The 57671-nt window shown below is 68.3% G+C and carries 52 protein-coding genes and 1 tRNA gene (1 of these 53 running past the window's edge); 21 read left to right on the plus strand and 32 right to left on the minus strand.

Annotated elements, in window-relative coordinates:
- Together ACTIL2_RS01030 and ACTIL2_RS01035 are read left to right on the plus strand one after the other, a co-directional pair.
- Positions 1-769 (plus strand): acyl-CoA dehydrogenase family protein (locus ACTIL2_RS01030; RefSeq protein ID WP_442335585.1); only part of this gene is annotated, 769 nt, incomplete at its 5' end.
- Between the two features lie 34 nt (positions 770-803).
- Entirely contained in the window at positions 804-2012 is a 1209-nt protein-coding gene (locus ACTIL2_RS01035; protein ID WP_442335586.1) for an acyl-CoA dehydrogenase family protein, read from the plus strand.
- Positions 2013-2361: 349 nt separating this feature from the next.
- Here the strand turns inward: ACTIL2_RS01035 and ACTIL2_RS01040 are convergent, their stop codons facing one another.
- Both ACTIL2_RS01040 and ACTIL2_RS01045 read right to left on the minus strand, forming a co-directional pair.
- Positions 2362-4122, minus strand: coding sequence for an AMP-binding protein (locus tag ACTIL2_RS01040; protein ID WP_442335587.1), 1761 nt, complete (start codon positions 4120-4122; stop codon positions 2362-2364).
- Between the two features lie 180 nt (positions 4123-4302).
- Complete coding sequence (locus ACTIL2_RS01045; protein ID WP_442335588.1) at positions 4303-4512, minus strand: hypothetical protein; 210 nt, start codon at positions 4510-4512, stop codon at positions 4303-4305.
- 221 nt (positions 4513-4733) lie between these two features.
- On the opposite strand from ACTIL2_RS01045, the gene ACTIL2_RS01050 reads away from it, so the two are divergent.
- Positions 4734-7394, plus strand: a complete 2661-nt coding sequence (locus tag ACTIL2_RS01050) for an ATP-dependent Clp protease ATP-binding subunit (RefSeq protein ID WP_442335589.1) — start codon at positions 4734-4736, stop codon at positions 7392-7394.
- 159 nt (positions 7395-7553) lie between these two features.
- On the opposite strand, the gene ACTIL2_RS01055 is transcribed toward ACTIL2_RS01050, so the two are convergent.
- Positions 7554-8543: an A/G-specific adenine glycosylase gene (locus ACTIL2_RS01055; RefSeq protein WP_442335590.1), complete on the minus strand. Its 990-nt coding sequence runs from the start codon at positions 8541-8543 to the stop codon at positions 7554-7556.
- Positions 8544-8600: 57 nt separating this feature from the next.
- Here ACTIL2_RS01055 and ACTIL2_RS01060 point away from each other — a divergent pair, with 57 nt between their 5' ends.
- Both ACTIL2_RS01060 and ACTIL2_RS01065 read left to right on the plus strand, forming a co-directional pair.
- Positions 8601-9245 carry a carbonic anhydrase gene (locus ACTIL2_RS01060; protein ID WP_442335591.1) on the plus strand — a complete coding sequence of 215 codons (645 nt, stop codon included), beginning with the start codon at positions 8601-8603 and terminating at the stop codon, positions 9243-9245.
- 56 nt (positions 9246-9301) lie between these two features.
- Entirely contained in the window at positions 9302-10048 is a 747-nt protein-coding gene (locus ACTIL2_RS01065; RefSeq protein WP_442335592.1) for a hypothetical protein, read from the plus strand.
- A 19-nt stretch (positions 10049-10067) separates the two neighbouring features.
- Here the strand turns inward: ACTIL2_RS01065 and radA are convergent, their stop codons facing one another.
- Entirely contained in the window at positions 10068-11495 is a 1428-nt protein-coding gene (gene radA / locus ACTIL2_RS01070; RefSeq protein ID WP_442335593.1) for a DNA repair protein RadA, read from the minus strand.
- Between the two features lie 90 nt (positions 11496-11585).
- Positions 11586-12185: a hypothetical protein gene (locus tag ACTIL2_RS01075; RefSeq protein ID WP_442335594.1), complete on the minus strand. Its 600-nt coding sequence runs from the start codon at positions 12183-12185 to the stop codon at positions 11586-11588.
- Positions 12186-12376: 191 nt separating this feature from the next.
- On the opposite strand from ACTIL2_RS01075, the gene ACTIL2_RS01080 reads away from it, so the two are divergent.
- From ACTIL2_RS01080 to ispF, 3 genes are read left to right on the plus strand one after another with little or no spacing between them, the layout of a single operon-like run.
- Entirely contained in the window at positions 12377-12967 is a 591-nt protein-coding gene (locus ACTIL2_RS01080) for a CarD family transcriptional regulator (protein WP_442335595.1), read from the plus strand.
- A gap of 21 nt (positions 12968-12988) precedes the next feature.
- Positions 12989-13822, plus strand: a complete 834-nt coding sequence (locus ACTIL2_RS01085; RefSeq protein ID WP_442335596.1) for an IspD/TarI family cytidylyltransferase — start codon at positions 12989-12991, stop codon at positions 13820-13822.
- Positions 13819-14316, plus strand: coding sequence for a 2-C-methyl-D-erythritol 2,4-cyclodiphosphate synthase (gene ispF / locus ACTIL2_RS01090; RefSeq protein WP_442335597.1), 498 nt, complete (start codon positions 13819-13821; stop codon positions 14314-14316). Before ACTIL2_RS01085 ends, ispF begins: the two co-directional genes overlap by 4 nt.
- On the opposite strand, the gene ACTIL2_RS01095 is transcribed toward ispF, so the two are convergent.
- On the minus strand, positions 14313-14891 hold the full coding sequence (locus ACTIL2_RS01095) for a thiamine biosynthesis protein (RefSeq protein WP_442335598.1): 579 nt from the start codon (positions 14889-14891) through the stop codon (positions 14313-14315). The genes ispF and ACTIL2_RS01095 overlap by 4 nt on opposite strands.
- A 79-nt stretch (positions 14892-14970) precedes the next feature.
- Entirely contained in the window at positions 14971-15840 is an 870-nt protein-coding gene (locus ACTIL2_RS01100; protein WP_442335599.1) for a fumarylacetoacetate hydrolase family protein, read from the minus strand.
- A gap of 28 nt (positions 15841-15868) precedes the next feature.
- Here ACTIL2_RS01100 and cysS point away from each other — a divergent pair, with 28 nt between their 5' ends.
- Positions 15869-17287 carry a cysteine--tRNA ligase gene (gene cysS / locus ACTIL2_RS01105; RefSeq protein ID WP_442335600.1) on the plus strand — a complete coding sequence of 473 codons (1419 nt, stop codon included), beginning with the start codon at positions 15869-15871 and terminating at the stop codon, positions 17285-17287.
- Positions 17288-17323: 36 nt separating this feature from the next.
- Positions 17324-17659, plus strand: a complete 336-nt coding sequence (locus ACTIL2_RS01110; protein ID WP_442335601.1) for a hypothetical protein — start codon at positions 17324-17326, stop codon at positions 17657-17659.
- A 10-nt stretch (positions 17660-17669) separates the two neighbouring features.
- Here ACTIL2_RS01110 and ACTIL2_RS01115 read toward each other — a convergent pair whose 3' ends face one another.
- The 3 genes from ACTIL2_RS01115 to ACTIL2_RS01125 form a co-directional block, all read right to left on the minus strand.
- Positions 17670-17828, minus strand: coding sequence for a HepT-like ribonuclease domain-containing protein (locus tag ACTIL2_RS01115; protein WP_442335602.1), 159 nt, complete (start codon positions 17826-17828; stop codon positions 17670-17672).
- A gap of 203 nt (positions 17829-18031) precedes the next feature.
- Positions 18032-18334 (minus strand): nucleotidyltransferase family protein, encoded by a 303-nt coding sequence (locus ACTIL2_RS01120; protein ID WP_442335603.1) that lies wholly within the window; start codon positions 18332-18334, stop codon positions 18032-18034.
- Between the two features lie 56 nt (positions 18335-18390).
- Positions 18391-19797 carry an MFS transporter gene (locus ACTIL2_RS01125; RefSeq protein ID WP_442335604.1) on the minus strand — a complete coding sequence of 469 codons (1407 nt, stop codon included), beginning with the start codon at positions 19795-19797 and terminating at the stop codon, positions 18391-18393.
- 76 nt (positions 19798-19873) lie between these two features.
- Between ACTIL2_RS01125 and rlmB the strand changes: the two genes are divergently transcribed.
- Positions 19874-20824: a 23S rRNA (guanosine(2251)-2'-O)-methyltransferase RlmB gene (gene rlmB, locus ACTIL2_RS01130; RefSeq protein WP_442335605.1), complete on the plus strand. Its 951-nt coding sequence runs from the start codon at positions 19874-19876 to the stop codon at positions 20822-20824.
- A gap of 67 nt (positions 20825-20891) precedes the next feature.
- Positions 20892-22340, plus strand: a complete 1449-nt coding sequence (sthA, locus tag ACTIL2_RS01135) for a Si-specific NAD(P)(+) transhydrogenase (protein ID WP_442335606.1) — start codon at positions 20892-20894, stop codon at positions 22338-22340.
- Between the two features lie 144 nt (positions 22341-22484).
- Here the strand turns inward: sthA and ACTIL2_RS01140 are convergent, their stop codons facing one another.
- The 3 genes from ACTIL2_RS01140 to ACTIL2_RS01150 are packed head-to-tail and all read right to left on the minus strand — an operon-like array spanning position 22485 to position 25009.
- Complete coding sequence (locus ACTIL2_RS01140) at positions 22485-23342, minus strand: metal ABC transporter permease (protein WP_442335607.1); 858 nt, start codon at positions 23340-23342, stop codon at positions 22485-22487.
- The gene (locus ACTIL2_RS01145; protein WP_442335608.1) at positions 23342-24046 is read right to left on the minus strand and encodes a metal ABC transporter ATP-binding protein; all 705 of its coding nucleotides are present in this window, start codon (positions 24044-24046) and stop codon (positions 23342-23344) included. Before ACTIL2_RS01145 ends, ACTIL2_RS01140 begins: the two co-directional genes overlap by 1 nt.
- Positions 24047-25009, minus strand: a complete 963-nt coding sequence (locus ACTIL2_RS01150; RefSeq protein WP_442335609.1) for a metal ABC transporter solute-binding protein, Zn/Mn family — start codon at positions 25007-25009, stop codon at positions 24047-24049. It lies immediately after the preceding gene.
- A gap of 64 nt (positions 25010-25073) precedes the next feature.
- Between ACTIL2_RS01150 and ACTIL2_RS01155 the strand changes: the two genes are divergently transcribed.
- A complete protein-coding gene (locus tag ACTIL2_RS01155; RefSeq protein ID WP_442335610.1) occupies positions 25074-26219 on the plus strand; it encodes a LacI family DNA-binding transcriptional regulator in 1146 nt (381 codons plus the stop codon).
- On the opposite strand, the gene otsB is transcribed toward ACTIL2_RS01155, so the two are convergent.
- The 5 genes from otsB to thrE form a co-directional block, all read right to left on the minus strand.
- Complete coding sequence (otsB, locus tag ACTIL2_RS01160; protein WP_442335611.1) at positions 26161-27102, minus strand: trehalose-phosphatase; 942 nt, start codon at positions 27100-27102, stop codon at positions 26161-26163. The two genes, ACTIL2_RS01155 and otsB, sit on opposite strands and share 59 nt — an antisense overlap.
- Positions 27103-27122: 20 nt before the next feature.
- Entirely contained in the window at positions 27123-27641 is a 519-nt protein-coding gene (locus tag ACTIL2_RS01165; RefSeq protein ID WP_442335612.1) for a hypothetical protein, read from the minus strand.
- Complete coding sequence (locus ACTIL2_RS01170) at positions 27638-29194, minus strand: alpha,alpha-trehalose-phosphate synthase (UDP-forming) (protein WP_442335679.1); 1557 nt, start codon at positions 29192-29194, stop codon at positions 27638-27640. The genes ACTIL2_RS01165 and ACTIL2_RS01170 overlap by 4 nt, the downstream gene beginning before the upstream one ends.
- A gap of 84 nt (positions 29195-29278) precedes the next feature.
- Positions 29279-29632, minus strand: a complete 354-nt coding sequence (locus ACTIL2_RS01175; RefSeq protein ID WP_442335613.1) for a hypothetical protein — start codon at positions 29630-29632, stop codon at positions 29279-29281.
- Positions 29633-29685: 53 nt separating this feature from the next.
- Entirely contained in the window at positions 29686-31299 is a 1614-nt protein-coding gene (gene thrE, locus ACTIL2_RS01180) for a threonine/serine exporter ThrE (RefSeq protein ID WP_442335614.1), read from the minus strand.
- A gap of 131 nt (positions 31300-31430) precedes the next feature.
- Between thrE and ACTIL2_RS01185 the strand changes: the two genes are divergently transcribed.
- A tRNA-Thr gene (locus tag ACTIL2_RS01185) sits at positions 31431-31503 on the plus strand.
- A gap of 195 nt (positions 31504-31698) precedes the next feature.
- On the opposite strand, the gene ACTIL2_RS01190 is transcribed toward ACTIL2_RS01185, so the two are convergent.
- The gene (locus ACTIL2_RS01190; RefSeq protein ID WP_442335615.1) at positions 31699-32952 is read right to left on the minus strand and encodes an MFS transporter; all 1254 of its coding nucleotides are present in this window, start codon (positions 32950-32952) and stop codon (positions 31699-31701) included.
- A 137-nt stretch (positions 32953-33089) separates the two neighbouring features.
- Between ACTIL2_RS01190 and ACTIL2_RS01195 the strand changes: the two genes are divergently transcribed.
- Both ACTIL2_RS01195 and ACTIL2_RS01200 read left to right on the plus strand, forming a co-directional pair.
- The gene (locus tag ACTIL2_RS01195) at positions 33090-34031 is read left to right on the plus strand and encodes a LysR substrate-binding domain-containing protein (RefSeq protein ID WP_442335616.1); all 942 of its coding nucleotides are present in this window, start codon (positions 33090-33092) and stop codon (positions 34029-34031) included.
- Positions 34032-34068: 37 nt separating this feature from the next.
- Positions 34069-34569 (plus strand): GNAT family N-acetyltransferase, encoded by a 501-nt coding sequence (locus ACTIL2_RS01200; protein ID WP_442335617.1) that lies wholly within the window; start codon positions 34069-34071, stop codon positions 34567-34569.
- Between the two features lie 22 nt (positions 34570-34591).
- Here ACTIL2_RS01200 and ACTIL2_RS01205 read toward each other — a convergent pair whose 3' ends face one another.
- The 4 genes from ACTIL2_RS01205 to ACTIL2_RS01220 all read right to left on the minus strand — a co-directional run bounded on the left by ACTIL2_RS01205 (position 34592) and on the right by ACTIL2_RS01220 (position 42131).
- Positions 34592-36274, minus strand: a complete 1683-nt coding sequence (locus tag ACTIL2_RS01205) for an alpha-keto acid decarboxylase family protein (RefSeq protein WP_442335618.1) — start codon at positions 36272-36274, stop codon at positions 34592-34594.
- A 139-nt stretch (positions 36275-36413) separates the two neighbouring features.
- The gene (locus tag ACTIL2_RS01210) at positions 36414-38120 is read right to left on the minus strand and encodes an ABC transporter ATP-binding protein (protein ID WP_442335619.1); all 1707 of its coding nucleotides are present in this window, start codon (positions 38118-38120) and stop codon (positions 36414-36416) included.
- The gene (locus ACTIL2_RS01215; RefSeq protein ID WP_442335620.1) at positions 38120-40672 is read right to left on the minus strand and encodes an ABC transporter ATP-binding protein/permease; all 2553 of its coding nucleotides are present in this window, start codon (positions 40670-40672) and stop codon (positions 38120-38122) included. Before ACTIL2_RS01215 ends, ACTIL2_RS01210 begins: the two co-directional genes overlap by 1 nt.
- A gap of 43 nt (positions 40673-40715) precedes the next feature.
- The gene (locus ACTIL2_RS01220; protein WP_442335621.1) at positions 40716-42131 is read right to left on the minus strand and encodes an MFS transporter; all 1416 of its coding nucleotides are present in this window, start codon (positions 42129-42131) and stop codon (positions 40716-40718) included.
- Positions 42132-42257: 126 nt separating this feature from the next.
- On the opposite strand from ACTIL2_RS01220, the gene ACTIL2_RS01225 reads away from it, so the two are divergent.
- Entirely contained in the window at positions 42258-43142 is an 885-nt protein-coding gene (locus tag ACTIL2_RS01225) for a squalene/phytoene synthase family protein (protein ID WP_442335622.1), read from the plus strand.
- Positions 43139-44713, plus strand: a complete 1575-nt coding sequence (gene crtI / locus ACTIL2_RS01230) for a phytoene desaturase family protein (RefSeq protein ID WP_442335623.1) — start codon at positions 43139-43141, stop codon at positions 44711-44713. Before ACTIL2_RS01225 ends, crtI begins: the two co-directional genes overlap by 4 nt.
- Before the next feature lie 100 nt (positions 44714-44813).
- On the opposite strand, the gene ACTIL2_RS01235 is transcribed toward crtI, so the two are convergent.
- Entirely contained in the window at positions 44814-45569 is a 756-nt protein-coding gene (locus ACTIL2_RS01235; protein ID WP_442335624.1) for a L,D-transpeptidase, read from the minus strand.
- A gap of 138 nt (positions 45570-45707) precedes the next feature.
- Here ACTIL2_RS01235 and ACTIL2_RS01240 point away from each other — a divergent pair, with 138 nt between their 5' ends.
- Entirely contained in the window at positions 45708-46436 is a 729-nt protein-coding gene (locus tag ACTIL2_RS01240) for a response regulator transcription factor (protein ID WP_442335625.1), read from the plus strand.
- Positions 46436-48118, plus strand: a complete 1683-nt coding sequence (locus tag ACTIL2_RS01245) for a sensor histidine kinase (RefSeq protein ID WP_442335626.1) — start codon at positions 46436-46438, stop codon at positions 48116-48118. Before ACTIL2_RS01240 ends, ACTIL2_RS01245 begins: the two co-directional genes overlap by 1 nt.
- 25 nt (positions 48119-48143) lie before the next feature.
- Here ACTIL2_RS01245 and ACTIL2_RS01250 read toward each other — a convergent pair whose 3' ends face one another.
- The 7 genes from ACTIL2_RS01250 to ACTIL2_RS01280 form a co-directional block, all read right to left on the minus strand.
- A complete protein-coding gene (locus tag ACTIL2_RS01250) occupies positions 48144-49010 on the minus strand; it encodes a lipase family alpha/beta hydrolase (protein WP_442335627.1) in 867 nt (288 codons plus the stop codon).
- A gap of 43 nt (positions 49011-49053) precedes the next feature.
- Positions 49054-51603 (minus strand): FtsX-like permease family protein, encoded by a 2550-nt coding sequence (locus tag ACTIL2_RS01255; RefSeq protein WP_442335628.1) that lies wholly within the window; start codon positions 51601-51603, stop codon positions 49054-49056.
- 8 nt (positions 51604-51611) lie between these two features.
- Positions 51612-52292 (minus strand): ABC transporter ATP-binding protein, encoded by a 681-nt coding sequence (locus tag ACTIL2_RS01260; RefSeq protein WP_442335680.1) that lies wholly within the window; start codon positions 52290-52292, stop codon positions 51612-51614.
- Positions 52293-52345: 53 nt separating this feature from the next.
- Positions 52346-52906, minus strand: coding sequence for a PadR family transcriptional regulator (locus ACTIL2_RS01265; RefSeq protein ID WP_442335629.1), 561 nt, complete (start codon positions 52904-52906; stop codon positions 52346-52348).
- A gap of 238 nt (positions 52907-53144) precedes the next feature.
- On the minus strand, positions 53145-54281 hold the full coding sequence (locus tag ACTIL2_RS01270) for an endonuclease domain-containing protein (protein WP_442335630.1): 1137 nt from the start codon (positions 54279-54281) through the stop codon (positions 53145-53147).
- A gap of 146 nt (positions 54282-54427) precedes the next feature.
- Positions 54428-55474, minus strand: coding sequence for an esterase/lipase family protein (locus ACTIL2_RS01275; RefSeq protein WP_442335631.1), 1047 nt, complete (start codon positions 55472-55474; stop codon positions 54428-54430).
- On the minus strand, positions 55474-55917 hold the full coding sequence (locus tag ACTIL2_RS01280) for an HIT family protein (protein WP_442335632.1): 444 nt from the start codon (positions 55915-55917) through the stop codon (positions 55474-55476). The genes ACTIL2_RS01275 and ACTIL2_RS01280 overlap by 1 nt, the downstream gene beginning before the upstream one ends.
- A 33-nt stretch (positions 55918-55950) precedes the next feature.
- Here ACTIL2_RS01280 and purD point away from each other — a divergent pair, with 33 nt between their 5' ends.
- Complete coding sequence (purD, locus tag ACTIL2_RS01285) at positions 55951-57240, plus strand: phosphoribosylamine--glycine ligase (RefSeq protein ID WP_442335633.1); 1290 nt, start codon at positions 55951-55953, stop codon at positions 57238-57240.
- 134 nt (positions 57241-57374) lie between these two features.
- Here purD and ACTIL2_RS01290 read toward each other — a convergent pair whose 3' ends face one another.
- Positions 57375-57671, minus strand: partial view of an adenosine deaminase family protein gene (locus ACTIL2_RS01290; RefSeq protein WP_442335634.1) — the final stretch only. 861 nt of this gene lie beyond the right edge of the window; 297 of the gene's 1158 nt are visible here — the last part of the coding sequence; its start codon lies beyond the right edge, outside the window; it ends in the stop codon at positions 57375-57377.

Consider the following 57671-nt stretch of genomic DNA (forward strand, 5'->3'; position numbering starts at 1 on the left):
GGAGTTCGCCGGCGAGTCCGTCCCGCAGGCCGCCGTGATCGTCAACGAGTCCCGCCCGCTGTTCGATCCCTTCGTCCTGCAGACCACCGCCAAGCGCGAGGGTGACGACATCGTCATCAACGGTGTGAAGACCATGGTCCCGAACGCCGGCTCCGCCGAGCTCTTCGTGATCGCCGTCGACCTGGACGGGGTCAACACCTTCGCCATCGTCGAGTCCTCCACCGAGGGCGTCGTCGTCGAGGCCGACCCGTCCATGGGTCTGCGCGCCGCCGGCCTGGGCCGCGTCCTGCTGAAGGACGTCAAGGTCCCCGCCGTCAACCTCCTGGGCGGCACCGAGTTGGACGACGACCAGCGCAACAGCGACTACGCCGAGATCATCCGCCGCGCCCGTCTCGGCTGGGCGTCGCTGGCGTCCGGCACCGCCGAGGCCGTGCTGGAGTACGCCAAGCCCTACGTCCTGGAGCGCACCGCCTTCGGTGAGCCGATCGCCAACCGCCAGGCCGTGGCCTTCATGATCTCCAACATCCGCGTCGAGCTCGACGGCCTGCGGCTGATCACCCAGCGCGGCGTCTCCCGCCTCGACCAGGGCCTGTCCTTCAACCGCGAGGCCGGCCTCGCCCGCCGCTTCGCCTCCGAGAAGGGCATGCAGATCGGTTCGGACGGTGTCCAGCTGCTCGGCGGCCACGGCTACACCAAGGAGCACCCGGTCGAGCGGTGGTACCGCGACCTGCGTGCCATCGGTGTCGCCGAAGGCGTCGTCGTCCTCTGAGTCCCCGCAACCAATCATCGAAGGAGCATAAGCAATGATCAACCTTGAACTCCCGAAGAAGCTGCGGGCGACCGTCAACCAGGCGCACCAGGCCGCAGCCGAGATCTTCCGGCCCATCTCCCGCAAGTACGACCTCGCCGAGCACGAGCGCCCGGTCGAGCTCGACACCATGGCGTCCCTCGTCGAGGGTATGAGCGACGGTGGCGGCAACATGGCCGGTGCGTCCGGCGGACGCAGCGACAAGAAGAAGGACGACGGCAGCATCCGCAACGGCGGAAACATGTCGTCCCTGCTCAACGTCATCGAGACCTGCTGGGGCGACGTGGGACTGACTCTGTCCCTGCCGTACCAGGGCCTGGGCAACGCCGCCGTCGCCGCCGTCGCGACCGACGAGCAGCTCGACGAGTACGGCAAGGTGTGGGCCGCGATGGCCATCACCGAGCCGCAGTTCGGATCCGACTCCGCCGCGGTGGCCACCACCGCCAAGGAGGACGGCGACGAGTACGTCCTCAACGGCGAGAAGATCTTCGTCACCGCCGGTGAGCGCTGCGACCACGTGGTCGTCTGGGCCACCCTGGACAAGTCCGCCGGCCGCGCGGCCATCAAGTCCTTCCTGGTCCCGCGCGACACCCCGGGCTTCGACCTGGTCCGCCTCGAGCACAAGCTGGGCATCCGGTCCTCCGACACAGCGCACTTCATCCTGGACAACGCCCGCATCCCGAAGTCCGCGCTGCTCGGAACCCCGGAGATCGACACCAAGAAGTCCTTCGCCGGTGCGATGGCCACCTTCGACAACACCCGCCCGCTGGTGGCCGGCATGGCCGTCGGTGTTGCCCGTGCCTCCCTGGAGAAGCTGCGCACCATCCTGACCGACGCCGGAGTCGAGATCGACTACGACGCCCCGGCCTGGAACCAGACCGCCGCCGCCTCCGAGTACATCCGTCTCGAGGCCGACTGGGAGGCTGCCTACCTGCTGACCCTGAAGGCCGCATGGATGGCCGACAACAAGCAGCCGAACAACAAGGAAGCCTCCGAGTGCAAGGCGAAGGCCGGCCGCATGGCGACCGAGCTGACCCTGCGCGCGGTGGAGCTGGCCGGATCCTACGGCTACTCCGAGCGTTCCCTGCTGGAGAAGTGGGCCCGTGACTCCAAGATCCTGGACATCTTCGAGGGCACCCAGCAGATCCAGCTCCTGGTGGTCGCCCGCCGCGAGCTGAACCTGTCCTCCTCGCAGCTGAAGTAGTGAGCTGACGTAGGGGAGCAGTCACCCCACGAGTGAGACCCCGGAGGGTGGAAGGGATTCCACCGTCCGGGGTTCTTCCGTGTGAGCCGCCGGGATTCGGCCCCGGAACGGCGGGACTTAAGCACCCCCGGCGATTTTTGCTGGGACCTGAAAACGTCGTGACCTGCAGTTCTCACTATGTGGAAATTGAACAGGGTGTGAAAGTCGCGGCGCCGACGGGCGCAACGCAAAGGAGGGGCCGGTCACCACGATTACATCGTGGTGGCCGGCCCCTCCCAGGCTCACAGGCCGTCAGGCTGTCACGGGACCCGAACCAGAATGGGGCCCGGGCGCCGGGAAGGCAGCTGCGCTACGCGGCCTCATCCTCGGCGCCGGAGTTGACCTTCGGCAGTTCACGCGGCACAACCTTGCCCACGGCGTTCCGCGGCAGGCTGTCCATGAACACGTAGTAACGCGGCACGTTGTGGCGGGCCAGCTGCTCCTTGACCGTCTTCTTGGCGGTCTCCTTGAACTCGTCCTCGTCCACGCCGTCCTCCAGGACGACGTAGGCGCAGAGTGCCTTGCCGAAGTCGGGGTCGTCCACGCCGTGGACATGTGCCTCGACCACGTTCTCGAGGCTGTAGACCAGGTCCTCGGTCTCCTGCGGGTACACGTTCTCGCCGCCGGAGACGATCATGTCGTCGCTGCGTCCGGCGATGTAGAGCAGCCCGTCCTGGTAGTAGCCCAGGTCGCCGGTGGCGACGAGGCCGTCGATGACCTCCTTGTCCACGCCGGGGCGGGTGTAGCCCTCGAAGAGCATGTCGTTGCCGACGAAGATGCGGCCGATCTCGCCCTCGGGGAGCTCCTGGCCGTCGTCGCCGAAGATCTTCAGGACGGTGGCCATCGGCGGCTTGCCGGCGGTCGTCGGGTGTTCGGCGAGCTCGTGGGGCTGCGCGATGGACGCCCAGCTGACCTCGGTGGAGCCGTAGAGGTTGTAGAGCACATTGCCGAACTTCTCGTTGCTCTCCTTGATCACGGTCGGCGGCAGGGCTTCGCCGCAGGCGGTGATGATCTGCGTGCCGGGGTTGAACTTCTCCGGCACGGCGTCGAGCAAACGGCGCAGCATCGTCGGGACGATCGCGATGGCGTGCGGGCGGTTCGACTCGATCAGCTTCACTGCTTCCCGCGGGGAGAACTTGCGCTGCAGGATAAGCGTGCTGCGCAGCGCGAGGCCGAGCTGGATCTGCGCGAAACCCCACGTGTGGAACATCGGTGCGGCGATGTAGTAGCCGCGGTGGTGCTTCAGCGGGATCCTCGACATGATCGAGGACGCCGGGAGGTAGGTGCGGGGCTCCGGACGCCGGGCACCCTTCGGGGTGCCGGTGGTTCCGGAGGTGAGGATGATGGTGCGGCCGCGACGCGGGCGGGCCGGGATCTTCTGGCCGTCCGGGGTGGTGCGCAGCACCTCGGTGAGGGTGGGCCAGTCCGGGTTGCGGGTGGCGTGGTCCTCCAGTGCGGTGGCCTCGGCGACGTTGCTGGCGTACTCGATGACGTCGTACTCGGTCGGGTCGTGGTCCTCCGGCAGTGCCGCGGCGCTGGCCTGGTTCTCCTCCCAGTTCACGATCACCGGGCATTCGTCGAAGCCCTTGGGCAGCAGCGGGATGAACTCCTCGTCGATGAAGAGGAGGTCGATCTTCTGCTCCTTCAGCACGGCCCTGGTCTGGTTCGCCGAGGCGCCGGTGTTGAGCAGGACGATGTCGGTGCCCAGGCGGCCGTGCGCGCACAGGGCCAGGATGAAACCGCGGTGGTTCCGGGACAGGACGCCGACCTTGTCGCGCTCGCGCACGCCGGTGCGGAACAACGCCTGTGCCAGACGGTTCGTCTGCTCGTGCAGTTCCTTGTATGTCACCGAGCCGGCATCGTCGATGATGGCGGTGTGGTAGGGATCGCGTGCCGCGCCCAGGGCGAGCAGTCCTGCGGGGAGGAACTCCCACTGGTAGATGGCCTTGAGGGCCTTGCCCATGGCGACAGGCGTCATCGCGCCGAGGACCCCCGACTTGAAGAGGGGGAGGGTGCCTTTGGCCAGCATCGGCAATTGATCGATCGTGACGGCGGGTTGGGATCCGCTCATGACGCTCCTTCGTGTTTGTGCGTGGGTCAACCGCTGTGGGTTAACGCCGTGTGTACCCGGATTGTGGTCCACATTACAGACGCGCCGGGGGCCCGTCAGCCGTTTCGCCCACCGATGTTTCGCTTACGAGAGAATATTTGTCTTGTCAGAAACGTACCAGGTCAGCAAACGTGCCGTTGATCAGTAGTGTTCGCGGATATGGCGTTCTGCGCGGCGTCCCGCGCGGTCGCCGGTGACCGTCACGATCTCCCGGGGCCGGAGGTTGACGAGGTCGTCCAACAACCCCTCCGGGAGGGGACCGTCGGCGTAGATACGTGTGGCGCGGCGGGGGAGGATGATCCCGTGGACCGTGCCGACGGTGTCGGAAGAGTCGGTGCGGGGACGTGCCATGGCGCCCGAGGGGCGTACAAAGGGTGGTGTTCGCTGACGGCGTACACATCCCCGGGATGGTCAATAAACATGCTGTGATCTGCAATGACGAGGTTATGTGCGGTGTGATCGGTGCGGGAACAAGAGTGGCAGACCCCGACGTTGAGCAAAGTGAGTCAACGTGGGGTCGCCGAGTAACTAAGGTGGTCCCCACATCCGGACCTTGAAGTGAGGGAGAGCTAATGTTCGAGAGGTTCACCGACCGTGCACGGCGCGTCGTCGTGCTGGCGCAGGAGGAAGCCCGTGCGCTCAACCACAACTACATCGGGACCGAGCACATCCTGCTCGGACTGATCCACGAGGGCGAGGGCGTCGCAGCGAAGGCGCTCGAGTCCATGGGGATTTCCCTGGAGGCGGTGCGCACCGAGGTCGAGGACATCATCGGCACCGGCGGCCACCCGCCGAGCGGGTACATCCCCTTTACGCCGCGGGCCAAGAAGGTCCTCGAGCTGGCACTGCGTGAGGCGCTGCAGCTCGGCCACAAGTACATCGGCACCGAGCACATCCTGCTCGGCCTCATCCGTGAGGGCGAGGGCGTGGCAGCCCAGGTGCTCGTGAAGCTGGGCGCCGACCTGTCGCGCGTGCGTCAGCAGGTCATCCAGCTGCTCTCGGGCTACGAGGGTTCCGAGCCGGAGGCTGCGCCGGACGAGCCGGCCACCGCCGGTGTCGGCCAGACCCCCGAGCCCGGGGCCGGTGGCGGCAAGCCCGGCCAGAAGTCGAACTCCCTGGTCCTCGACCAGTTCGGCCGTAACCTGACCCAGGCGGCCAAGGACGGCAAGCTGGACCCGGTCGTGGGCCGTGGCCAGGAGATCGAGCGCATCATGCAGGTGCTGTCGCGCCGCACCAAGAACAACCCGGTGCTGATCGGCGAGCCCGGTGTGGGCAAGACCGCCGTCGTCGAGGGCCTGGCCCTGGACATCGTCAACGGCAAGGTGCCGGAGACGCTGAAGGACAAGCAGGTCTACTCGCTGGACCTCGGCTCCCTGGTCGCCGGTTCCCGTTACCGCGGTGACTTCGAGGAGCGCCTGAAGAAGGTGCTCAAGGAGATCAACCAGCGCGGCGACATCATCCTGTTCATCGACGAGATCCACACCCTGGTGGGTGCGGGTGCCGCCGAGGGCGCGATCGACGCGGCCAGCATCCTGAAGCCGAAGCTGGCCCGCGGCGAGCTGCAGACCATCGGTGCCACCACGCTGGACGAGTACCGCAAGCACATCGAGAAGGACGCCGCCCTGGAGCGTCGTTTCCAGCCGGTGCAGGTCCCCGAGCCCGGCGCTGAGATGACCATCGAGATCCTCAAGGGTCTGCGTGACCGCTACGAGGCACACCACCGCGTGTCCATCACCGACGGTGCACTGGCCGCCGCGGCACGGCTGTCCGACCGGTACATCAACGACCGTTTCCTGCCGGACAAGGCCGTCGACCTCATCGACGAGGCCGGTGCCCGCATGCGCATCAAGCGGATGACGGCACCGAAGGCCATCCAGGACGTCGACGACCGGATCGCCGAGGTGCGCCGCACCAAGGAAGCGGCCATCGACGACCAGGACTTCGAGAAGGCCGCCTCGCTGCGTGACGATGAGCGCAAGCTCACCGAGGAGCGCGCCGAGAAGGAGAAGCAGTGGCGTGCCGGTGAACTCGACGACGTCGCCGAGGTCGGCGAGGAGCAGATCGCCGAGGTCCTGGGTACCTGGACCGGCATCCCCGTCGTGCGGCTGACCGAGGAGGAGTCCTCCCGGCTGCTGCACATGGAGGATGAGCTGCACAAGCGCATCATCGGCCAGGACGACGCGGTCAAGGCCGTGTCCCGGGCGATCCGCCGTACCCGTGCCGGCCTGAAGGACCCGAAGCGTCCCAGTGGTTCGTTCATCTTCGCCGGCCCGTCCGGCGTCGGTAAGACCGAGCTGTCGAAGGCGCTGGCGGAGTTCCTGTTCGGCGACGATGACTCGCTGATCCAGATCGACATGGGTGAGTACCACGACAAGTTCACCGCGTCCCGCCTGTTCGGTGCACCTCCCGGCTACGTCGGCTACGACGAGGGCGGCCAGCTGACCGAGAAGGTCCGCCGCAAGCCGTTCTCCGTGGTGCTGTTCGACGAGATCGAGAAGGCGCACAACGAGATCTACAACACGCTGCTGCAGGTTCTCGAGGACGGTCGTCTCACCGACGGCCAGGGCCGCGTGGTGGACTTCAAGAACACGGTGCTCATCTTCACCTCGAACCTGGGTACCAAGGACATCTCGAAGGCCGTCGGCATGGGCTTCTCCGGCTCCGGTGAGCAGGACGAGGATGCCCAGTACGACCGGATGAAGACGAAGGTCGACGATGAGCTGAAGAAGCACTTCCGGCCGGAGTTCCTCAACCGTATCGACGACATCGTTGTCTTCCACCAGCTCACCCGCGAGCAGATCGTCCAGATGGTCGACATGCTCACCGGCCGGGTGCGCACCGCCCTGGAGGAGAAGGACATGGATCTGGAGCTGACGGACAAGGCCAAGCACCTGCTGGCCTCCCGCGGTTTCGACCCGGTGCTCGGTGCCCGTCCGCTGCGCCGCACCATCCAGCGGGAGATCGAGGACCACCTGTCCGAGAAGATCTTGTTCGGCGAGATCGGTGCCGGCGAGATCGTCTCGGTCGACGTGGACGACTGGGACGGCGAAGGCAAGGGCGAGGGTGTGAAGTTCACTTTCGACACCCGTCCGAAGCCGCTGCCGGAGATCGCCGCTGAGCCGTCCGACGAGGCGCAGGACGCCGTGATCGACGCGGCGACCCACGGCGAGGACTCCTCCTCCTCGGAGCTGCCGGAGACGCAGGACGCCACCGCCGGCGAGCGTCAGGAGTAGTCGGGGGGTAACTGGCACCCGGGGCTCTCCGTGGCCCCGCCGCCCCAGCCGCAGACTCTGCGGGTGGGGCGGCATTTCGGCACCCAGGGATGTGGGAATTCAGAACCACCCCTGGGTGCCGTACTGCGTGCAGGGGGCGTGCTGGGGAATCCGGGAGGGCTACCGGGGGAGTCGGTAGGTGTCCCCCGAGCGCTCCACCAGGCCGTCGGCCACCAGCGACTCCAGTGCCCGTGCCCGCTGACCGGCGTCCTCGCTGGTTCCGGTGAAGTCCGTTGACGTCGCGGAAATCTCGGTGGCGGACCCGTCCCCGCGCAGGATCGCCATGATCCGCCCGCGGACCTGACGGTCGGTGCCCTCGAACTTCTGCACCCGCTTCTTCGCCCTCGCGGATTCCGCGGCGCTCGGGGCGGGGCGTCCCAGGGCGATCCAACGGCACCGCGAGGACACCGGGCATTCGTCGCACCGGGGGGAACGTGCGGTGCACACCGTCGCGCCCAACTCCATCAGTGAGGCACACATTCCGAGGGCCTCCCGGCGGTCCTGCCTGGTCGCGCGGTCGTGCCGCGGATTGCTGTAACCACGCTTGACCAGTGCCGGGTCCTCGTCGACCCACGGCATCAGATCGGCCACGTCGGCGAGATCCCCAGTCTTCGCCGGCCCCTGCAGGAACTCCCCACGGGCCAGGCGCCGGTGCACCCGCCGGACATTGGTGTCGACCACGGGGACCGCATGCCCGAACGCGAACGCGGCGACGGCGCGGGCGGTGTACTCGCCGATGCCGGGCAGCGCGAGAAGCTCGGGGACAGTGGAGGGGACCTCCCCGTCGTGCTGTTCGACGATCGCCCCGGCGCATTCCCGCAGTCGCAGGGCGCGGCGCGGGTATCCCAGGTTCGCCCAGGCGCGGAGCACCTCATCCGTCGGAGCGTCCGCCAGCGCGGCAGGGGTCGGCCAGCGTCGCAGCCAGGCCGCCCACAGGGGGGCCACGCGCGCCACCGGTGTCTGCTGGGACATGATCTCGCTGAGCAGGACCGCCCACGGGGACGTGCCCGGCATGCGCCAGGGCAGCTCGCGTGCGGTGGACGCGAACCAGTCGTTGAGGACGCGGCCGAGGGAGTCCGTGCCGCTGGTTGCAGTAGTCGTGGCTGTCATGTCGGTGTCCACTCTGCCGCACGGACACATTCCCGGCAAAGTGGCAGAATGGTGCGCATGACTAACGAACCCACCCCGCAGGAGGCGCTGGAGTCCCTGGTCGAGGGGAATCGCCGCTTCATGGCCGAGGACTCCGACCATCCCCACCAGGACAGGGGACGCCGCGAACTGCTGACCTCGGGGCAACGTCCGCACGCGGTGGTGCTGGCGTGCTCCGATTCGCGTGTGCCGGTGGAGATCATCTTCGACCAGGGGCTCGGCGACATCTTCGTGATCCGCACCGCCGGTGAGATCACTGACCTGTCGGTGCTGGCATCGCTGGAGTTCGCGGTGGTGTCCCTGGGGGTTCCGCTGGTGGTGGTGCTGGGCCATGAGAGCTGCGGTGCGGTCGGGGCGGCGCAGTCGGCGCTGGAGACCGGCAGCATGCCCCCGGGCTTCCAGCGTGTGCTGGTCGAGAAGGTGACGCCGTCACTGCTGGCGGCGCGGGCGCTCGGGGCGGACACCAGCGAGGACTTCGAGAAGCACCACGTCGTGGAGATCGCGAACCATATCGTGGACCGTTCCCCGGGGATCCTGTCCCTCCTGCGCGAGGGCGCGTGCGGGGTGGTGGGGATGCGTTACCGCCTGTCGGACGGGTTGAGTGAACCGGTGGTCAATTACGGGCTCGACATCGACGGGCTGGACCGGCAGGAACTGCCCTGAGGTTTCCCGGGGTGTCATACCCGGGTGGGGACGTAAGTGCTGGTTAGACTGGGCATGTGACATCGCCCCGTAATCCGCACGACGACCAGCGCCCACTGCCCCCGGAGATCTACCGGCGACGCCGCATCGCGGCGATCGTCGCACTGGTCGTGGTCATTGCCCTGCTGTGGTGGGTGGTCAGCTCACTGACCGGCGGGGACGACGAGTCGGTTCCGGTCGCACAACAGACGCAGTCTGAGTCCGGGTCCGCGGCCCCGCCGGAGCCGTCGGGTTCCTCCGGGGGGAGCACGTCCGCATCCGCGTCCGGGGAACCGTCGGAGGACGCCGCGGACCCCTCCGGGGAGGCGACCGCGACCGAGGCGGCGGGGGAGCCGTCCGAGGGGGCCGATGAGCTGGCCAACAAGGATTCCTGCGTGCTGGAGGACCTGCAGCTTTCGGTTCGCCCGGGTGCCCCGACGTTCAGGGACGGGGACCAGCCGAACTTCTTCCTGGAGGTCACGAACCCGACCGGGGCGGACTGCGACATCGACCTGTCGGAGGACGAGTTGAGGTTCGAGGTCTTCACCATGGATTCCGGTTACACCCGGGTGTGGGGAGACACGGACTGCAATTCACCGACGTCGTCGGGGAGCCTGGAGCTGGAGCCGGAGCAGTCCCGGACGTTCGAGATGACGGGCTGGTCCAGGACCACGTCCGCCCCGGACAGCTGCGACAACCGTGAGCCGGTCGGCCCCGGCGCCTACATGGTCTACGGCCACATCGGCGACAACACCTCCGAGCAGCAGACCTTCAACCTGGTGTAGCCCGCGCCCCGGGCGCGCCTCAGTTGTTCTTCCGTGCCTTCCCCAGGCTGAGCGCGCTCACGGCTTCATCGACCGTGCTGACCGGGATGACCTTCAGTCCCTTCGGGGGAGTGACCCGGTCGGCGCCGCGGGTGGCCTCCGGGACCAGTGCCGTGGTGAAGCCCAGCCGGGCGGCCTCCGACAGTCGCAGCCGCAGGTCGGCGACCCGGCGGACCTCCCCTCCCAGGCCGACCTCGCCGACGGCCACCAGGCCGGTGGGGAGGGCTTTCTCGGCGGCGGTGGATGCCAGTGCCATGGCCAGCGCCAGATCGGCCCCGGGCTCGGAGATCTTCATTCCCCCGACTGTCGATGCGTAGACCTCGTGCTTCATCAGGTCGATCCCCGCCCTGCTGGCCAGGACGGCCAGCACCACCGACACCCGGCTGGCGTCGATGCCGGTGACCACGCGCCGCGGCGTGTGCATGTCGGTGTCCATGGCCAGGGTCTGGATCTCGCCGAGCATCGCGCGCCTGCCGTCCATCAGAACCGTCACCGCGGTCCCCGCGACCGGATCCTCGCGCTGGTGCAGGAACAGTCCGGACGGGTCCGCCACCTCGCGGATCCCCTCGGAGGTCTGCTCGAAACAGCCGACCTCGTCCGTGGCGCCGAAGCGGTTCTTCTGCCCGCGCAGGAAGCGCAGTGAACTGTGCCGGTCACCCTCGAAGTTGAGCACCACGTCTACCAGGTGCTCCACGGTGCGCGGGCCGGCGACCGCACCGTCCTTGGTCACGTGACCGACCAGCAGCACCGGAACCCCGGTGGACTTCGCCAGCGTCGTCAACGTCGCGGCGACGGCGCGGGTCTGCGCGACACCCCCGGCCACGCCCTCCACGCCGGAGGCGTTGAGGGTCTGCAGGGAGTCGACGATGACCAGCTCCGGCTGCACCCCGTCGATCTGCCCCAGGGCGGTCTCCAGGTCGTGCTCCGCGGCGAGGAACAGGGACGGTGACAGTGCGCCGGTCCGCTCGGCGCGGTGGCGGACCTGCCCCACGGATTCCTCGGCGGTCAGGTACAGGACGCTGCGCCCCTGCCGGGCCCAGCGGTTGGCCACCTCGAGCAGCAGCGTCGACTTGCCGACCCCGGGTTCGCCGGCGAGCAGCACGGCACTGCCCGGTACGACACCGCCGCCGAGGACGCGGTCCAGCTCACTGATCCCGCTGGTGCGGTGGTTGGCGGTGGAGGGGTCGATGTCGGTGACCGCACGGGCGGGGGAGGTGGGGGTGAGGCCGACGGGGACGGTGCCGCGTCCCGCCCCTGAACCCGACCCGGCCGCGGCGACGGGTGCGGGGGCGACCGCCTCCATCGTCCCCCACTCCTGGCAGGAGGGGCAGCGTCCCACCCACTTCGACACCTGGTGCCCGCAGGAGGAGCAGCGGTAGGTGCTGCGGTTCTTCGTCTTCGTGGCCATGGTCAACACCCTATCCTGTGGCACGGACACGAAAACGCGTCCGGCCCGTGACAGGGTCGAACGCGTGTTCCGGGGAGACGTGCCGGGATCCTAGTGGATGTCGGAGCCTTCCTCGTGGCCGTCGATGGTGTCCTCACCCTCGCGGTTCACGCCGTCCTGGTGGCGGTAAGTCTTGCCCGCCTCGGCGTACCAGTCGACGATCGGGGCGTTGATGTCGACGTCGCCGTTGGAGAACTGGAAGGTCACGGTGCGGGCGGCGCCGTTGTAGAAGTTCTCGCCCTCCACCGTGGTGGGCAGGTACTCGGTGCAGCCGACCGGGGCGCCCCCGGGATTCATCTCCTCGAGGGCGGCGTCGGAGTCGGCGACCAGGGAGCAGTTCGGGGCCAGGGTGTGGGCGCCGCCGAAGTCGAAGTCGGCGTCCTGCACCGTGACGTCCTCGAGGACGATGTCCTCCTGCTGCATCGCCTGGTTGGAGGCGTTGAACTTCAGGGCAACGGAGTTGTCCTCCTGGGTGACCAGGGTGACGTCCCTGACCACGGCGTCGCCGATCTCACCGTTGGTGCCGTTGACGGCGGCGACCTGGGTTGCGGTCTGGGAGATCTGGCCGGCGCTGCAGGCGCTCAGTGCCAGGGCCGCGCAACCGGCGGTGACGGCGAGCACCCGCCGGGTGGCGGACTTCCGGGTCTTCACAGTGTTCTCCTCCATCAACTGCAGATGTCCCGCCTCCGCGGGATTCGTCGTGTCCAGAGTAACCTCTGCCGGCCCTGGACACCTACTCACACCACCAATTCGTCAGCGACGCCACGTCCGGACGGGGGGAAGGACGGTGCGGGGGCGGGCGACGGCACCGGCGTCCGGGACTGCTGGTATCCTGGTTCGTCATGGAGTTCAACATCGGGGACGTCGTCGTTTACCCCCACCACGGTGCCGCAGTGATCGAGGGTATTGAGCAGCGGGTGTTCAAGGGGGAGCCGGTCGACTACCTCGTGCTGCGGGTGAACCAGGGCGACCTGCTGGTGCGGGTCCCCGCCGCCAACGCCGAGACCGTCGGGGTCCGGGACGTGGTCGGCGAGGAGGGCCTGCAGAAGGTCTTCTCCGTCCTGCGCGAAACCGATGTGGAGGAGGCCGGGAACTGGTCCCGCCGCTACAAGGCGAACCAGGAACGTCTGGCGTCCGGCGACGTCAACCGCGTGGCCGAGGTCGTGCGTGACCTCTGGCGCCGCGACCAGGACCGTGGCCTGTCCGCCGGTGAGAAGCGGATGCTGGCGAAGGCCCGTCTGGTACTCGTCGGTGAGCTGGCCCTGGCGGAGGGTGTGGACGACAAGAAGGCCGACGACACGGTCCAGCGCATGGAGGACACGATCATCCGGCACCGCGAGCAGGCCGCCGCGAAGCGCGCCGCCGGTGTCTCCGACGATGACGCGCCCCGCTCGATCGACCTCGACGACGAGCTCGGCGACGACGAGGAATAGGCCCTGAGGGGGTAGGACGCCGTGACGGTCGAACAGGTCTACGCGGTCGTCGCGGCCGCCGGCAGCGGTACCCGGCTGGGGGAGGACCGGCCCAAGGCGTTCGTGGAGGTCGGCGGACGCACCATGCTGGAACGGTGCCTGGACGGGCTCGCCGCGTCCCAGGGCATCGACCATGCGGTGGTGACAGTGTCGGAGGACATGCGGACACACGCCGGGGAACTGGTCAGGACCCACGCCGGTGCCTGGCTGCCGATGCAGGTGTCGGTCGTCACCGGCGGCACCGAACGCACGGACTCGGTGCTTGCGGGGCTGGAAGCGGTGGAGTCGATGGTGGTGGGGACCTTCGGGGAGGACGGGCCCTCCGGGGTTCTCGTGGCGGTGCATGACGCCGCCCGGTGCCTGACCCCGCCGGCGACCGTGTCCGCTGTGGTGTCCGCGGCGGAACAGGGCCTGGAGAACAACGCCTGGGCCGGTGTCGTCCCCGTCCTGCCGGTCACGGACACCGTGAAGGTGGTGTCGGTCGCGGACGGTGGCCCGGCGGACGGGGCCGAGATCATCCGGTCGACCCCCGTGCGGGAGGGTCTGCGGGCGGCGCAGACACCGCAGGTCTTTGCCCTGGACGGTCTGCTGGCCGCGAACCGGATGCAGCAGGCGCGCGAGGAGCTCGACTCCGCGCATCCGACCGGTCAACCCCCGACCGTGCCGGCGCCGACCACGGTGACCGACGACGCGTCGCTGATGGAGATGGCGGGCGAGACGGTGGTCGTGGTCCCCGGGTCGGCGATGTCCTTCAAGATCACGGTGCCGGAGGACCTGGAGCGCGCCGAACGGCTGGTCGCCGGTGATGCCCCGTGATCATCCCCCGTGTCGGCGTCGCGACGGACGCCCACCAGACTGAACCGGGCAAGCCCTGCTGGATGGCGGGCCTGCTGTTCGAGGGCACCGACGGTTGTGAGGGGCATTCCGACGGGGACGTCGTGGCCCACGCGGTGGTCGACGCCCTGCTTTCCGCGTCCGGCCAGGGGGACCTGGGGTCCTTCGTGGGTGTGGGACGCGCCGAGTACGCCGGGGTCACCGGGGCGCTGCTGCTCACCGAGTGCCGTGAACTGCTGGAGTCCCGCGGATTCACCATCGGCAATGCGGCGGTGCAGATGATCGGCAACCGCCCGAAGATGGGTCCCCGGCGGGAGGAGGCGGAGCGGGTGTTGTCCGGGCTGCTCGGCGCACCGGTCAGCGTGTCCGCCACGACGACGGACCACATGGGCTTCACCGGACGCGGCGAGGGGGTGGCCGCTGTGGCCACCGCGGTCGTGTGGGCCGACGGCGGGGACGACGGGTCCGCGAACTAGCCCCCGAAGGTCACCGGCAGGGAGGCGACGTCCTCGAAGGGCGGGGTCGAGGCGTGGTCGGTGACGACCTTCAGGGAGCAGTCGTCGGTGGTGCAGTCCACGGTGCCGTCCTCGTTGGAGGCCTGGACGGTGAGCTCGACCTCCGCATTGCCCTCGGCGTCGAAGGTGTCCGTGGCTCCGTCCTCGCCCTCGGCGACGACGCGCAACCAGTCCTGCATGGAGCCGGCGTAGGTGGCGGGGTCGCTGGAATCTCCGTCGGTCTGGGCGATGGCGACGTAGTACCCCTGCTCGGGGTCGAGGTCGCTCAGGGTGACGGAGATGGTCTCGCCGTCGGTGAGTCCGTCGGTCTTGGACGCGGAGAGCCCGTCGGTCTCGCCCCCTCCGGCGTCATCGCCGTCGGCAGCGTCTGAGTCCGCCGGCTCCCCGGCGGTGGTGCTGTCGCCGTCCCCGGTGTCGTCGGAGTCATCATCGCCGCAGGCGGCGACGCCGAGGGTCAGGACGGCGGCGGCTGTCAGGGCGGTCGCCCGGCGGACAGGACGTGCTGTACCGGTCGAACGGGTCAGGCGAAGGCTCATGCGGATTCTCCGTTGTCTCTCGAAACTGTAACGTCAGGTGTACTGAGCACAGCCTACCAAAACCCCGGGAGGCGGGAACTCACATCCGGACGGTCGATTCCACGGCCCCCAGGCCGTCGATCTCTATGCGCACCACGTCCCCGTCCGCGAGGAAGCGACCCGACCCGGCCCCCACTCCCTCCGGCGTACCGGCGACGATCACGTCGCCCGGCTCCAGTGTGGCGAAGTTGGAGATGTAGCGCACCAGATCCACCGGCGGGAACACCAGGTCACCGGTGGAATGCTCCTGCCGCAACTCGCCGTTGACCCAAGTGCGCAGCACGGCACCCTCGGCCACCGGGTCGTAGTGGTCGGCCAGGGTCAGCCACGGGCCGAACGCGGAGGACCTGTCCAGGTTCTTGCCCTGCAGCCACTGCTGCGTCCGGTACTGCCAGTCGCGCTGCGAGAAATCGTTCATCACCGCGTAGCCGGCGATCGCCGCGCGCGCCTCGTCCTCCGACGCACCGCCCTGCGCGCCGGGTACCTGCTTGCCGATCACCACGGCGAGCTCACCCTCGTAGTCGGCCTTCGCCGCGAGGTTCTCCGGCACGTGGACGTCCGCGAACGGCTTGGCCAGCGCGGACGGGAACTTCACGAACAACGTGGGGTGGTCGGGGACGGGGTGGCCCATCTCCACGATGTGCTCGCGGAAGTTCAGCCCGGTGCAGAGGATCTTCGACGGCTGGCGGACGACCGGCTGCAGGTCCGCCAGGGAGACCGTGACCTCGTCACCGTCGCGCCGCAGACCGGCCTGGACCGCGGCGCGGAGGCCGGTGGCGTTGCCCCTCAGGAGCGTTCCGAGGCTCCGCCGGTCAACGACGCGTCCGGATGCTTCTCCCGCGGTTGCATCCACGTCCTCCACCAGTACCGTGCAGCGGGTTCCGTCGATCGGGACCGTCGCAAGTTTCATCTTCCATCTCCCGTCTAGACTGTCAGTTGTGACTCTGCGATTCTTCGACACCGCGACCCGTGAACTCCGCGACTTCGTGCCCCTGCGTGAGGGGCACGCTTCGGTGTACCTGTGCGGTGCGACCGTGCAGTCCATCCCGCACATCGGGCACGTACGCTCCGGTGTCGCGTTCGACGTCCTGCGCAACTGGTTGGCGGCGAAGGGTCTGGACGTGGCGTTCGTGCGCAATGTTACAGACATCGATGACAAGATCCTGAGTAAGTCCGCTGAGAACGGTCGACCCTGGTGGGAGTGGGCGGCCACGCATGAGCGCGCATTCACCCGCGCCTACGAACTGCTGGGGGTGACCCCGCCGTCGGTCGAGCCGCGCGCGACCGGGCACATCCCGGAGATGATCGCCTACATCCAGCGCATCATCGACAACGGCCTGGCCTATGCGGCAGAGGATGGGTCGGTGTACTGCAGGACGGCGAAGGTGCCGGAGTACGGTTTCCTGTCGCATCAGAAGCTGGACGAGTTGGACCAGGGTGAGGACGCCGCGCCGGGCAAGGAGGACCCGCGCGATTTTGCGATGTGGAAGGCGGCGAAACCGGGTGAGCCGGGATGGGACACTCCCTGGGGATTCGGACGCCCCGGCTGGCACATCGAGTGCTCGGCGATGTCGCGGAAGTACCTGGGTGCGGAGTTCGACATCCACGCCGGCGGGATGGACCTGCAGTTCCCGCACCACGAGAACGAGGCCGCGCAGGCGCACGCCGCCGGCGACGGGTTCGCCAACATCTGGATGCACAACGGCTGGGTCACGATGTCCGGCGAGAAGATGTCCAAGTCGCTGGGCAATGTGCTGTCCGTGCCGAACATCCTCACGCTGGTGCGGCCCATCGAGCTGCGCTACTACCTCGGCTCAGGCCACTACCGCTCGATGCTGGAGTACTCCGAGTCCGCACTGCAGGAGGCGGCGGCCGGTTTCCGCCGCATCGAGAAGTTCCTGGAGCGGGCGACTGAGCTGGCCGGTCCCATCGAATCGACTGCCTGGCTGCCGGCATTCGGGGAGGCGTTGGACGATGACCTCGCCGTCCCGCAGGCCCTCGCGGTGATCCACGAGGCCGTCCGTGACGGTAACAAGGCCCTGGAGGCCGGCGACACCGCGAAGGTCGCCGAGGTCGCGGGTGCGGTCCGGGCGATGACCGGGGTGCTCGGTGTGGATCCGTTGTCGGAGACCTGGAGTGGTCCGTCCTCCCGGGGGCGTGGTCAGGGGATTGGTGCGGGTGCGTCCGACGAGTCGCTCGCCGCGCTGGAAGTCCTGGTGAAAGCGGAGCTTGACCTGCGTGCCACCGCGAAGGCGGAGAAGGATTACGCCACCGCCGATGCCGTGCGCGACCGCCTGAAGGGCGCGGGCGTGACCGTCACTGACACCCCGGACGGGGCGACCTGGTCGCTGGGGTAGCGCTGGAGTAGTTACGTGCTAACGGTGGATGATCCTGTGACCTGGAATCCCCGGCGCATTGCGGTTGCCGGGGTCAGCGGGGCGGGCAAGACCACATTGTGTGATGAGATTGCAGAGCTTCTCGATGCACCGCGGGTCGAGTTGGACAGCCTTTTCAACGGGCCGGACTGGACTCCACGTGAGTCCTTTGTCGAGGACGTTGAGGATTTCGTCGCTGGTCCACGCTGGAGGTGGAATACCCGTCACAAGTACAAGCCCATTGTCCCCGCTTACGAGACGGAGTATCCGTGCCTCACAGTGATCCGGCTCGGCAGTCCGTCCGAGACGAAGCGCTGGGTGAGTGGACTGGTGGAGACTGGCGGCGCGCGGTGAAACCGGGTTTTCATAAGTCGTCTAAGTAGGAAGATACCCGTTCGACGACTCTTGGGACGTGAACGGAGATGATCGACCAGACCAGGTCACTATCGACGATGTCGTATCCATGGGAAACGATGTTGCGTGAGTTTTTGAGCGACCGAAGCTCGAATTCAGGATGCTCCACAAGGAAATTGGGAGCAGCGCTCTCTACACGGCTTACTGCCTAACCCGCGCGAGTAAGCAGTGCCTCTGCGGCAGCCTGGAGCATTTCGTCGGTATCGTACGCATCTTTGCCTCTCGCCACCAGGCGTTCCATTGCTGCTCCGTGCTGAACCAGATCTGAAAGCGACTGGGCAAGGCGCTCGTTCTGTGGAATCTCTTTACCACTCACAACGGCCGCGCATCTTGAACTAGCTTCTCGTGCTTGGGTTTGAGTCCACCCTCGGAAACGACGTCCACCGGGACTCCCAGCAGCTCACTGAGATCCTCGGAGAGGTTGACGAATGACCAGGCGTGCTCCGGATCCACCTTCACAAGGATATCGATGTCGCTGTCGGAGGTGTCGGTCCCAGTGGCTACGGAGCCAAAAACGCGAGGATTCTCCGAACCGCTGCGGCGGATGACACCCAGGTCGTCCCGGCGCCGGGCGCGCAGAATCTCGGAGGGCCTTAATGCAGCTTCCGTGGACATGTTCCCAGGATACGTGTTCGCAGTCGTCTGGGGAATAGTGCCTGGGTAGAACCCACCTACTTCTCCAGCAGTTTCGTCCCCTTCAACTCCGGCAGTGCCAGCGCGGCAACGGCGGCGATGGCGAACGCGGCGCCGAACAGGGCGAAGAGGATCGGCAGGCCGCCGAAGACCAGCAGGGGCGGGACGATCAACGGTGCGATGATCGACGCAATACGTCCGAACCCCGTCGCCGCACCCGTGCCCCTGGCACGCATGGTTGTCGGATACAGCTCCGGCCCGATCGCGTAGAGCGCGCCCCACGCGCCCAGGTTGAAGAAGGACAGCAGGCACCCCGCGGCAATGATCTGCCACTCCAGACCGGCGAGGCCGTACAGTCCCGCGGCGACGGCGGAACCGGCGAGGAACGCGGCGAGCGTGGCCCGGCGTCCCCACCGTTCGATGAGGAACGCCGCCACCGCATAGCCCGGCAGCTGCGCCAGCGTGATGATCAGCGTGAACGTGAACGACTTCACCAGCGAAAACCCCTGGTCCACCAGGATCGACGGGATCCAGGTGAACGCACCGTAGTAGCTCAGGTTGATGCAGAACCAGATCGTCCAGAGCGCGGTCGTCCGGCGGCGCAGGGGAGAAGACCAGATGCCGTCATTGCTGTCCAGCTTCTCCGGCAGGATCGCTGCGTCCTGCTGCTTCTCATCCAGGACGGGGTCGGCGTCGGACGCGGCATCGGGGGTTTTCTGGAACCGCAGCTTCGTCGGCTCGGACGCCTCGAACTCCGCCACGATCGACTCGGCCTCCTTATGCCTCCCCTTCGACTCCAGGAAGCGCACCGACTCCGGCAGTTTCATGCGCACGTAGAGCGCGTAGAACGCCGGCACCATGCCCAGGGCCAGCGCCCAACGCCACCCGTTCTCGCCGACAGGCACCACGAAAGCACCGATCACCGCGGCAGCGAGCCAGCCGACCGCCCAGAACGCCTCGAGGATCACGACCATGCGTCCGCGGACCTTGCGCGGGGCGAACTCCGAGATCAGGGTGGACGCGACCGGCAACTCGGCACCCAGCCCCAGACCGACCACGAACCTCAGGGCGATCAGCACGGCCAGTCCGCCCGCCAGTGCGGAGGCGCCCGTCGCCAGGCCGTAGATCAGCAACGTCACGGCGAAGACGTTCCGGCGTCCGAACCGGTCGGCCAGCAGCCCACCGAAGGTCGCGCCCAGCGCCATCCCCACGAACCCGGCGGACGCCAGCCACGAGGTCTCGGTGTGAGACAGGCCCCAGTGGGTGGTCAGCGCGGCCATGATGAAACCGATCAGGCCGACGTCCATCGCGTCCAACGCCCAGCCGATGCCGGAGCCGCCCAGCAGCCTGGTGTGCCGGCGGGTGACCGGCAGGCGGTCGAGGCGTTCGGTGCGGGTCAACGAGGTGGTGGCCCGGGTTTCCGGGGACGATTCCTGGGGCGTCATAACCAGGAGACAGTACAGCCTCCGACGATCGTTGTGAACAGGGTGTTTCGGCCGGTGGCAGGGTAGGGTGGTCCGCATGGCAGGAAACGACAAGCGCCGCGGCGCGGTGCGCAAGACCGATCGGAAGGGCTCCCCCAAGGGCTCCGGCGGACAGCGGCGACGGGGGCTCGCCGGCAAGGGGGCCACCCCCAAGGCAGAGGACCGCGTCTACCACGCGAAACACAAGGCGAAGCAGGCGCAGCAGCGTCGGGATTCCGGACGCCAGAAGCCGCGGGACACCAGCGACCAGCCGGAACTGGTTGTCGGGCGCAACCCCGTCATCGAGTGCCTCCACGCGGACGCCCCGGCCACGGCACTGTACGTTGCGGTGGGCACCGGCAATGACGACCGTCTCTCCGAGGCCGTCCACACCTGTGCCGAGCGCGGTATCGCGGTTCTCGAGGTCAGCCGGGATGAACTGGACCGGATGACCGGCAACGGCATGCACCAGGGCATCGGGCTGCAGGTTCCGCCGTACAAGTACGCCGAGGTCGACGACCTCGTCGATGCCGCACAGACGTCGGGGCGCCCCGGCCTGATCGTGGTGCTGGACAACATCACCGACCCCCGCAACCTCGGTGCGGTGATCCGTTCGGTGGCGGCGTTCGGCGGGCACGGCGTGGTCATCCCGGAGCGACGTTCCGCCTCGGTGACCGCGGTGGCGTGGCGGACGTCCGCCGGTACCGCGGCGCGTCTGCCGGTCGCCAGGGCCACGAACCTGGTGCGCTCGCTCAAGCAGTTCCAGCAGTCCGGCTACCAGGTGGTCGGGTTGGACGCCGACGGCAGCCACACCCTGGACAGCTACGACGGGACGACCCCGGTCGTGGTCGTCGTCGGCTCCGAGGGAAAGGGCCTGTCCCGCCTGGTGAGGGAAACCTGTGACGACATCCTGTCGATCCCGATGGCGGGCAGGGTCGAATCGTTGAACGCCTCGGTGGCCGCGGGAGTGGTGCTCAGCGAGTTCGCCCGCCAGCGGCGGGTGCAGTAGCTCCGTTTCACCCAGAGTTCACACAGCTCACCCTGCAGGCCGGGCCATTGTGGGGGACACTGCCACCATGGAAAACTACGACATGGTTGTCATCGGGTCCGGTCCGGCGGGGCAGAAAGCCGCCATCGCCGCAGCGAAACTGGGGAAGCGCGTTGCCGTGGTCGAGCGGCGCGGCATGGTGGGTGGCGTGTGCATCAACACCGGCACCATCCCCTCCAAGACGCTGCGCGAGGCGGTGCTGTACCTCAGTGGTCTGAACCAGCGTGAGCTCTACGGGGACTCCTACCGGCTGAAAACGGATGTCACCGTCTCCGACCTCACCGCGCGGACGCAGCACGTCATCGGCAAGGAGGTTGACGTGGTGACCAGCCAGCTCACCCGCAACGGGGTGCAGGTCTACGTGGGCAGCGCAACGTTCGTCGACGAGAACGAGATCGCGATCGAGGACGCCACCGGCGATCTCAAGCACGTCACCAGTGAGCACTTCGTTATCGCGGTGGGGACCACACCGGCCCGTCCGGACACCGTGGAGTTCGACGGGAAGACGGTGGTTGATTCGGACCAGATCCTGGAACTGGACAAGGTTCCGCGGTCCATGGTCGTGGTCGGGGCCGGTGTGATCGGTATCGAGTACGCCTCCATGTTCGCGGCCCTGGGCACCAAGGTCACTGTGGTGGAGCGGCGCCCCGCCATGCTCGATTTCTGCGACCGCGAGATCGTCGAGGCCCTGCAGTACCAGTTGCGTGAGCGGGGTGTGACGTTCCGCTTCAGCGAATCCGTGGCGACGGTGGAGACACATCCGTCGGGGACGTTGACCATCCTGGAGTCCGGCAAGAAGATCCCCGCGGACACCGTCCTGTACTCGGCGGGACGCCAGGGGGCCAGCGACCAGCTCGCCGTGGAGAAGGCGGGTCTGACAGCGGACAAGCGCGGACGGCTCACCGTCGACGAGCACCTGCGGACCGAGGCGGAGCACATCTACGCCGTCGGTGATGTCATCGGTTTCCCCGCGTTGGCGGCGACGTCGATGGAGCAGGGTCGCCGGGCGACCTACCATGCCTTCGATGAGCCGATGGGGGATCCGGACGACAACCTCAACCCGATCGGCATCTACGCGATCCCAGAGATCAGCTACGTCGGCCGGACGGAGGAACAGCTCACCGCGTCCGCCACGCCGTTCGAGGTGGGTATCGCCCGCTACCGGGAGCTGGCGCGTGGGGCGATCATGGGTGACTCGTACGGGATGCTGAAACTTCTGGTGCACGCGGAGGAGCGGACGATCCTGGGGGTTCACGCCTTCGGCAGCAACGCCTCCGACCTGGTCCACATCGGCCAGACGGTGATGGGGCTGGACGGCACGGTCGACTACCTGGTGGACACGGTCTTCAACTACCCGACGCTGGCCGAGGGGTACAAGGTCGCCGCGTTGGACGCGTCGAACAAGCTCAGGGCCATAGCCCGGGTCCGGGGGAGTGGCCACCTGTACGACCTCGACGCCGGTGAGGCGGTGGGGTAGCGGCTCCCATCACTAACCTTCCGCCGGCAACCCCAGGGGATGGTCCGACCAACCTGTGGGGTTGCCGACGGAAAGTAAGTAACGGGAACGTGGGTGGGGAGTAGTTCCCGAACCGGCCCCGGGGGACCGGTCACGCCCGAGGTCCTACACCAGTGCGTCCTCCGAGGCATGGTGCGTGGAGCGGTGTTCGTCGCGCTGCACCCGTTGCCCCCGCACGTACCCGATCACCCGGCACACCAGGTAGATCGCGAAGCTGATCGAGGTGACGAACGGGCTCACCGGCAACCCCGGCTCCAGGGAGAGAATCAGCCCGCCGGCCGCGGAGACAATGGAGAACACCGCTGAGAGGACCACCGCCAGCAGGGGGTTCGAGGTCACCCGGACTGCTGCGGCGCCGGGCGTGATCAGGAGTGCCAGCAGCAGCAACGCCCCGACGATCTGCACACCCTGGGACGCCACCAGGCCGATCAGCACCGCGAACACGGCGGCGAGCAGCTTGACCTTCACACCGGACGCCGCAGCCATCACCGGGTCCACCGTGGCGAACAGCAGCGGCCGCCACAGGAATACGACCACGGCCACGACCACGACGGTCAGCACCAGGAGCACACCCAACGATGCCCCGGACACACCGACGATCTGCCCGGTCAGCAGCGCGTATGCCTCGGACGTCCGTCCCGGGTACAGGTAGATGAACAGCACTGACAGGCCCATGCCGAAGGCCAGGACCACGCCGACCGTGGCGTCCTGCTCCTTGAGTCCGAGCAGTGCGAGGACGACCGCGGCGAGCACCGCGCCGAGCACCGCGCCGGTGGACACACTGACGCCCAGCAGCAGCGCGGCCGCGGCCCCCATCAGTGCCAGTTCGCCGGTCGCGTGCGCGGCGAAGCTCATTTTCCGCATCACGATCAGCGGGGCCAGGGCACCGGAGACCAGTCCCAGGAGCAGGGAGGCCCATAGCGCGTTCTGGACGAAGTCGACCTGCAGCAGTTCCCATGTCATTACACGACCACCAGCCGTCCGTTGACCTCCGCGACCGACACGTCGGTGCCGTAGAGCCGGGAGAGGACGGGGCCGGTCATCACCTCGTCCACGGTTCCCGTGACGTGCCCGTCCGGTCCCAGGTACAGGACGCGGTCGGTCACGCCGAGTACGGGGTTGATGCCGTGGGTGATGAAGATGACGGCTGTGCCGTGCTCCCGCCTGCGCCGGTCGAGCAGTTCCACGGTGGAGCGTCGGGCGGCGAAGTCGAGGCTGAGCAGCGGTTCATCGCACAGCAGGATGTCCGGCTCACCGGCGAGTGCCTGTGCCTGCCGCACAAGTTGCTGCTGGCCGCCGGACAGTGTGCCCACACGGCGGTCCGCCAGGCCGGACGCGCCGACCTCGGCGAGGGCGGTGTCGACCTGCTGACGGGACGCCCGGCGTCCGGACGCCACCCCGTGCCCGATGGCCAGCCCGACCAGGTCGCGGACACGGATCGGCAGGTCGGGGTCGAACAGCCGCTGCTGCGGGATGAACCCGGTGCTCGCCGCGGTGCTGACCGAGCCGGCGGAGAGGTGACGGGTGCCGAGGACGACATTGAGCAGGGTGGACTTGCCCACGCCGTTGGGGCCGAGGACGGTGAGGAACTCGCCGCGCTCCACGGTGAGGTCGAGGTTGCGCCACAGTGGTTCGACGGCGGCGTCGCTGAAGGTGAGGACGGGCATCTAGTCCAGCGCATCCTCGAGGTCGGAGATGACGCCGTCGACGTAGCCGGTGTAGGTCTCGTCGCTGTCGGGGGTTTCGTTGACGTTGATGACCGGGACGTCACGGTCGTCGGCGGCGTCGGTGAGCTGGGTGGCGGCCTGGCTCTCGGACTGGGTGTTGGTGATCAGGGCGTCCACCTCGCCGTCGGTGACCAGGTCACGGGCGGCCGACAGGTCGGCGACGGAGGGTTCGCCCTCGTTCAGGACGGCCTGGGCGAAGCCCTCGGGCGACACGTCGTGGACCTCGGAGCCCTTGAGCAGTAGTCCGGCGACCGGCTCGGTGAGCAGGACGTGGGCGTGGGGCAGCGCGGCGACCCGGTCGGTGAACTCCGTGGTGGTCTCCTGCATCCCGGTGGCCTCGGCGGGGAAGGAGTCGTCGATGCTGTTCAGGTGGGCGGCCAGGTTGTTGGCGAAGCCGGCGACGGTCTCCATGTCGAACCACACGTGCGGGTTGTCCCCGCCGTCGAGCACGCCGCTGCCGTGGTCGTGGCCCGCGTGGTCCTCCCCGCCGTGGTCGTGGTCCCCGTCGTCACCGTGGTCGTGAGCCTCGCCGAGCGGGGCGGCGGTGATGACCTCGGCGTCGTCCCCGGCGTTGTCGGTGAGCCAGTTGTCGTAGCCCGCGCCGTTGCCCACCACGATGTCGGCGTCGCGGATGGTGGAGATGTCGCGGGCGCTCGCCTCGTACTCGTGGGGGTCGTCGTCGGTTCCGGAGAGGACGGTGTCCACGGTGACGTCGGTCCCGGTGTCACCGGCGTCGTCGATGACCTGCTGGGCGATGTCACCCCAGGTAGTCGTGGATGCGACGATACGGAGGCCGCCGTTGTCGGCGGGGGCGTCGTCGGAGCCCCCGGCGCAGGACGTGGCTGCGAGGGTGAGGGCCAGTGCGCCGACGGTGGCGGCGGCGGTCCGCAGGTGTCGTGTCATGACCGCCAAACCTAGCCTTGTTGGTAACGGTTGTCAATTGCTGCTTAGCGCTATCATGGGCCCCGTGAACAGATCCGCCCGACCGAGCAGACGGGGCACCCTGGCCTCCATCGCCGCCGAGCTGGGTGTCTCCAGGACCACCGTCTCCAACGCCTACAACCGTCCCGAACAGCTCTCCGTGGAGCTGCGTGACAGGATCATGCGGACCGCCGCACGGATGGGCTACGCCGGACCGGACCCGATGGCACGCTCCCTGCGCACCCGCCGCGCCGGGGCGATCGGCGTCCTGCTCACCGACGACATGACCTACGCCTTCGAGGACCAGGCGTCCCTGGAGTTCATGTCCGGCATCTCCGAGGCGTGCGTGGGAATGGACACCTCCATGCTGCTGATCCCCGCCGGTGCGGAGAACTCCGAGGAGGACCGTCCGGCGACGCTGGTCAACCAGGCGGTCGTCGACGGGTTCATCGTCTACTCCGTCGCCGCCGACGACCCCTTCCTCGCCTCGGTCACCGGCCGCAACGTCCCCACCGTGATCTGCGACCAGCCCGCCGACGACCACGGCGTGAACTTCGTCGGCATCGACGACCACCAGGCGATCCGTCCCGCCGCCCAGGCCCTGGTGGATGCGGGCCACCGGCGCATCGGCATCCTGTGCATCCGTCTGGGCCGCGAGCCCAACAACGGCCCGGTCAACGCGGAACGCCTCGCTGGGGCGCAGATGCACGTCCAGAAGGGCAGGGTCGCCGGCGCACTCGAGGTCCTGCAGGACGCGGGCATCGCCCCGGGGGACGTCCCGGTCATCGAACGCCACATCAACAACCCGGACACCGCGCGGGACGCCGCCGCCGAGCTCCTGGAGAACAACCCGGACCTCACCGCGGTCGTCTGCACCACCGACAGCCAGGCACTCGGGGTGCTGGACTACGCGGAGTCCACCGGCATCGGGGTTCCCGGTGACCTGTCCGTGGTCGGGTTCGACGGGATCCCCCGCGCCCTGGCACGTGGTCTGTCCACCGTGGAGCAGCCCAACCGTGAGAAGGGGTTCACCAGCGGCAACGTGCTCGCCGCCCTGATCCGCCGGAATGCCGCCAGAACACGCCGGACCGAGGCGGAAGGGGCTGCGGAGTGGGCGGAGCCGGAGCGCCGGATCATCCTTCCGACCCGGTTCCTCTCCGGCCGGACGGTCGGTCCTCCCGCAGCTCGCTGACCGCCGCCACGGACGCCGCGTCCACCGCATTGCCGTCACGATCGCCCTGGCGCAGCAGCCGCGCCTCGCTGAGCCGGGACAGGAACCCGGCGACCGCGGTGGGGTCATCCAGCCTGCGGTGGGCCACGGTCTCCCCGTCACCGACACGGATACCCATGTCGGGACGCGCCGGGTAGGTGCCGTCCTCGGCCAGCCCCTCCTGGTCGAGGACGCGCTGAGCGGTTTCGTCGGTGACGTCATCACCGGCGAAGAGGACGGCGTCCGGCTCGGTCCGGTTGATGAACTCGGCGAGGTAGCTGCCCTTCGTCACCGCGGACACCGACACCTCGACGATGTCCTTGCCAGGGGTGACGGTGGCGCCCTCAAGCTGCTGGGCGTCCAGGCGGAACTCCTCGGAGGCGGTCAGTCCCACCCGGCGGTCCTGTGCCCCACGGATGTGCAGTCCCACGGCGAAGGGTTTGCGCTCGACGGACATCCCCGGGTCGCGGGAGGCGTAGTCCTCCGCCAGGTCCCCCAGGGTGGTGAGCAGGTCGCGCTGGTCGTCCGAGAGCCCCGAGGTCGCCTGGTCGGCCGGTTCCGCACCGTGGCTGCCGACGAGCAGGATGTCACCGGGTGCCGGGTCGGCGACGGCGGTGACCTCGGCGACGGGTTCCAGGATCTCGAGGTTGCGCCCGGACAGCAGCATCACGGTCGTTCCCGCGCACGCGGCGAGGCGGTCGATGGTGTCCCGGGCACCCGGCACCATCCGGACGGCCAGGGGGTCGGTGGAGAACTCGGCGAGGGTGCCGTCGAAATCCAGGGCGACGAGCAGGTCCCGGACTTCGGCGAGGTGCTGGATGTCGTCGGTGGAGATGGGCGGGCGTGGGCCGGTGTCGTCGGTCATGCACCCAAGCGTAGCCGCGCTCAGGGTGTGGCGATGAGTTCCACGAAGCGGGGGGTCTGCCAGTCGGAGACTTCGTCCCCGGACCGGGTGAGGCGCAGTTCGTCCTCACCGGGGGTGGACCAGTCCAGTTCGGGGGAGTCCTCCCCGAGCACGGAGACGAGCCTGTCGGCCAGGGTGCTGTCGTTGGGTTGGCACGGCACCCCGCCCTGGTCGTCCGAGGCATCCCGGGCCTGCAGATCGTGGAAGCGGACGCGGTTGTCCTCCAACCACTCGACCGAGCCGGTCAATGCCATGCACCCGGCCGAGCCGGTCATGGTCTCCCCGCCGACGACCAGGAACGTCCGGGCCTGGTCGGTCTGTGACAGGGAGGATGCCACGGCCGTCCCGGAGTCGGGCGCCGGGGCGTCCTCCACCCGGCTGACCTGCCAACGGACGTCCGCGAGTTCGCCGGGGGCGTCACTTCCACAGGACGCCACAGCGAAACCCGCGGCAAGTGCCAGCGCACCCAGGGCGGTGCGGCGTCTCCGGTCCGTTCTCACTCGTCCGCTGCTCCGGAGCTGTCGGCGGTGAGGGAACCGTCGAGGATCTCGAGGAAGCGGTGTGCCCACCCGTGGACGTCGTGGGCACGGACCTCCTCCCACATCTCCGTCATGCGCTGGCGGCGGTCCTCCTCCGGGGACTCGATGGCCTTCATGATCGCGGCGGCGGTGGATTCCACGTCGTAGGGGTTGCACAGGTAGGCGTCGGGCAGCTGGGTCGCCGCGCCGGTGAACTCGCTGAGAACCAGTGCGCCGGAGCCGTCGGAATGGCTGGCCACGTACTCCTTGGCTACCAGGTTCATCCCGTCCTTCAGGGCGGTCACCAGCAGCACGTCCGCCGCGGCGTACAGCGCCACGAGCTGGGTGAAGGGCATGTTCGCGTGCGAGTAGTGGACCACGGTGTGCCCCAGGCTGCCGTAGGAACCGTTGATCTGGGACACCGTGCGCTCCACCTCCTCCCTGGTGCGGGCGTAGGAGTCCAGCCGCTCGCGGGACGGGGTGGCCACCAGGACGAGGCATATCTCGTCGGGGTTGAGCTGGCCCCTCTTCAGCAACTGCTCCAGGGCCTTGAGCCGCTGGAGGATGCCCTTCGTGTAGTCGAGGCGGTCGACGCCGGCGAGCAGGATCCGGGGTGAACCGACCCGGCGGCGCAGCGCGGTCGCCGCGGCGATGGTCTCCGGCGAGGTCGCCTGGCTGTTGACCCCGGCGGAGTCGATCGAGATGGGGAACACCCCGACCTTGACCTCGCGGCCGTCGGAGCTGCGCACGGTACCCGCGACCGCGTCGCGGCGGGGCAGTCGGGCGCCACGGATGTAGGACACACCCTCCTCGTCGGTGCCCGCGGCTCCGTCAGACCCCGGGGTGCCGTCGGCACCGCAGGCATCGCCGCTGCCGACCTTGCTGAAGGTCACGTCCGCGCCGAGCGCCCGCAGCGTGTACAGGAAGTTCCAGGCGGAGTCCGGAGTGTGCAGCCCGATCAGGTCCGCGCCGAGGGTGCCCTGCAGGATATCCCACCGCCACGGCATCTGGCGGAACAGTTCCGGGGCGGGGAAGGGGATGTGCAGGAAGAACCCGATGGTCAGGTCGGGGCGGAGTTCACGCAGGATGCCCGGGACCAGGTGGAGCTGGTAGTCCTGCACCCACACGGTGGCACCCGGTGCGGCGGCCTCGGCCGCGGCCCGGGCGAAGCGCTCGTTGACCTCGCGGTAGGAGCGCCACCAGGAACGGTGGAACTCCGGGTGGACGATCAGGTCGTGGTACAGCGGCCACAGGGTGTCGTTGGAGAAACCCTCGTAGTAGGTCTGGAACTCGCCGGTGCTCAGGTTCACCGGCACCAGGGTGATGCCGCCGTCCATGTCCGGCATGTCGCCGGCGTGGATCTCCTCGTCGGTGGAGTCCGCGGTGGCGCCGGGCCAGCCCACCCAGGCCCCCTGGCTGGATTCCAGGACGGGACGCAGCGCCGTCACCAGTCCCCCGGGGCTGGGCGTCCACGTGGTGTCGCCGTTGTCGTCGGTGGTGGGGTTCACCGGAAGCCGGTTCGCAACCACGACCATGTCGCTCTGTGGGATATCGGCATTCACGGCGAGGTCAGCCCCTGATTCAGTCGACGATGGGTGGTCTCTTCTCAGAAAACCAGCCTACTCTTCGGTGGATTTCTTCGCGGCGGCCTTCTTGGTGGCCTTCTTCGCCGGGGTCTGTGTGGCCGCAGCCTTCGTCGTCTTCTTCGCCGGGGCCTTCTTGGTGGCCTTCTTCGTGGTCTTCTTGGTGGCCTTCGGGGTGTTGGCCTCGTCCTCCGCGGCGGCGTCCGCGGCGACCTTGCGGTGGATGAGCCCCTCAGGCTCAACCCCGAGCATGCACATCAGGGTGGCTGCATCGAGGAAGTCGGTCGCGTAGGTGGCGACGATCCGCTGTGCGGCGATCGCCGTATCCTTCTCCACGGTGTGCAGGGACTCTGCGCTGGTGGTGTGGCTGTCGGTGACCTTCGGCGGCACGTGTGGCTCCCTTTGTTCGCTGATGCGGGTAGGACGGCTTCAAAGGCCCCATTCTAGCCCGTCCGGTCCTCCGGCGCACCGTCCGGGGTGTGGTCGTCCGTGGTGTGGTCCGGGTGGCGGCGGGGGTCGGGCAGCCAGGGGGTGTCGGCACTCCGGCTGCGGCGCCGCAGTGCCCAGTGCGCCGGGCCCGACGGGCGGACCGTCCCGTCCTCCCCGCGACGGCGGCCCCGGGACCTGCGTGCCGGGGGACGCCGCAGGTCGTTGTGCCGGTAGAGGATGCGCGGGCGCCGCAGACGCCGGGCGACCCACTCGCCCAGGACCACTCCGGCGGCCAGCGCGGTGGCGGTCGCCAGGGCGATACCCAGGTTCGAGATTCCGACCACGAACTGGTCGGTGAGCATCGAGTACATCCCGCGGTACAGTGCCAGGCCGGGGAGCAGGGGAGTGATGCCCACGATCGCCGTGATCTGCGGCGGGATCAGGTAGCGGCGGGACAGCAGACCACCGGCCAGGCCGACGAAGGCGGCGGTCACACCCGCCGCGGTGATGTCGCCGAGCCCGATCTCCAGCAGGACGAGCCGGTAGAAGGCGTAGGCCACAAGGGCGGTGAACGTGGCGACGACCAGGGCACGCCGGGCGCAGAAGGAGGCGATGCCGAAGAACATCGCGGCACCGACGCCACCGAGGACCTGCAGGGCGGCGCCGCCGAAGTTGCCCTGGGTGGAGGACGTGTCGATCGGCGGCAGGGTCATCCCCAGCCGGCTGGTCAGGATGATGCCGGTACCGATGCCGGAAATGATGCCGCCGGTCATCAGCACGGTCTCGAAGAACCGGGCGGCGGACGTCACCGGGGCCCCGGTCACCCCGTCCTGCAGCGCCTGGACCAGTGTCAACCCGGCGAGCATGGCGACGATGCAGGACGCGATGACCAGACCCGGTGGCAGGTAGAACCCCAGTTCGCGGGCGAAGCTGTAGCACAGGGCCGCGGGGATCGTCGCGATGACGCCGCCGATGAAGTTCTGGAAGAACAGGGGCAGGGACTTCGACGCCAGCCACACGTTGGTGGCCATGATGATGATCGACGTTGCCACGGCGATGACCGCGACCAGCGGCTCACCGCCGAGCATCAGAGCGACCGAGCCGGCGAACCCGCCCCAGGCCATTGTCGCCCAGCGGACGCGGTAGGGCGGTGGGCTGGTCTCGATGTCGTCGAGGATCTTCCGGGCGAGTGCCAGTTCGGTGGCACCGTTGACGATGGACCGGATCAGCCGGTCGACCTCGGAGAGCCGGGAGAAGTCCGTGGTCACGGAACTCACCACGCGGAAGGTGCTGCTCGGAGGCAGCAGGTTGGTGCCGGGGGCGAAGATCGTGATGGTGTTCAGCGTGATGTCGACGTGGCACCCGTACAGTCCGTAGGACGAGGTGATGGCCTTGATCTGCGCTTTCGCATCCGTGTTGCCGGTGCCGGCGGCCAGCAGCAGGTCACCGATGCGGGCGGCGGTGTCCATCACCCGGTGGACCTCGCCGGTGTCGGTGAGGTTGACCGGGGCCAGCGGGGACGGGGGAGGCGCGGTGCGGATCGTGTCGATCGTGGACTTGTGCCCACCGGACAGGACGTCGTAGGTGCGGTTGCGAAGTGCTGTTACCCGCTGCTTGACCCTGCCCACGTACTCTCCCTGCTTCCCTTCTGCCTGCCACCGGTTCCTTGCTGATTCCTAGCGCACACTCTACTGCTGATAGAGTCATCGGCTGAATGCTGGTGCCGCTGGTCCCCGTCGGGGCTGCGCACCGGTTTTCCGCTGGAGTGGCGCAATTGGTAGCGCAACGGTCTTGTAAACCGTAGGTTGCGAGTTCAAGTCTCGTCTCCAGCTCTGTGAGCAGGGTAAACGGTGCGGACTCTCGGGGGGTGATCCGCATGGAGTGGACTTACACACCCCCGGGCGTTTCCACATCGTGGGACGTGCAGGTCAGGAGGTTGCGGGGTGCGGCAGGACATCGGCGGGGGTGTGATAGTCCACGTCGCCTGGATCCGCCGGTTCACGTCGAAGCACAAGTGTCCACGGCTACTAGTGGACAATTCCGTAACTGGCGGGGGATTGTGCGGTCTGCGGTTCTGTGACGGTTGGGCTGCCCCGGCGGACGAGTCCGGGTACCGGGAGGAAGGCGATGATGCACAGTGCGAGGACCATGCTGAACACGGGGACGGCCGTGGACATCGGGGCGTTCATGGTCAGCACGCCGACCGCCACCGCCGGCAGTCCGGAGCCGCCGTAGAAGGCGAGGTAGAGCGCGGCGGTGACGCCGGCGCGGTGGGGTGCGGGGGTGAGCAGGTCAGTTTCCTGGTTCGCGCCCCAGTAACTCAGGCCGTGGCCGATGCCGGTGACCACGGCCGCCACCGCCATGACGACCAGTGAGCCGGGGCCGCCGAGGAACGGCAGATTCGAGATGAGCAGTAGGACGGTCCCGAGGGCGAGCCCGGTCAGCCCGAGGGTCTGTGCGGTTCGTGGATCGAGCTTCGGTGCCGCGAACTGGCAGGCGGCGGAGATGAAGAGGACTGCGGCGACGAGGAGGCCGGAGGCGGCGGTGTCCGGGTGGCCGAGCACCTGCTCGGCGGTACTGGGGAGCAGTGCCAGGAAGACGCCGACAGCACACCAGCCGAGGAATCCCGTCGCTGCGGCGACGGCGAAGGTTGCGCGCATCGGCGTCGGGACCGTGGGCCAGGCGGGACGCCACCGCTGCCGGATGACCGGACGGTGCCTCGGCAGGGCCAGGACCGCCGCCGCGCTGCCGGCCAGGAGGACCAGCATGATGAGGAAGGGGACCATGAGGGATCCTCCCATTGCGGCGGACACCACCCCCGCCATCCCCGGGCCTGCTCCGGTGCCGGCGACGAAGGCAACGGTCCCCAGCGTGGAACCGAGCCACGGGCGGGACAGTGGTGCCGCCTCCACCGTGAGGGCCATGCCTGCGCCGGTGCCGAGCCCGAGGCCCACTCCGAGCAGGACACGTCCCAGGAACAGTCCGGGTGTGCCGCCCAGGTCGACTGCGAAGAAGGCGGTGCCCAGGGCAGTCACGATGATCCCGGCGATGAGGACCGGACGGCGCCCCAGCGAATCTGCCGCGGAGCCGAAGACCAGCAGGGATGCCACGGAGGTCAGGGCGAAGGTCGCGTACAGCATCGTCATGGTCGTGTCCGACATGCCGTGGAGGTTCTGGAACGCGGGGTAGAGGGGGCTGGCCATGTTCGCCGCCGCCGACAGGACAGCCAGCACCAGTGCCCCTGTCCACAACTGCCGCGCCGTCCCTCCTGTAATTGCCATCGTTGACGTTCCTTCCATGATTCTTCCGCCGTCACGGCCTGCACGGTCGTGTCTGTTGCCGGTTTCCATTCTGGTACCCGTTACAGTTGGCGTCTATCGCAGGAAAAAGTGAGGAATCGTTCGACAGGAGCGAATGAATGATGGACATCATCGACCACCGTCTCGGGATGCTGAGGATGATCGGGCACCACGGGACGGTGACAGCAGCGGCCGAGGCGCTCCGGTACAGCCCCTCCACGGTCTCGGCGCAGGTCAGCCAGCTGGGTAAGGAGCTCGGTGTCCCGCTGCTGCGGAGGGAGGGCAGGCGGGTCAGTCTGACCCGGCAGGCGGTGACACTGCTGGAACACGTGGACCGGATGGAACAGGAGTGGGAGCGGGCCAGGGCGGATCTGGAGGGCGATGCCGGACCGGTGACGGGGACCCTGACGATGTGCGGGTTCTCCACGGCCGCGAGTGTGCTGCTGCCGAGGACGATGAAGGAACTCACCCGCGAATACCCGGGGTTCAGGACACGTACCGTGGAGGCCGAACCCGCCGAATGCTATGACATGGTGCTGTCGGGTCGGGCGGACATCGGTGTGGCGGTGGTGACGACCTCGTCGCCGGCGGGTGACGACCCGCGGTTCTACCGGCGGCACATCCTCGATGACCCATTGGACCTCATGGTCCCGGAGGGGCATCCGCTGTCGTCACGGAGGAGCGTCCGGCTCGGGGAGGCGGCCGCCGAGGACTGGATCGTGGGCAGACCGGGCGGGACGTACAACCAGCTCGTGGTCTCGGCGTGCACATCGGCCGGGTTCACTCCGTCGGTGGCCCACTACGCCGACGAGTGGGAAACCGGGACGGCTCTGGTGGCCGAGGGATTCGGGGTCTGCCTCGTGCCCCGCATGGCCCGCTGGCCTGACCTGCACCCGGTGGTACGGGTGCCGTTGCGGGGTGCTGCCACCCCGGTGCGCAGCGTGACCGTCTTCACCCGGGCCGAAGCTCAACGGCGGGAGGCGGTCGCCTTCGCCCTCGACACGATCTCCACCGTGGCCGAGGAGTTCAGGGTGTCCGCCGTTCCGGAGGGCCCGGGATGAGACCGGCCGCCGCCCCGGCGGCGGTACTGTCTCTTCCATGAGCACGATCACCGTTCGCGAGACCATCGAGGCCGACATCCCGGCGGTCACGGCAATCTACAACGATGCCGTGGTCAACGGCGTCGCCGTGTGGAATGACGACGTCGTCGACGAGACGAACCGGCTGGAATGGCTGTCGGCGCACCGGGTCCCCGGCACGGTGGCACTGACAGCGGTCGGGGACGACGGGGACGTCCTGGGCTACGCGACCTACGGGGACTTCCGCTCCTACGACGGCTTCCGGCACACCGTGGAGAACTCCGTCTACGTCGACGGCGGTCAACGGGCGGGTGGCGTGGGGACCGCGCTGATGACAGCACTGATCGACCACGCCCGGCAGGAAGGCAAACACGTCATGGTCGCCGCCATCGAAGGCGGCAACACCGCGTCGATCCGCCTGCACTCCAAGGTCGGCTTCGAGGAGTGCGGGACGGTCCGGCAGGTCGGGTCCAAGTTCGGCCGCTGGCTGGACATGACCCTGATGCAGGTGATCCTCTGACCGCTGAACCTCGCCGATCGGCTCAGCCGCCCAGCACCTCGGCGACCGTCGCCAGGAACTCCGGGACGTCGTCGCGCCCGGTGACAACCTCGACGAGCACCAGTTTGTCGCTTTCGGATGACGCCGTGGTGATTGCCGCGTCCAACTCCCGCGGGGTCGTGGCCTTCAGGGTCAGACTGTTGTCCGGCGTCCCGCCGAAGGCCGCGGGAATCGCCTGCCAGTCGTAGGGGACGATGTCGTTGTAGGAGCGGTGACGGCCGTGGATCTCCCGTTCCACCGTGTAGCCGTCGTTGTTGATCAGGAAGATCACCGGGTTGGAACGCTCGCGCAGCAGCGTCCCGATCTCCTGCACGGTCAGCTGTGCTGAACCGTCCCCGATGAGCAGGACGGCCCGTCTCGACGGCACCGCCAGCGACGCCCCCAGGCACGCGGGAAGCGTGTAACCGATGGAGCCCCACATCGGCTGGCCGATGAACAGTGCGTCCTTCGGCATGCGGATCGGGGCCACGCCGAAGAAGGACGTCCCCTGGTCGGCGAGTACGGTCTGCCCCTCGGACACCGCGGCGGCGATGGTCGGCCACAGGTACTCCTGGGTCAGGGGGGCGTCCGGGTCGGCAGGTGTCGACGTGGCCGAGGAGTCATCAGGGGCCAGCGGTTCCAGCGGTTGCGGTGTCCACGGCGCCTCGGTGGCGATCTCCGTCAGTGCGGTGACAGCGTCCCGCATCGCCAGCGGGGCGAAGGTGCGGCCGCCCACGCTGCTCACCCCGGACTGCACCCGGAGCACCCGGTCGGGGTCGATGTTGTCGGAGAAGCCCGCGGTGATCGTGTCGTTGAAGATCACCCCGATGCTGACCAGTGCCTCCGCATCCTCGACGGCGGCGCGGACGCGCTCGGTCGAGGCGGCCCCGGCGTAGATCCCGGCGAAGTGGTCCAGCGACTCGTTCACCAGTGTCTTTCCCCAGGCTGAGGTGCTGAACGGAACGTCCGGGGTGGCGTCGAGCAGCCGGTCGAACTCATCGGTGGCCTTCAGCCGGTGGACCCCCAGATCGGCGAGGATGGTGGTCCGCCGACCGTCGAGGAATTCCGCGGCGGCGTCACGGAAGGCGGCCAGGGCGTCCGGCGACGAGGTCCGTTCCAGTCCGGTGATCGGGCCGGCGGGCCGGAAGGTCTCCGCGAGGGCGACGTCCGGCGCCAGGACCAGGTAACCGGGCCGCGACTCCAGGATCACCTCCCGCAGCACGCGGTCGATCTCCTCGACGGCGTTCTCCGGGGTCAGCACGGCGTCGGCGACAGTGACGTGCTCGTGCATCTGGTGGAAGTGGTCGAAGTCGCCGTCACCGAGGGAGTGGTGCAGTACCAGTCCCTGCTTCTGCAGGTCGGTTCGCGGTGAGCCGACGATGTGCAGGACCGGGGCGTACTCGGCGTAGGAGCCGGCGATGCCGTTGATCGCGGAGAGTTCACCGACACCGAAGGTGGTGACCATGGCGGAGAGGCCGCGGGCGCGGGCGTAGGCGTCCGCCGCGTAGGACGCGTTGAGTTCATTGGCGTTGCCGACCCAGCGGAGCTCATCGTGGTCGTCGACGACGTCGAGGAACGCCATGTTGTAGTCGCCGGGGACTCCGAAGACGTGCTCGCAGCCGAGTTCGGCGAGACGGTCGAAGAGGTGGTCGGCGACGCGGTACGGGGTGACTGGTTCCTGAGACATGGGTGGTGTCTCCTTCTCGTGGAGGATAAGCCCGGGTGTTTCCCGGTGCCTGTCCCTTCCACGGTACGAGCCCGCTGGCCGTGTCGGGCTCCGTTCGCGATACCCGGCCACATCTTCACAGAGACGTAACGGGGCGTGTCTACCCGCCGACGCGCCACGCCGCGGAGTCCCGCCATTCCTGGACCAGCCGGGCGAATTCCCCTCCGGCGGCCTCGAGTTCCGCAGGCGTTCCGCGCTCGACGACACGGCCGTCGCCGAGGACCACCACGGTGTCCGCGATCTCGAGTGTGGCCGGACGGTGCGTCACGATGACGGTGGTGTAGTCGCCGCGCACCGCCTTGATGGACTGGACGATGGAGGCCTCGTTCCGGGCGTCCAGCGCGGACGTCGCCTCGTCCACCAGCAGAAGGTGCGCCGGTTTCGCCAGGGCGCGGGCAATGCCCACCCGCTGGCGCTCACCACCGGACAGGTGGTTGCCCAGCTCGCCGACCGGGGTGTCCCACCCGGTCGGGATGCTCGACAGGACGGTGCGCAGACCCGCAGCGTCGGCCAGTCGCTCGAGGTCGGCGTCCGACAGGTCAGGGTTGACCGCGGTGAGGTTGTCGCGCAGGCTCCCGGCACCCAGCGAGGTCTCCTGGAACACCATGGTGGCGTTGCTGCGCAGTGCCGCCGTGTCCGACGTGGTGCCGTCGAGGCTGATCGTGCCGTCAGTGGTGTCGGTCAGCCCGGCGAGGGTGCGCAGCAGGGTGGTCTTGCCGGAGCCGGAGCGTCCCACCACCACGGTCACGGTGCCGGGGCGCAGGTCGAGGTCCACCGAATCCAGGCCGACAGTGCCGTCCGGGAACCGGACGCTTGCCCCGCGGAGGGCAGCCGGAGCGGGAGTCGGGGACGGAGCCGGGAGTTCCGGCGCACGGGTGTCCCTGACAGCGGCGGCCTCATCGAGGGTGACCTGCAGTGAACGGATGCCGCCGGACAGTCCGGAAACACCGTTGACCTGTTCGACGACACGCAGCATCACGATGACGGTCACAGCGGCGGAGACCCCGGTCAGTGTGCCGTTGTCGTAGGCCATCCACGCGGTGACCCCGAACCCCAGCAGCACGATCTGCAGGACCACGCTGAACACGAGTTCGCCGGGGACCTGCCAGAGCAGCAGGCGCAGGGAGCGGCCGCGGGAGGCGGAGACGGCGTCGTCGACCAGCCTCGCACCGGTGGACACGCGGCGGGCGGTCCGCAGCGAGGGCTGGGCGCGGGCGAAGTCGAACAGTCGGTCATCGAGGGTCGAATTCGCGGCGGTGAACTCGTCGTCGGCCCTGCTGGTCATCCGGTTGGACAGCTGGAAGGCCCCGAGCATCAGGACGCCGCCGAGAAGGGTGACCAGGGCGACGGGCACATTGACGAACAGCAGGCCGACGGCCAGCGCGAACATGAAGACGACGGACGTGATCAGCGGGCCGACCATCAGCACGGGTGCGGAGGTGACCTCCGTGGCCCCGTTGGACAGCAGCCGACGCAGATCAGAACTCTTCTTCCGGGTGAGCACCGACGACGGCCAGGTCAGGACGGCGTCCGGCGTGTATCGCTGGATGGCGTGCATCAGTGCGAGCCCGACCTCCAGTCCCCTGTGCGCCGAGACGATGTCGATGCCCCACGCCGCGGCGATCAGCGCCACCATGAGCAGCACCCACGGCCAGGCGTCGACGGGGGAGGTGCCGAAGAGCTGGTCCAGCAACGGGAACAGGACGATGACGGCGGCGGCCTGCAGGATGGCGGAGAGGACGGTCAGACCGAGGAAGGCGGTGAAGTCGGGCCCTCCGCCGGTGATGGTGCGGATCCTGGTGAGCATCAGTGGACCTCCCTGTTCTCGGTGGCCCCGGTGTTCCAGAGCGCGGCGTAGGCGCCGTCGGCCTCGAGCAGCGCCTCATGGCGGCCGGCTTCCACGATCCGTCCGTCGTCGAGGACCACGATCTGGTCCGCGCCGGCGATGGTGTGCAGGCGGTGGGCGATCATCAGGACGGTGCGTCCCTTCAGCAGTTCGTCCAACCCCTGCAGGATCGCCCATTCGGAGTCGGGGTCGGCCGAGGCGGTCGCCTCGTCCAGCACCACCACGGGCGTGTCCGCCAGCAGGGCCCGGGCGATGCCGAGGCGCTGGCGTTCACCGCCGGAGAGCCGGCCGGAGTCGACGACGGTGTCGTAGCCCTCGGGCAGCGCGGTGATCACGTCGTGGATCTGGGCGGCCTTCGCGGCGGCGGTGATCTGTTCGTCGGTGGCCTCCGGACGGGTCAGGGCGATGTTGTCCCGGATGCTGGCGTGGATCATCTGGACGTCCTGCAGCAGGATCGTGACCTTCGAGTACAGCTCGTCCTGCGTCATCTCGCGCAGGTCGGTGCCGTCGATGCCGACCGAGCCGCCCAACGGGTCCCACAGCCTGGCGAGCAGCAGGCCGACCGTCGACTTGCCGGCACCGGACGGGCCGACCACCGCGGTGACCGTTCCGGGATCCAGGCGCAGTGAGAGGTCCGGGAGGATCGTCCGGTCGGGGGTGTAGCCGAAGCGGACATGGTCGAAGACCACGTGACCGGCCGGGGCGGTGCGTCCTGCCGGTCCGGGAAGCTCGGGGGCCGTCAGCGTCAGTTCCAGGCCCGCTTTGCTGTCGAGGGAGACCAGGAGGTTGCCGATGCCGCCGGAGATGGCGACCAGCTGCGCGCCGAAGGCGGGGCCGAGGATGAGGAAGGGCACGGTGTCGTGCACGCTCACCCACCCGGGGAGCATCAGCAGGAACGCGGCGACCACCAGGAGGCCCAGCACCGTCGTCGGCCGGGTGATCATCACGGCGATGATCTTGATCGGGCCGGTGTCGCGCTGCAGCTTGTCGGTGAAGGTGCCGACCTCCTTCAGCGTGCCGGGCAGGTCGACGATGGCCCGCTCGCCGAAGACCTGGGAGACCTCACGGTTGGCGATGAAGGACTGGGTCTGCCCGGTCACCATCGACAGGTAGCGCTGGGAGGTGACCACGCGGTCACGTTCGCGGCTCTGGATCCCGACCATCACCTGGATGAAGACCGCGATGGGCACCAGGAGCACCAGGCCGAGGCGCCAGTCCACGGTGAACAGGTAGATCAGCGTAGCCAGCGGGGTGACAATGGCGGCCACCATCGAGGGCACGGCGTGGGTGACCACGTAGTGCATGCCCGAGACGTCGTCGGCGACGAGCTTGCGGATGTCCGAGCTCTGCCTCCCGAGGAACCAGCCCAGCGGCAGGCGGCGGAACTTGTCCATGAGCCGGTGCCGCAGGGCGGTGGCGTAGGACGCGTCGTAGAGGTGCATCACCAGCATCAGTACGCTGGTGCCGAGTGCGGCGACACCCATGATGACCAGCGCGGTGATCCCGGTGCTGGTGACGCTGTCCCGGTCGGCCCCGGCGAGGAACTCCCGGGCGAGTTCGGCGAAGAGGATGAACGGGACGATGCCCAGGACCGACAGCAGTGCCTGGACAACCCCGGAGATGATCAGGGCAGGCATCGCGGGGGCCAGAATGCCCTTGCTGGGCTCCTGCCGGGGTTGCTCGTCGTCGCTGACAGGGGCAGGGGCATCCGGCGCCGGGGACGCGGACACGCCCTGCGCGGTCTCCTGCGCATGCTCCTCCAGCGCCCGCGACTTTCCCATCGCCTTGCCCTGCACCCAGTACGCCTGGGCGTGCAGCGTGGCCCGGTTCAGGTGGAACTCCCGCTGCAGGATGGTCCTGGCGTGCCGGGTCGCCTTGCTTTCCGCGGTGACCCAGGCGTACCAGTCCGTCCAGTCCCGTCCGGAGATCGCCTGCGCCAGCCCCTGGCCGTCGGGTAGTTCGTCCACCCAGGCGGCGGTGATGTTCGGGCCTGACGGCAGCGGGGACTGTTCGTCGGCGTCGCTGTGCTTCTCCAGGTAGACGACCACCGGCACGTCCTCCGGGACGGCGGCGGCGAGCTGGGTGATGGCGGGGTAGGACGCCAGGTCGCCGAGCAGCAGGTACCCGGCCGGGGGAGGATCGAGCGGGGTGAAGGGTTCGTCGCCGTAGCGCATGCCCTCGATCCGGTCCCCGGGTTCGCAGTGCTGCGCCCAGTAGGCCGCGGGGCCCGACGGGTGGTGGATGACGAAGTCCACCGACAGCGTGCCCTCGTCGGCATTGGCGTCGGTGAAGGTGTAGCCGCGCTGGAACTGTTTCGAGCTGCCGTCGGGGTCGGGGAACCAGGCCCTCATCCACGCGGCCGGGGCGCTCGCGCCGTCGGTGCCGAGGATGGTGTCCGACTGCAGGTGGACCCGGAGCAGATTGTCCGTGCGCCACTGTTTGCCGGTGACGGTGAGGACATGGTCCTTCGCGCCGAGGGTGTGGAGCAGCGCCCCGTTGAAACCCTTTGCCATGATGGTGACCTCCTGACTGTAAGTGCAGGCTCACCATACACGATTATCCGGGTTTATGAGGAGACTTCACTTTTGTCAGGAGCAGGAGACCGGCGAGCAGGACGACAGCGATGCCGAAGATCCCGAAGCGGTCGTCCCCGGTGACGCCCGTGAAGATCGCGAACGCCGCCGGGGCCATCCAGCTGACACTGCGTCCGGTCGTCGCGTACAGACCGAACATCTGGCCCTCGCGTCCCTCCGGACTGATCCGGGTCAGGTAGGAGCGCGACGCACTCTGCGCCGGCCCGACGAACAGGCACAGCAGCAGACCGAAGATCCAGAACATCAGCGGCCCGTCCACGACGAACAGCACGGCGGCGTCGACCACCAGCAGGACCAGGGACACCATGATCACCGGCTTCGGGCCCTTCCGGTCGTCGATGTAGCCGGCGGCCAGGGCGCCGAGCGCGGAGACCACGTTGGCGGCGACACCGAACAACAGGACGTCCGATGCGCTCAACCCGTACACCGACACCGCCAGGACCGCGCCGAAGGTGAACACACCGGCCAGGCCGTCACGGAACACCGCGGAGGAGATCAGGAACCACACCGAGGAGCGGTCGGTGCGCCACAGCTCGCCGATGTCCCGGAACAGTCCCCGGTAGGACTCCAGCAGCGACGTGTCCTTCGCCGACGGGTCCGGGGTGTTCTCAGGGATCCTGCGCATCACCGGGATCGCGGACACCAGGAACCACACCGCGGCGATGACGGCGACGATCCGCACGTTCCAGCCGTCCTCCACCGGGACGCCCAGCAGACCGCGGGTGTCGCCGTCGCCCGAGATGAAGCCCAGGAAGCAGATGAGCAGCAGTACGATGCCGCCGAAGTAGCCCATCGACCAGCCGAAACCGGAGACCCGTCCGACCGTCTGGCGCGTGGAGACCTGCGAGAGCATCGCGAAGTAGCTGACCTCGGCGAACTCGAAGGTGACCGAGGCGATGGCCATGATGACGATCCCGGCCCAGAAGAAGCCGGCGGAGTCGTCCCCGATGCCCACGAGGCAGAACATCAGTCCCACGGTGACGATCGTCCAGGTCGTGACGGACCGCCGGCGGGTGCCGCGGGCGTCGGAGCGGCGCCCCATCACCGGGGCGATCAGCGCGATCGTCACCCCGCCGGCCGCCATGGCGATGCCGTACCAGGTGGCGGGACTCACGCTGCCGCCGAACCCGCCCTCGATCGACGTGCCGACCGAGTCGGTGAGGTACACCGAGAAGATGAAGGTCACGAGCACGGCGTTGAAGGCCGCCGACCCCCAGTCCCAGAACGCCCACGCCAGGGTGGGGCCGCGGAAGATGCCTTTGGACTGAGCTGGGGTGGGCGCGGCGGCCGGCGAGGCCGGCGAGGCCGGCGAGGCCGGCTCGGCGGGCGCTGTGGGGGACGGTGCGCCGGACTCACCGGGTGTCTCGGGTGTACTCATGTCCCACAGACTATTACCCCGGATGAACTTTCCGGTGTACCCGGCGCCAACACGCGGTTGCGGCGGTGGCGCGGTGGCGTGGATCAGGAGATTCGGCGTTGACCTGTGTGCAGGTACGGTTGACCCGTGAAGAACTGGCGAGTGCCCCGGCAGGGGGGAAAATACAGCGACCCGTACCCGGCACTGGCCGACCGGGTCGCCGCCGACGTGATCGGGCACTACTCCACGTCCTTCACCCTGGCCACCCGCCTGCTCGCACCGGACGTGCGCCGGGACATCCGGAACCTCTACGCCGTGGTGCGCATCGCGGACGAGATCGTGGACGGGGCGGCTTCCGGTGCGGGGGAGGACGCGGCGACCGTCCGGGAGATCCTCGAGGGTTACGCGCGGGCCGTCACCGACTCGCCGTCCACGGGCTTCCACACCGACCCCGTGCTCCACGCCTTCGCCGGGACGGCCAGGCGCTGCGGCCTGGACATGGACCACATGCACGCCTTCTTCTCCTCCATGCGTGCCGACCTGGACCCGGTCGTCCACGACGGGGGCTCACTGGCCGAGTACATCCACGGCTCGGCGGAGGTCATCGGGCTGATGTGCCTCGACATCTTCCTCACCCACGGCGCCACCACCGCCGACCGGGTGTGGCTGCAGGACGGTGCGGTTGCCCTCGGCTCCGCCTTCCAGAAGATCAACTTCCTCCGCGACATGGGGGAGGACACCACCGTCCTGCACCGCGCCTACCTCCCGGGATCGGACGGGTCACTGGACGACCGGACAAAGGACCGGCTGCTCGACGACGCCGCGGCAGAACTGGAGGCCGCACGGGCGCGGATCCCCGGACTTCCCAGGGGAGCCCGCGCCGGGGTTGCTGCGGCAACCGCCCTCTACGGCGAACTCGTCGACCGGCTGCGCGCCACCCCGGCCACCCGTCTGACCGGACCGGACGCGCGCCGGGTCAGCGTCCCCGCCCCGGTGAAGGCACTGGTCACCGCCAGGGCGGTGCTCCGGTGACCGGACACGTCACCGTCATCGGCGGTGGATTCGCCGGCCTGGCCACCGCCGGACTCCTGGCCCGCGACGGCCACCGCGTCACACTGCTGGAGAAGAACGACGACCTCGGGGGGCGCGCCGGGTCGTTGACCGTGCCGGACGCCCCGGGTTTCCGGTGGGACACCGGCCCCAGCTGGTACCTGATGCCGGAGGCCTTCGACCGGTTCTTCACCCTGATGGGCACCTCGACGGCGGCTGAACTGGACCTGGTGGACCTGTCGCCCGGCTACCGCATCCTCCCCGAGGGGCTGCCGCCGGTGGATGTGCCGGTCGGGGAGCAGCAGGTGGCCGAGCTCTTCGAGTCCCTGGAGCCGGGTACGGGGGACCGGGTCCGTGGGTACCTGGAGGAGGCCGGTGACACCTACCGCATCGCCGTCGACCGGTTCCTGTACACCCACTTCTCCTCACCGGCGCCGTTCCTGGGGCTCCCCGTCCTGCGCCGGGCGGGACGCCTCGTCCGGCTCCTCACCGGCTCACTGGAGAGCCTGGTCAACTCCCGTTTCCGTGACCGGCGGCTGCGGCAGATCCTGTCCTACCCGGCGGTGTTCCTGTCCTCGCGGCCGTCGGACGCCCCGGCGCTGTACCAGCTGATGAGCTACACCGACCTGGTCCAGGGGGTGGCGTACCCGCGCGGAGGTTTCACCTCCCTGGTGGAGGCGATGCGCGGCCTCGCCGTCGCCAACGGTGTGGAGATCCGCACCGGAGCGGAGGTCACGCAGGTTCTGACCGACCGTGGTTCCGCCAACCCGCTGCGACGTATCCCCGGCCTGGGGCGCATCGTCCCCTCGCGTGCGCGGGCCACCGGCGTACGCCTCGCGGATGGGTCAGTTCTGGCGTCCGATACCGTGGTCAGCGCTGCTGACCTGCACTTCACCGAGACAACACTGCTCCCCGCCGGACTGCGGACCTACCCGGAGGCGCACTGGGACCACCGGCATGCCGGGGTCGGTGCCGTCGTCGTGATGCTAGGGGTCCGGGGTGAACTCCCGGAACTGGCGCACCACACGCTGATCTTCAGCGAGGATTGGACGCCCGACTTCGCCGCGGTCTTCGGGGGGTCGGGGAACTCCAGCGGCGCGTCCGACTCGGTGTACGTGTCGAAGCCCTCCGCCACAGACACCGACGTGGCCCCGGAGGGACACGAGAACCTGTTCATCCTGGTCCCGGTCGCCACGGAGGAATCGATCGGCCGCGGTTCGGCGTACGGGGATCCGTCCGGCCGAGTGGAGGAGATCGCGGACGCCGCCGTCGACCTCATCGCCGGTCGGGCGGGGATCGGCGACCTGGCGTCCCGCATCGTCGTGCGGCGAACCCTGGGGCCAGCGGACTTCGCGGAACGCTACAACTCATGGCACGGCTGGGCATTCGGTCTGGCGCACACGCTGACGCAGTCGGCGTTCATGCGGGGGACGAACCGTTCGCGGGCGGTGTCGAACCTCTACTACGCGGGTGCCACCACCACTCCCGGCGTGGGCGTTCCGATGTGCCTGATCAGTGCGGAGAATGTGGCGACCAGGCTGCGTCATACGTAGCTGTGCACAGTCGTGCCGAACAGTGACGGCATCCCGGCACCCGAGGCTGTTTTCCGGTGAAGGAACTGACTCTGGGTGCCGGGATGCCGCTGGCGGAGGACTAGTAGATGAAGACCTGGTCGCCCGGCTGCAGGGCGTTGAAGTAGGTCACCGCGTCCTGGTTGTTCAGGCGCACGCAACCGGCGGACTGTGAGTCCAGGGTGCCCTGGTGGAAGGCGTGGCCGTTCAGGGTGAAGTACACGGCGTAGGGCATCGGCGCGTTGTTGAACTCGCGGCTGACCTCGTCCTTGACCTTGTACTGCACGGCGAAGGAGCCGCGCGGGGTGTCCTGGCCGGACTTGCCCGGGGACATCGGCACGGGGCCGTAGGAGGTGTCGCCGCCCTGCTGCAGCCAGGTGCGCTTGCCGTCGATGTCGACGCAGACGCGCGCGGAGGCGGGGCAGGGGGTGTTGCGGGTGCTGTCCAGCTCAGCCTGGCGGGCCGCGGCACGCTCGGCCTCGGCACGGGCGGCGGCCTCGGCGCGGGCCTTGGCGGCACGATCGTCCTCGCGCTGCTGGACGGCGCCCGGTGCGACCAGGTCGGTCAGGTCGCGGACGCCCTGCGCGTAGGCGTCGCGGAACTCGGCGGGGATCTGGCCCGCCTGCAGCAGTGCGGCGTCGTGGGCGTCGAGTGCGCCGTCCTCGATCAGCTGCTCGATCTCGTCCGGGGACGGCAGTTCGATGCCGGTGTCCTTGACGATCGTGTTGACGTCGGGGACGGCCGGGGCAGAGGGGGCGGCGATGGCGGGGGCGGCGCCGATGCCGGCAGCGACGGCGAGGGCGGTCCCGAGGGTGGCGATGGTTCTCCGTATGTTCACAGGGGGAAGCCTATACCGTGGGGACTATCAGAGCCAGATGTGACACTGCCCGTACCCGGTGAAAGTTCACCGAAATCACAGGTAACCTGGAAGCGTCATGCATGCAGTCCCCGGCTTCAGGGGCCAGACTAGGGAGTCATGAACGTGCCCAATGCCAACCACTCCAGCACCAGCAGCGCACCAGTGAAAGTCCTGGTCGTCGATGACGAGGCGAATATCGCCGACCTCATCAAGGCGCGCCTGGAGTTCCAGGATTTCGAGGTCCGTACCGCCGCAGACGGTGCCACCGCCCGCGAGATCGCGAAGTCCTTCCGTCCCGACGCTTTCATCCTCGACGTCATGATGCCGGGAATGGACGGATTCACCCTGCTCAACAAGTTGCGCGAGGACGGTCACGAAGCCCCCGTCCTGTTCCTCACCGCGAAGGACGGGGTGGACGACCGTATCCACGGGCTGACCATCGGCGCCGACGACTACGTCACCAAGCCTTTCGCCCTGGAGGAGGTCATCACCCGTCTGAGGGTGATCCTGCGCCGTATCCAGCCTGCGGAGGAGGACGATTCCTCCCTGATCACCTATGCCGATATCACCCTGAACGATGACATGCACGAGGTGACCAAGGCGGGCAAGGTCGTGGATCTGTCGCCGACGGAGTTCAAGCTGCTGCGCTACCTGCTGATCAACTCCGAGGTCGTCGTCCCGAAGTCGCGGATCCTCGACGCCGTCTGGGAGTACGACTTCGGCGGTGACGGCAATGTCGTCGAGTCCTACGTCTCCTACCTGCGCCGCAAGATCGACACGCAGGAGCCCCGGCTGATCCACACCGTCCGTGGTGTGGGGTACGTGCTGCGTCTGCCCCGGAACTGATGTCCCAGCCCTCGTCCGGCAGGAAGACCTACCCCGGGGTCTTCCTATCCCACTACCCCCTACGGGTGTCCCTGGTGCTGGTGATCGCGGTGCTGACCGCGTTGGGGCTGACCGTGTCGGGCACGGTCGTCTCCGGGATGATGCAACGGTTCATGACCGAGCGGGTGGACGAGCAGCTCCAGGCGGTCAGGTCGACGGCGGAGGAGACGACATCGTCGAGTTGCGCCGAGGACTGGTCCTCCCTGCAGTCCCGCCCCACGGAGGGGCTGGCGTCGAACGTGTACGTCGAGATCGTCGACGACCCATGCGGGGGGTACCCACTCAACAGCATCACGGAGTCGCAGCCGGACCTGTCGGCGATCACGGACCCGACGAGTGCGGTGACCGTTCCGGCGACCGGTGACTCGGCGTCCTCGGCCCCGTGGCGGGCGGCGGCGACGGTGAACGACGCCGGTTCCGTCACCGCCTACGCCCTGCCGATGGCGGGCGAGACGAAGATCATGAACCAGATGACCACGATGCTGGTCACGATCAGCCTGGTCATCCTGGCGGTGCTGATCGCCGCCAGCATGTTCCTGGTCCGGCGCGCCCTGCAGCCGCTGTACCAGGTGGAGCAGACAGCGGGACGGATCGCGCGCGGGCACCTGGACCAGCGCGTCCCGAACTGGTCGCCACGCACGGAGGTCGGACGACTGTCGGTGGCTCTGAACCGCATGCTCGCGCAGATCCAGGGCGCGTTCATCGCGGTCAACGACTCCGAGCGCCAGGCACGCGATGCGGAGGCGTCGATGCGCCGCTTCATCGGTGACGCGTCCCATGAGCTGCGGACGCCGTTGACCAGTGTGCGCGGCTACGCGGACCTGTACCGTTCCGGCGCCACCGACGATCCCGACATGGTGATGGACCGCATCTCCGACGAGGCGGGACGGATGAGCCTGCTGGTGGAGGACCTGCTGACGCTGGTGCGGATGGATGAGGGTCGCCCGATGCGCCAGGATCCCGTGGACCTGCTGGAGCTGTCGTTGGCCGCGGCGGAGAATGCCCGGGTCGGTTTCCCGGGACGGTCGGTGACGGTGCGTAACGACGCCAGGTCGGTTCCCGTCACGGTCGGAGACAGTGCCCGGCTGCACCAGGTCGTGGGCAACCTGGTGACCAATGCACTGCGCCACGCCGGCGACGACGCCTCGGTGGGGATCCGGTTGAGCCGGCCGGACGAGTCGACGGTGGCGTTGGACGTCACGGACGATGGGGATGGCATTTCACCGGATGATCTTCCGCACCTGTTCGAGCGCTTCTACCGTGCGGACGTGTCGCGCTCCCGGGCGTCGGGCGGTTCCGGACTGGGACTGTCGATCGCGAAGCGCCTGATCGAGAAGCACGACGGCACGATCACCGTGGAGAGTGAACCGGGTGAGGGGACGGCCTTCCACATCGTGTTGCCCGCCCTGGAGGACGAGATGGGGACCGAGGACCTGGACGAGCTTGATGACGCTGACGGTGCTGAGGGCACTGATGGTTCGGGTGACTCCGGTGACGGGGCCGCCGACGGCACCGACAACGGCACCGGGACCGGTACTGGCACCGAGGACTCCGTGGAGGGCCCGGGTGACGATTCCCCTGCGCCCCCGCCGGACGACCGGTCCCGCCGGGACCGCCGCGACCGCAACACGTGGGGCCGCTGATCCGCGCACGTCCCACGGGAAACGGCTAAGCCTGGGGCGTGAATTCCCGCACGAGTGTCGTGTGGGCGGGGGCTGCGTCCGGAGTCGGGACTGCCTCGCACGGCGCGGACGCCAGTGCCTGCACCACGAGGCGTCCGGTGCTCTCCCGGTGCGGCATGGTCGCGTGGCCGATCGGGATGTCCGGGTAGTGGTCCTCGAACTCGACGATCCGCACCGGGCCGCGGTGTGCCGGCATGGCGGTCAGCGGGTCGTGGGCGGCGAACGCACGGGCGCGGTCGGCCGGGACGATCCGGTCCCCGCGCAGCATGATCTGGGTGACCGGGACGCTGCTGCGGCCGGTGTGCGGGAGAACCTCACGCAGTGCCTCGGAGCCGACGAGCTGGTCGGCGAAGGATGGCGAGAACGCCCGGTCGACCCTGCGCAGCCAGGGGTTCTCCGGCGGCAGGAAGCGGGGCCGGGCAACCCCGCGGAAGTCCGCGGCGAGGCCCACGACATGGCCTATCCGGTCGCGGCCGGCGTCCTCGTTGAGGATGCCGGACGCAGCCAGTGACAGCAGCCCTCCCTGGGAGTGCCCGACCAGGTCAAGGGTGCCGAAGCGATCCGAGAGAACCCCGAGTTGGGCGGCGACCTCCTCCAGGGACCAGCGGATGTCGGCGGTGCCGCGGTGGCCGTAGGAGACGGACAGGACGGGGCGCCCGGACTCCCGGATGACCGGGACGGACTCCTCGAAGTTGTTGCGGCTGCCGGCACTGCCGTGGACGAGCACGATGGGGGAGGCGTCTTCCGCTGCGGTGGCGGGTGCGGACGCATCCGAGTCCGCCCACGGGGCCGCGGGCGCGGGCAGTCGGCCCAGCAGTCGGGCGAGCATGGGGGGCTGGGATGATTGGTGCATCCCACTACTGTGCCATGACCGGCACGGAAGTACCGCATCCTGACTATTCCCGACGCCGCACCGGGGAGCGGTCCCGCGAGGTCACGGCCCCGATGATCTGTCCGGTGACCCATGCCAGCAGCGGGCCGACGGACACGGTCAACCCCACTGCGATCCACTGGGTCGAGGACAGGAATCCGACCCCACCCGACGTGAGGGAGTTCAGAAGGGCCGGCAGCAGCCCGAAGGCCACGCCGGTGAGGGTTCCCGCCAGTGACACGAACAACGCCTGGGTCGCGGAGAACCGCCGCAGCAGTCCGGGTGCCGCTCCGATTGCGGCGATGGTGGCCATGTCGCGCCGGGACTCCGTGGCGGCAAGCAGGACAACCAGCAGGATCGTCCCCAGGGTGAGGATCCAGCTCAGGAGGACGGAGACTGCGGCGAAACCTGCTCGGACACCGTCGACGGCGGGGGTCTCAACATTGACGGCCTCCGAATTCACCGGCCACAGACCCGTGCTGGCCATCGCGGCCTCAATCTGGGACACCGGGGAGTCGAGGATCAGTGCGGTGCCGTTGTAGGCGGTGTCCAACCCCAGTGAATCAGCGGTCGCCTGGTTCATGGACACCCCGGTGTTGCTGATGCTCCCGTGCAGTGATGGGATTGCAACGGCTGGCACGGTGCGGGTGTCAACGGGTTCCGCGTCCTCACGCGGATAACCCCACTGATTATCCGCCTCCTTCAGGTCGATGGTGATGCGGCCGTCCTCGATGAGTGAGGGGTCGGTGGTGACGGCGTACCCGTCCTCCATGGCCTGTGACGCGCGGTCCACGTCTGCCCGGTCCGCATCGTCGTAGATGCCGAAGAGACTGCCGTCATGGACGCCGATGTCGTCGATCACCCTGGGGGAGCTGTTGTAGTACCCGGTGGACATGTTGGCGCCGTCGGCGGCGTGGACGTCCGGGGGCCCGGGGCTTCTCACCAGGGCGCTGGTGTTGCGCCCATCGACCTCGGCTCCTGTCACGCTGGAGAAATCGTGGCTTGACCGGGTGCCGAGCGCGTCGGCGACACGGTCGACGTCGTCGGCGTAGATCTCGGCGTCGCCGCCCACCTGTCCGTCGACGACTGCGACGTTGTCGCGTACCGATGATTCCTCGGTCGAGCCGGGGTTCAGTGACATCGCAACTGCCGCGAGGAAGGTCACGCCGGTGACCGCAGCCACCGCAGGGACCGTGCGATGGTGGTTGCGCAGACTGTCGCGGACAGCGAGGCGTCCGGCGGTGGGAAGGTACGGTCCGGCACGCGACATCAGCCACACCAGGAGACTACTGCTCAGAATGATGCCGATGCCGATCATGGTCACACCGAAGGTGTGGCTCTGCGGCGATGAGATGCTGGTGTAGACGATTCCGGGCACCAGGAACAGGAGCCCTGTGAGCATGCGGGGACGGAACCCGGTCATCCGCTCACTCCCGCCGTCCGCGAGTGCCTGCACGGGATCCTCCCTCCCCGCGCGAATCGCAGGGATGAGGGCTGACGTCACGCCGCAGAGCACGGCGACAACAACGACGGGGATTGCCACGTCCCATGCCCACATGACGTCCCCGTAACCGGAGATGGACGTCAGGACGGCCCCGACCCCGACGGACAGGGCGAGCCCGAGCACCGTCCCGACTGCGCCGACCATGACACCTTCGGCGAACATGATCCGTCGCAGGTCCGGTGGCCCGGCACCTCCTGCGCTCATCAGACCCATGGCGCGGCGCTGGCGTCGGGCTGCGACAGCGAACACCGGGGAAATGACCGACGAGATCAACAGGACACCGAGTACTGCCACGGCGATCGCCGCAGGGACTGAAGCCCCGTCCATGCTGGGGCCCCCTTCGCCCCGTATCCAGCTGCTGTAGTCGAACAACCGCTCCGACTGGCTCTCGGGTTCCCAGACGAGCTCGAATTCCTCGCCGTTCCCGGCAGGCGTACGGTCTTGCTCCTCCTCGTTCGCCTGCAGTGCACCGTAGAGGTGATCGGCCGTGGTGGGGTCCGTGGGGAAGTACCAGATGAGGCCACTTGCGTCCGGGGAGTGCGGGACATCGGCGGCATTGACCGCCGAGCCGTAGTAGTTGTTGGTGGTCCGGACGGTCAGATCCGTGCCGTCGATCGTGACGGTGTCCCCGGTGGAGACGCCGAGCAGATAGGAATCGCTGTCCGTGAGAATGGCCGTGCCCTGTGGAATCAGTTCCTCGCTGTCGTCAGCGGGGTCACCGACACTGTGGAGCAGGATTGTCTCCGACCTGTCGCCGGCACTCGCCTCGCCGTCCTGCCGGGTGGCTGCAGACAGGGAGTCTACGTCGTCGCCGACTACGTCGTGCAGCGAAGCGGGTTCATCATCGAACCGGGACGGATCGACCCTGGGGCCGTCCTGAGCGAACTCCACGGAACCGACCGAGGACAGGGGAAGGGTGTGGTCGTCGCGATTGAAGCTCTCGATCATGGACGCGAAACCCACGACGAGCGACACCGGCAGGGCGAACAGCAGGACGGCGACGATGGAGCGGACCCTATGCCCGGCGAGGTCACGCCGGGCCAGGCGCAGGGCAACCCTGAGTCGTGTCATGACGGCACTCACCCCACGATCTTTCCGTCGCGCAGGTGCACGGTGCGGTCAGCCCATGCCGCGAAGCGGGGCTCGTGGGTGACCAGAAGTCCGGCCGCACCGTCATCGACCCGGCTGCGCAGCAGTCCCATCACCGATTCCGCGGTCACGGAGTCCAGGGCACCGGTCGGCTCGTCGGCGAGGATCAGGTGCCGGTCACCGATCAGTGCCCGGACCACCGCCACGCGCTGCTGCTGCCCGCCCGAGACCTCGGAGGGGAAGCGGTCGGCGATGTCGGACAGGTCGATCTCGTCCAGGGCGGAGAGCGCCTCCAACCGGGCGTCCTTGCGCTTCGTGCCGTTGAGCTCCAGCGGCAGCGAGATGTTCTCGGCGACGGTGAGGGTGGGGATCAGGTTGTAGTCCTGGAAGACGTAGCCCACATGGGTGCGCCGGACCTCGGCGCGGGCCTGCGGGGACAGGTGCGAGACGTCCACCCCGGCAACCAGGACGCGGCCGTCACTGGGGGTGTCCAGGGTGCCGGCGACGTTGAGGAGGGTGGATTTCCCCGATCCGGACGGCCCCATCACCGCGACCAGTTCGCCGGGTTCGATGGTCAGTGTCACCCGGTCCAGGGCGGTGACCACGTTCGGGCCGTCCTCGTGGAACCGGCTGACCTGCTCCAGATGCAGGGCGGCAGCCTCCGTGGACATTTCGGAACCCGACAGGCGTTGCGGGGACAGTGGAGAGGAGGGGTTCGGGCGGGTCATGGATTCTCCTGGTGTGAGGGTGTGGCGGGCGGCAGAGCTTCCACCTGGTCGAGCCAGCGGACCTGGGACTCCAGGTCGAAGATGCGGCGTTCCAGCTGGAGGCGGTCGGCGGCGGTGGACGGCGGAACGTCCACCTTCTGCCTGGTCAGTTGCCGTAGCTCGTCGAGGATGGCGAGGCGCTGGTCGTGGAGGACCCGGGTGAGGTCGAGTCCTCCGGGGAGATGGTCGGGTGTGGTGGCGGCGGCCATGGCGGTCTTGATCACCAGGTCGTCCCGGTCATTCGGCGGTGGCAGGACGGGGGTCCTCCACCAGTGGGTCAGCTCGGCGAGCCCGTAGGCGGTGGGGGCGAAGATCTCGGTGTGCCGTCCGGACTGGCCGGTCTCTGTGCCGGTGACCTCCGCCAGGCCGTCACGGACCAGACGCTGGACGGTCTGGTACACCTGGCCGACGTTGACCGGCCAGGTGTCGTGGGTGCGTTCCTCGAAGGTACGTCTCAGATGACCGACGCTTGCCGGTTGTTCAGCCAGCAGGCTGAGCAGGGCGAACTTGATGGACATGGCGGGTTCCTCATGGGGTGGTCAGGTGCTTACTCGGTAAGCTCATGACGGAGCTTACCGAGTAAGTTACTTGGTAAGCAACCCCTCCCGCTGATTCCGGAAAGTACCTTCCGGGCTTCCTGCGCCAATGCGCCGCCTCGTCAGCTCGGACTCCGCGGTCCCACGTGCGACCGGGATTGTTCTACGCCGGTGCACGCGATGGGCTCTTATGGGGCCCGATGCGTGCACCGGCGTAGAACTATTTCCCGGGCTGGTCCCGTAGCTGAGCGGCGACGGCACGGGCGATCGCGTTCCGGATCGTCTCCATCGTCTCCTCCCTTTCCCGCAGGCCGTCCCTGTTCACCCGCACCACCTCCCATCCCAGATCCTTGAGTTTCTGGAACAGCCGGAAGTCCGTGTCCGTGGTTGCAGCTCCCCCGTGGTGTGCACCGTCGTAGTACAACGCGACCTTCAACTCCGGGCAGGCGAGGTCGGGACGCGTCATCCCCTTCTTCCTCCGCCGGTTTGTCCCGACGTCCACCTCCACCTGTGAGCTCCAGGTGAAACCGGTGGGGAGCTCGTCACGCACGATAAGCCGCAGGATGGTCTCGCGCGGGGACTCCGCACCGTACCCGACGTCCGCCAGAGTCAGGATGTCCCGGAGAACTGCGGCATCGACCTTTCCTTTCGCCGCCCGTGTGATGGCGTCGCACGTCAGCCAGGTGCACTGGAGAAAAGCATCGATGAACTGCACGGCGTGCACGTACCGTGGCGGCAGCCCATCCACGTGGGGAACGTCCCACGTCTTCTTCCCTGTCAGGATCGTGGTCGGGCACTGCACTGCTGCCGTCGCCGCGTCGACGACCCGTAGTTGCGGGCATTGTCTGTCGGGGTGAATCCAGGTCGTTCCTGGGGGAAGGGGACGCAGCACGGGCCGCGTGGACGGTACTGCCCCGACACGTTCTTCATCCATCGTCCCCTGTCTGGAATGGCCCGACAGGAGGACAACGGGGGAACTGTCCGCCCACCGGGGAAGCCCGTGACCGGCTGCAGCACCCCAGTATCCGACCACGGCGTCGGCGTGCAGCAGTGCAAGCGCCCGCATCCGGGTGATGATGCAGTGGGTATGGCAACCACGGTCGTCGCCGAAGCCCTCCGGTCCCAGGCGCGGATGCTCCAGCTCATCCTCCCCGAGTGGGCGGAGACGGACCCCACGGACCACTTCTACGTATTCCCCGGCGATGGTTCTGCGGGGGACGCCGTCAGCCAGCAGCTGCTTCCGGGTGACCGGTACCCGGGTGGGGAAGACCCTGCGGGTGTACAGACGCCCTCGGCCGGACGGGATGCGTCCCGCGCGCTCCGCGTCATCCCACAGTGGCCCCGTGAATTCCCCCATGCGAGAAGTAGTACCCTACGCAGCGCCGAGCCGGGAGTGGTTGCCCGACATCGAGGAGATCTTTCTACGCCTGTGCACACTTTCGGGGCCTCACGGCCGCACAGCGTGCATGGGCGTAGAACAATTCTGGGACGGGGAGGTAGACCCTAGTCCCGCAGCCCCTCCTCCAGGACCCTGGCCACCAGCTCCTGGACCTGCGGATGCGCGGGGAGTTCGTCGTGGCGGGCGCGTCCCACCCCGTGGTCCTGGACGAAGGCGTTCCATACGTGCGTGGTGTCATCACCCTCCAGGAACGCGGTCTCGAACGGCACCACGGTGGTGTCGTTGCGCGTCGCCAGACACGAGTACCGGATCCCCGGCCTGGTCTCCGGACCGGTCGTCATCGTCTCGATCAGTGGGGAACCAACCACCTGCTGCATCCCCGCCGGGCCCATGAACTTCGTGACCACGGCCTCCGCCACCCGGGCCGTCGCCTCATTGGCGGTCAGCACGGAGGCCAGCAGTCCGCGCACCGTCGTCCCGTGGTGGGGGGAGGACAGGGTGACCAGGTGGTGCACCCGGTCGGCGGCATCCATCTCGTTGATCCAGTACCGCGCGATCAGCCCGCCCTGGGAATGTCCCACGATGTCGAGTTTCTCCGCGCCGGTCACGTCCTGCACCTGGTCGATGTAGGCGGCGATGTCCTTCGCGGAGGCCAGGACGTCCTGCGTCCCGTGCAGCCCGTAGTCCGGCGCGAAGACCGCGTACCCCTGGTCACGGAGGGTCAGCACCAGGTTCTGCCAGGCGTTCTTCGAGGAGATCGTGCCGTGCAGGAGTACGACCGGATAGGGCTTCTCGGTGGTGGGGCGCGCATGCCACAGGTCGTCCACGCAGCCCACCGCGTACTGGCGTGCGCCGATCGGCATTCCCTCGCTGCGCCCGGGCAACTGCGGCGTCCGGGGAAGCAGGCGCGACGGGAACTCCAGGGTGTTGCGCACCCCGTCGGTGAAGCTGGACAGCTGGTTCAGCAGCGCTTTCGCCGGATGCTCGGCATCGGCCTGTTCATCGGCGGCATCGGAGCTCTCCGTGACGGCCCGGGCGATCGACTCGATGACCTCGTCGTCCAACTCGACGTCGCGGAAGCGGTCCTGGAGCTCGTCACGCAGATCCCACTTCGGCTTGTTCCGCTCCGACTTCGCGGTATTCTCGGCCATCAGGACACGTCCTGGATGCCCTGCGCCCGGAGGCCCGCCCGGATCTTCTCCGCGGCGGCGTCCATCTCGGCATCGTCGGTCTCGTCCATGCCCAGGGCGTTGGCCAGGTTGTAGCCGGACATGTCGGCGGCTGGGAAGACGTGGATGTGGGTGTGCGGCACCTCGAACCCGGCGATCAGGTAGCCGGCGCGTGGAGCATCGAACTCGTCCACAATGGCCTTGCCGACCTGCAGTGCGACCTCATTGAGGTGCGCCCACAGTGCGGGGTCGAGGTCGGTCCACTTGTCCACCTCCTCCACCGGCACCACGAGGGTGTGCCCGTAGGCGACGGGCTCGATGGTGAGGAACGCGGCGACAGTCTCGTCGCGGTACACGAAGCGGCCGGGCAGCTCCCCGGCAATGATCCTGCTGAAGATGGATGGCTCAGGGGACTCAGTAGTCATACCTCCCAATATTAGCCGTTATGATCGGAACCCATGCGCACACTCGTCATCGGCAACGGAGCCCGCGAACACGCCCTGGCCTACTCACTGTCCCAGGATCCCTCGGTGTCGGAGGTGCACGTCGCCCCCGGTAACCCGGGTATCGGCGGGGTCGCCACCCTGCACCCCGGCATCAAGGGGGAGGACGCCGCGGCCGTCGTCGCCATCGCCCGGGAGATCGCCGCCGACCTGGTTGTCATCGGCCCGGAGATCCCCCTGGTCGCGGGTGTCGCCGATGTCCTGCGTGCGGAGGGATTCGCGGTGTTCGGTCCGTCCGGTTCCGCAGCGCGCATCGAGGGGTCGAAGGCCTTCGCGAAGGAGATCATGGCTGCCGCGGGGGTGCGGACGGCCCACGCCGAGGCCATTGTCCCGGGGGCGTCGGACGAGGGGATCGCCGCGGCCATCGACCGCTTCGGCCCGACCTGGGTCGTGAAGGACGACGGCCTGGCGGGAGGCAAGGGGGTCGTGGTCACCCCGGAACGGGACGCAGCGATCGAGCACGTCCACGCCGTGCACGCCGGGGGCAACCCGGTGCTGCTGGAGAGCTTCCTGGACGGCCCCGAGGTCTCCCTGTTCTGCCTGGTCGACGGCGAAACGGTGGTCCCGCTACTGCCCGCCCAGGACCACAAGCGAGTCGGTGACAACGATGAGGGACCGAACACCGGCGGCATGGGTGCCTACACGCCCCTGCCGTGGCTGCCGGAGGACGGTGTGCAGCGCATCGTCGACGAGGTCTGCGTGCCGGTCGTCAAGCAGATGGTGGCCGAGGGCTGTGCCTACTCCGGTCTTCTCTACGCGGGCCTGGCGTGGGGCTCCGAGGGACCGGCGGTCGTGGAGTTCAACTGCCGCTTCGGTGACCCCGAGACCCAGGCGGTGCTGGACCTGCTGACGACCCCGCTGGGTGGTGTCCTGAATGCCGTCGCCACAGGTCGGCTGGCCGAGCTTCCTCCGCTGGAATGGGAGGACGGCTACGCGGTCACCGTGGTTCTCGCCGCTGAGGGGTACCCGGAGAAGCCGGTCACGGGTGTGCCCATTTCCGGCGTCGGTGCCGGTGATGAGACCCGTGGTATCCGTGCCGCCGGGGTGGCTGCGGATGAGGCGGACGACGGTGGCCTGGTGTCCTCCGGGGGACGCGTCCTGAACGTTATCGGAAAGGGTGCCACGCTGACGGACGCCCGCGACACCGCCTACGCCGAGCTGGGGAATGTGGACCTGCCCGGCGGGCACTACCGCTCGGACATCGGGCTCGCCGCCGTCGAAGGACGCATCGGGATTCCGGAGTAGTTCGGCCTACAAATTCCCGAATTTGCCGGGTATGGCGGGTTGTGTACTTCAACCGCAGTCGCGAATACCGAATCCTTCCTGCGTTGTCAGGTGTCCTGCTGCGGTGATCCGAGATCACATCGGGGGCAAGACAATCACTGGTTGTTACTGATCGAGAGCAAGTCCTGCTCCACCCGGGCCCGCAATCTTGCACGCTGTTTGTCCGGCAACCAGCAGGCATCCACCGCACGCAGTGTCATGGCGGCCAGGGCATCCTGGGATGCGCCATTGAGTTTCGTCATGATCTGGTACTCCTGAGCCAAGCTGGTAGGGAACATCCCCGGGTCATCGGAACAGGGGATGACTGACAGTCCAGCCTCCAACATGCCGCGGATCGAAGCACGCCTCCACGGACGCCAGGAGCGCCGGGACGTCGTCGAACCCACAGTGAA

The sequence above is a fragment of the Corynebacterium sp. genome (assembly GCF_052107835.1).
Classification (GTDB): Bacteria; Actinomycetota; Actinomycetes; order Mycobacteriales; family Mycobacteriaceae; genus Corynebacterium.

Coding starts and splice junctions, on each gene's coding strand:
- ACTIL2_RS01280 (WP_442335632.1), bottom strand. CDS start 55,917: ATGACTACTGAGTCCCCTGAGCCATCCATCTTCAGCAGGATCATTGCC.
- ACTIL2_RS01095 (WP_442335598.1), bottom strand. CDS start 14,891: ATGAGCCTTCGCCTGACCCGTTCGACCGGTACAGCACGTCCTGTCCGC.
- radA (WP_442335593.1), bottom strand. CDS start 11,495: ATGGCCACGAAGACGAAGAACCGCAGCACCTACCGCTGCTCCTCCTGC.
- rlmB (WP_442335605.1), top strand. CDS start 19,874: ATGGCAGGAAACGACAAGCGCCGCGGCGCGGTGCGCAAGACCGATCGG.
- ACTIL2_RS01050 (WP_442335589.1), top strand. CDS start 4,734: ATGTTCGAGAGGTTCACCGACCGTGCACGGCGCGTCGTCGTGCTGGCG.
- ACTIL2_RS01080 (WP_442335595.1), top strand. CDS start 12,377: ATGGAGTTCAACATCGGGGACGTCGTCGTTTACCCCCACCACGGTGCC.
- ACTIL2_RS01260 (WP_442335680.1), bottom strand. CDS start 52,292: ATGTCCACGGAGGCTGCCGCCCTGCATCTGGAGCAGGTCAGCCGGTTC.
- ACTIL2_RS01240 (WP_442335625.1), top strand. CDS start 45,708: ATGAACGTGCCCAATGCCAACCACTCCAGCACCAGCAGCGCACCAGTG.
- ACTIL2_RS01265 (WP_442335629.1), bottom strand. CDS start 52,906: ATGTCCATCAAGTTCGCCCTGCTCAGCCTGCTGGCTGAACAACCGGCA.
- ACTIL2_RS01200 (WP_442335617.1), top strand. CDS start 34,069: ATGAGCACGATCACCGTTCGCGAGACCATCGAGGCCGACATCCCGGCG.
- ACTIL2_RS01215 (WP_442335620.1), bottom strand. CDS start 40,672: ATGGCAAAGGGTTTCAACGGGGCGCTGCTCCACACCCTCGGCGCGAAG.
- ACTIL2_RS01055 (WP_442335590.1), bottom strand. CDS start 8,543: ATGACAGCCACGACTACTGCAACCAGCGGCACGGACTCCCTCGGCCGC.
- sthA (WP_442335606.1), top strand. CDS start 20,892: ATGGAAAACTACGACATGGTTGTCATCGGGTCCGGTCCGGCGGGGCAG.
- ACTIL2_RS01060 (WP_442335591.1), top strand. CDS start 8,601: ATGACTAACGAACCCACCCCGCAGGAGGCGCTGGAGTCCCTGGTCGAG.
- ACTIL2_RS01250 (WP_442335627.1), bottom strand. CDS start 49,010: ATGCACCAATCATCCCAGCCCCCCATGCTCGCCCGACTGCTGGGCCGA.
- ACTIL2_RS01220 (WP_442335621.1), bottom strand. CDS start 42,131: ATGAGTACACCCGAGACACCCGGTGAGTCCGGCGCACCGTCCCCCACA.
- ACTIL2_RS01195 (WP_442335616.1), top strand. CDS start 33,090: ATGATGGACATCATCGACCACCGTCTCGGGATGCTGAGGATGATCGGG.
- ACTIL2_RS01035 (WP_442335586.1), top strand. CDS start 804: ATGATCAACCTTGAACTCCCGAAGAAGCTGCGGGCGACCGTCAACCAG.
- ACTIL2_RS01125 (WP_442335604.1), bottom strand. CDS start 19,797: ATGACGCCCCAGGAATCGTCCCCGGAAACCCGGGCCACCACCTCGTTG.
- ACTIL2_RS01170 (WP_442335679.1), bottom strand. CDS start 29,194: ATGGTCGTGGTTGCGAACCGGCTTCCGGTGAACCCCACCACCGACGAC.
- ACTIL2_RS01040 (WP_442335587.1), bottom strand. CDS start 4,122: ATGAGCGGATCCCAACCCGCCGTCACGATCGATCAATTGCCGATGCTG.
- ACTIL2_RS01120 (WP_442335603.1), bottom strand. CDS start 18,334: ATGTCCACGGAAGCTGCATTAAGGCCCTCCGAGATTCTGCGCGCCCGG.
- ACTIL2_RS01270 (WP_442335630.1), bottom strand. CDS start 54,281: ATGGGGGAATTCACGGGGCCACTGTGGGATGACGCGGAGCGCGCGGGA.
- ACTIL2_RS01190 (WP_442335615.1), bottom strand. CDS start 32,952: ATGGCAATTACAGGAGGGACGGCGCGGCAGTTGTGGACAGGGGCACTG.
- ACTIL2_RS01205 (WP_442335618.1), bottom strand. CDS start 36,274: ATGTCTCAGGAACCAGTCACCCCGTACCGCGTCGCCGACCACCTCTTC.
- ACTIL2_RS01210 (WP_442335619.1), bottom strand. CDS start 38,120: ATGCTCACCAGGATCCGCACCATCACCGGCGGAGGGCCCGACTTCACC.
- ACTIL2_RS01255 (WP_442335628.1), bottom strand. CDS start 51,603: ATGACACGACTCAGGGTTGCCCTGCGCCTGGCCCGGCGTGACCTCGCC.
- ACTIL2_RS01100 (WP_442335599.1), bottom strand. CDS start 15,840: ATGAAACTTGCGACGGTCCCGATCGACGGAACCCGCTGCACGGTACTG.
- ACTIL2_RS01140 (WP_442335607.1), bottom strand. CDS start 23,342: ATGACATGGGAACTGCTGCAGGTCGACTTCGTCCAGAACGCGCTATGG.
- purD (WP_442335633.1), top strand. CDS start 55,951: ATGCGCACACTCGTCATCGGCAACGGAGCCCGCGAACACGCCCTGGCC.
- ACTIL2_RS01275 (WP_442335631.1), bottom strand. CDS start 55,474: ATGGCCGAGAATACCGCGAAGTCGGAGCGGAACAAGCCGAAGTGGGAT.
- ACTIL2_RS01245 (WP_442335626.1), top strand. CDS start 46,436: ATGTCCCAGCCCTCGTCCGGCAGGAAGACCTACCCCGGGGTCTTCCTA.
- ACTIL2_RS01045 (WP_442335588.1), bottom strand. CDS start 4,512: ATGGCACGTCCCCGCACCGACTCTTCCGACACCGTCGGCACGGTCCAC.
- ACTIL2_RS01150 (WP_442335609.1), bottom strand. CDS start 25,009: ATGACACGACACCTGCGGACCGCCGCCGCCACCGTCGGCGCACTGGCC.
- ACTIL2_RS01145 (WP_442335608.1), bottom strand. CDS start 24,046: ATGCCCGTCCTCACCTTCAGCGACGCCGCCGTCGAACCACTGTGGCGC.
- otsB (WP_442335611.1), bottom strand. CDS start 27,102: ATGACCGACGACACCGGCCCACGCCCGCCCATCTCCACCGACGACATC.